This is a genomic window from Sedimentibacter saalensis, assembly GCF_007830175.1.
In the GTDB taxonomy this organism is placed as follows: domain Bacteria; phylum Bacillota; class Clostridia; order Tissierellales; family Sedimentibacteraceae; genus Sedimentibacter; species Sedimentibacter saalensis.
This window is the reverse complement of record NZ_VLKH01000002.1, coordinates 461,371-511,504: the sequence shown is the minus strand read 5'-3', so window position 1 is coordinate 511,504 and position 50,134 is coordinate 461,371. Positions and strand designations below refer to the sequence as shown.

The following is a 50,134-nucleotide window of genomic DNA, read 5'->3' as shown; positions in this document are numbered from 1 at the left end:
TCGGGGCGTAGCGCAGTTTGGTAGCGCATCTGGTTTGGGACCAGAGGGCCGCGGGTTCAAATCCTGCCGCCCCGACCATTTAAAAAGTGTACAAAATATGGGCTTATAGCTCAGGTGGTTAGAGCGCACGCCTGATAAGCGTGAGGTCGATGGTTCGAGTCCATCTAAGCCCACCATTATCCATAATATTTTATATATTATGGGCCTTTAGCTCAGTTGGTTAGAGCGCCCGGCTCATAACCGGTAGGTCCAAGGTTCGAGTCCTTGAAGGCCCACTAAGATGCCCTAACCCAATTTTTTCGACCGATAGGGAGAGAAAAATTGATGGTAGGTCATTTGCAACGAGTTCTCAATTTATGCGACGCAAGGAGCAAATAAATTGATGAACGAGACTGCATATGCCCAGATAGCTCAGTCGGTAGAGCAGGAGACTGAAAATCTCCGTGTCCGTGGTTCGATTCCGCGTTTGGGCACCAAAGAAAAGGCTGTTTCATGTAGTTACTACGTGAGGCAGTTTTTTATTGCAAAAAAATATGAACTTCAAAACAATACTACATATCAATTTAATATAATCAACAGTTAGATTTATTCATAAAAAATTGCTTGAATATTGTGGCTTGATATAAAAGATACTAAGGTACTACCATGTGAATCAGTTTTCATCCATAAAAGTAAAAGCTTCTACACATATTACCTGGTACACTAATTATTAGAAGAAAAACAATAAATGGATTCATAGTTATTACTAAAGGAAAATGGATTATGCAATACGCATCAATATAAAAGCTTATTCATGGTTCTGTGTGATGTAGTTTTCAGTATAGAAATATAATAGACATGTAATATGAATTTCAGTATAAACTGAATTAGTTTAAGTTGTAAGAGACTGTATTTAGCGTTTAAAACAGTTTGCTTTTATGTTTGAGCTATTAGATGGTTTGATAGAGAATGAGAGGTAAGAACTGTTTTGGGGGATTTACAGAGGATTATTTTTAAAAAGAATATTGTTCATGAAAATTAGACTACATAAATCATATTAAATAAAAAAATACATCGTAAAGTGGCTAAACGATGTATTTTTTATTATTATAGTATTTTAACCGAACAGGGAGAGAAGAATTCCTGCTGCCACAGCTGAGCCTATTACTCCTGCTACGTTTGGTCCCATAGCATGCATGAGAAGGAAGTTTGTAGGATTTGCTTTTTGACCTTCAACCTGTGATACTCTGGCTGCCATAGGTACTGCTGAAACTCCTGCAGATCCTATTAAAGGATTAACCTTGCCGCCTGAAAGGACACACATTAATTTTCCTATTAAAAGTCCACCAACTGTACTGAATGCAAATGCTGTAAGACCAAGAGCGATTATTTTTAATGTTTCAGGTTTTAAAAATTGTTCTCCTGCTGCAGTTGCTCCAACTGTCAGTCCAAGGAAAATTGTAACTATGTTTACCATTGCATTTTGTGCAGTGTCTGAAAGTCTATCAACAACTCCTGATTCTTTAAATAAATTTCCTAGCATGAGCATTCCAAGTAGAGGAGCTACTGAAGGAAGCAAAAGAACGCAGAATATTGTAACACATATTGGGAAACAAACTTTTTCAAGCTTGGACACTTCACGAAGCTGTTCCATTTTTATTTCTCTTTCCTTCTTAGTAGTAAGTGCTCTCATGATTGGAGGCTGAATAAGAGGAATAAGAGCCATGTAGGAATAAGCAGCTATGGCAATAGGAGCCAATAAGTGGGGAGCAAGTCTTGAAGTAAGGTAAATTGCTGTAGGACCGTCCGCTCCTCCTATAATACCAATTGATGATGCTTCAGCTGGTGTGAATCCAAGTACACCTGCTATGATGAAAGCAATGCTTATGCCCAGCTGTGCACCTGCACCCATGAACAAACTGCTAGGTCTTGCTATTAATGGACCAAAGTCAGTCATGGCACCTATGCCAAGAAATATAAGTGAAGGATAAATTCCTTTTTTAACACCAAAGTACAAATAATACAACAATCCGCCAGCTTCAGATGCACTTGGAGGTGCAGCCATTAAATCTGCTAATGGCATGTTTGCAAGCAGTACGCCGAATGCTATCGGCAAAAGCAGCAGAGGTTCGAACTTTTTTACTATGGCAAGGTATATAAGGACGCAAGATACTGCTATCATAACAACGGACTGCCATGTAAGTGCTGCGAAGCCTGAGTCTGCAAGTAGTTTTATAATTGATTCAATAAACATTTTTTCCCCCTTACTGAATTACCATCAGGATGTCATTTGTTGATACGCTTGAACCTTTTGAAACCATAATCTGTGAAACAACGCCATCAATTGTAGAGAAAATTTCATTCTCCATTTTCATCGCTTCAAGTATGAAAAGGAGCTGTCCTTTTTTTACAGTGGCTCCAACACTTGCCTTAACATCAAGTATTGCACCAGGCATTGGGGATTTTATTGGCTCTCCTGACACGTTTCCGGCAGGAGCTGCAGTCTGGGGAGCAGCAACTGCGGCTGGAGCAGCCTGAACTATAGGAGCAGGAGCAGCAACTGTTGTAGTTTTAACTATGTTTGCTTTTCCCTTTTCTACTTCTACTTCATAAGATTTATCATTTATATTAACAACATATATCATTTCTATTCCTCCTTAAATAATAATTGCTAAGCAGCAATTTGTTTTATTGACTTAAATATTAGCTCTGAAAGTGGTATTCCTGATTCGTCGCTTACAATCGCCATTATCATGGCAGCAGTTTGCTCATCCACATCTTTTAACTTTAATGTTCCTGAAGAATATTCTTCTTCTTCAACTGCAGCAACTTCAGCTGCTGGTACTTCTACAGCTTTTTTTGGAAGTAATTTTAGAGCAAATGAGAATGTTCTAATTATTGTAAACAGAATTATTAATACACTAAATACTACTGCCCAACAGAACAGTGCAACCAATAAACTTTCTGAAAATGCCATTCTGTTCACCTACTTTCTTGTAATTGTGTAATTAACAGTCTTTGATTCGCTTTCTTCTCTTTTCTTGAAGAATGTTTCAGCTATTTGCGGGAATGCAATGTATGAAAGAACATCTTCATCATTTCTTGCAATTCCTTGGAGTTCCTTTTTAGTTTTTTCAAATGCTGGTTCCATATCATCTGCAAATCTGTGTGTCATTGGTTTTTCGTCTCCCAAAACTTTTTTCATAAGTTCAGAATCAATTTCTCCAGGAGCCTGACCGTATTCACCTTTTACATATGATTTTATTTCTTTTGATATTGTTTTATATCTTTCGCCTGAAAGAACATTTGTAGCAGCCTGAACGCCTACCATCTGGCTCATAGGAGTTACAAGAGGAGGATAGCCCATGTCTTTTCTTACTCTTGGTGTTTCTTCAAGCACTTCTTCCAGTTTGTCAATTGCATTTTGAGCCTTCAGCTGTGAAATAAGGTTTGAAAGCATTCCGCCTGGAACCTGGTAAACAAGAGCGTCAGTTTCTGTTCCCATAACAAATGGATCCATAAGGCCTGATGAAATATATCCTGTTCTCAAAGTTTTGAAGTAATCATTTATTTTCTTTAATGTCTTTTCGTTAAGACTAGTTTCATATCCCATTTGTTTTATTGCATAGTTCATTGTTTCTGTAGGTGGTTGAGATGTTCCACCGCTAAATGAGGAAATTGCTGTGTCGATTCCATCGCATCCTGCTTCAATGGCTTTTGCGTAAGTTATTGGTCCAAGACCTGTTGTTGAATGAGTATGAAGATATACAGGAAGTTTTACACTTTCCTTAAGAGCCTTTACAAGGTCATAAGCTTCCTGAGGTCCCATAATTCCAGCCATGTCTTTTATGCAGATTGAATGAACACCCATTTTTTCAAGCTGTTTTCCCATTGCAGCATATTTTTCAAGGTTATGTATAGGGCTTGTTGTATAGCATATGCAGCCTTGAGCATGTTTACCTTGCTTTTTAACTTCATCAACTGCTGTCTCAATATTTCTGAAATCATTGAGGGCATCGAATATACGGAATATGTCTATGCCGTTTTTTGCTGCATGTGCAACAAACTTTCTTACAACATCATCAGGATAGTGTTTGTATCCCAAAATGTTCTGACCTCTGAAGAGCATTTGAAGTTTTGTATTTTTAACTTTAGATTTGATTTTTCTTAATCTTTCCCATGGATCTTCGTCAAGATATCTCAAGCATGAGTCAAATGTTGCGCCTCCCCAGCATTCCAGAGAATAGTATCCTGCCTGATCTAATGTTTCTAAAATTTCCTCAAAATCTGAAAAAGGCATACGTGTTGCAATTAAAGATTGATTGGCATCTCTCAGAATCGTTTCGGTTATGTTTACTTTCATATATCTTCTCCTAGCATTATAGTCATAGCCTTGCTATGCAATTTTATTTATATAAAAAGCTTTAATTCCAGCTCGGAATTACTTCATTAATATGATAAGACTGCCATATTGATAGTATTGCAGTATTAAAAATATATAATGCAATTTACTGAAAGTCAAAAGTGGAAATTAGCATTTTTGATTTTATCCTTGTTTTATAAATTGCATTGTTGAAAGTTCTGATTAATAATTTGATGTTTTATAAATGAACATTATAATATTAAGAGCCTCAACTTAAAATGATTATATAACAATAGTTTTAGGGTGTCAATAGTAAAAAGCGTATTTTGCCTAATTATTTTAGGAATAAACACATAAAACCTATTTATAAGTTTGTATATTTTAAATACAAGTTAAAATAATAAACTTACGCTAAACTTAAGTTAAATAAAAAAATCAATAAGGTAAAAAAGTTTCAAAAATAAGGATAAAATGCGGTTGAATAATAATAAAAACACTTAGAGATGCTTAAATTTGAAGAAATTTTGACGGTCAATAAGCAAAATGAGGGAACAAAATCAGAAAACTTACAAAATAAACCAAAGAACATGGTTATGCTTATTAAATGAAGTAATGTAAATTATAGACTAAAAAATTAAAGACTGTAAAATTACAGTCTTTAATGGAAGGTTTATTTTATTAAGTTATTATTGGAATATGGAATACAAAATGCTTTTGGTCAAGCCCAGGATGTTGTCGTAATACATTTTGCCGTTTAATTTTATGGGCATGAGGTTTCTTTTTATTCCTTCGATGGCAGTGTAGGACTTAAGATTGTACTCATTGTTATCAACAAAATAAAATTCGCTTATGGATACGTCTTTGAAAAAACCAACAGGAATATCTAAATCCATTGTCTGAGAACTTATATTCACGTTTAAATTAAAATTTATCGATGGATGGATATAATCTGCCTTAAGGTCCGATATAATGTTGAATTTGCTTATCAAAGAATTCTTTTTGATACAGAAGTTACTGTTGTTAACCCTTACTATGAGGTTATTGAAGTAAAAAACATCATCGTAAAGGTTTAAAATATTGTTCATCAAAATGGGAAGATTTAAAACATCCTCATAGTTGTGCTGCATTATGAGAAATGAAAATTCATTTCTTGGTTCTAATCTGTATGCCTCATAAAGAACTGTCACATCTTCTCCAGATAGTGTGTCTGTTCTGTTAATTTTAAAGTATTCCTCTGCTGTTTTAAGTTTTAGGTCCGGAATATCAACTTTATTTTTAACTTGGCAAATGTAGTTGTACAAATCAATTTTAAGCATGTCTTCTAGTTTTAAATCTACGCCATGCTTTTGTGCTTTAAAGGATAGAAAAGGGATATCGAAGCTGTTGCCGTTGTATGTTATGATGAAATTCTTGTTTTTAATTAGATCCTTTAAAAGTTTCAGCGCCTGGGGCTCGTCCACACTGTACTGACAGAAAATCTGGTATATTTTGTACACATTATCTTCATTAAGAAGTATGGTAATTGATATAATGTCAGAAAACTGCCTGGAAAGGCCGGTAGTTTCTATGTCAAGAAAAACAGACTGTTTTAACAGATTATGTAATTCTTTGCTTGCTGTTATGTTTGTTTCGTTTGAATTTACTATCATGATGCTCCCTTTATAAAGAAAAATTATTTTGATTAATATAAAGATATCTGATAAAATATTAAGTGGTATGCATGTATATATTAATTTCCATTTTTATGTTTTATGCTGCAGGAATAATTGCATATGAACTGGGATTTTTCAGTTTCTTTTTTACAATTGTTTTTGCTTTGCTCATATATAACTCGTTTGTTTTGAAAAAGTATATGTACAATTCTGTAATCATAGCATTTCTTTTATTGTCCGCAGTCAACTGTAATTATAATTCAAATTCTGTTCTTGCACAACACATTAATGAAAATATGAGTGTAAGAGTTGAAATAATAAACAAAAATTTATCCCATTCTGATTACTTAAGCTACAATGGAGCTGTCCTGACAATTGACGGAAAGAAACTTGACAGCCGTGAAAACACAATTGTGTATGTTGATAAAAATACTGAAATTTCAGAAAACTCCATTGTTGAAATAAAAGGGAATATCCAGGGAACTGACTTTTCTAAAAACAAGCTTTTATTTAATTACAAGAATTATCTAAGAGGTAAAAAAATTCATGCTGTTATTTTTGCAGAATGTAAAGCTGCTGTTATAAAAAAAGACTTCTCTTTATTAAACGAAATATCATTAAATTTCAAAGAGTATACTAAAAATACATTTTACAGCAATTTGAGCCGTAAAAATGCAGACATAATATTGTCAATCATATTAAGCGAGTCAGATTACCTGGAAGAAGACTTATACAATGGAATAAAGAAGATGGGTCTTGCTCACATTTTTGCTGTTTCAGGCACACATATAGTTATTATGTATGGGTTCATGTTATTTGTATTTATGGCTTTAGGTATAAGCAGAAGGATGAGCTGGATACTGTCGTGGTCTATAATATGGTTTTACGGTTTTCTCATTGGATTTCCTGTTTCAGTAATGAGATCTCTTGTAATGTTCACCTTGTTGTTTGGTTCTGAAGTTTTGTACAGAAAGTACAGCTCTCTTAATGCCATAGGGCTGGCTGCTCTTATTCTTACAGTGTACAACCCTTACTGGCTTTTTGATGCTGGATTTCTTCTTTCATTTTCTGCTGCTTTAAGCTTCATATTGTTTAGCAGATTTATTTCAATACATATTCCTGAAGAAAAAAAATTCTTAAGAAATATATGTATGTATATTTTCCTGCAGGTACTTACATTGCCGGTAATTTCATATTTTTTCAACTACGTTCCACTCATGGGCATAGTTTATAACATTATTTTGATACCTGTTTTCACTGTTGTTTTGGCATGGGGATTTTTGCTCCTGATTTTAAACGGGATGTTTTCGGTTATTCTCACAGTTCCTTTTCATATTTTTGATCTAATCTTAACATCTCTCAGATACCTGGTTTATTTTTCTGACAATTTTGCATTTAATGGAATAGTTGTAAGATCTATGTCTTTTTCTGAAATCATGTTTTTTTACACAGCATTGTTTTTATGTTTGTATTTAGCGGACCATAAGAAATGTTTCATTAAAAAACTTGTTTTTACAGTATTCATAAGTTTCTATGCTGTAATCTATGCAATTTATCCAATACTTGATAATAATTTGTATTTCAGTGTTGCAGATGCAGGGCAGGGATTGTTCACTTCAGTCAGGTACAAAGATTTTAGCTTTATAATTGACTGCGGAAGTTCAAAGAGAGGTTTCGGAGAATATACAGCTGTGCCTTACCTTGTAAAGCATGGGGTAGAAAATGTTGATTGTATTTTCATAAGCCATTGGGATCAGGATCACTGCTCAGGATTAGCTGACATACAAAACAACATAAATGTTAAGAATTTATTTTCTTCTTCTAAAAATGAAGAATATATAAATGCTGTGATTGCAGAAAAAGGAGGAGTTATAAATATTGATGAAAATTTAAAAATTCATGTACTGTGGCCTGAAAAAAATTATTATTCAAGGAATAAAAATAATTCATCGCTGGTTTTAGTGCTTGATTATATGAATATGAACATTCTTCTTCCCGGAGACATTGAAGGTGATGTTGAAAGACTTATTCTTGAAGATATTGAAAAATCAACTATATTAGTTGTGCCTCACCATGGGAGCAGCACATCTTCAACTGAAGAATTTGTTAAGAAGTCCGGAGCTGAAATTTCTGTATTAAGCTACGGAAAAAATAATTATGGCATTCCGGATACTGATGTTGTAAAAAGGTATGAGTTTTCAGGCAGCAAGGTTCTTTCAACCTTTGAGCATGGAGAAATAAATTTTGTTTTAAAAGATGGAAATTTATATTATAATACATATACAGGTGAAAGTTCAGAAAACTACTACAGACTATATTTTGAACTGATAATTCCAAAGTTGTTCATATTTATTGCACTATTGGCATGGATGTGGATTAAAAAAGAGGAGTGCTATGAGCTACAAAATAATAACAAATTTAATTGATAAGAATAAGGTTCCAAACTTTGTGCTTCTTTACGGCACAGAGGAATATTATATAGACATGGCAGTTAAGAAAGCAAAAGACAATTATGTTGATGAAGACTATGAAAGCATGAACTACATGGAAACAGAAAAAATCGAAAACAGCTTCGATGATTTTTATGGATTTACATCTACATTTCCTTTCATGGCGGATAAGAAAGTTTGCATTGTAAAGGAAGCAGCTTTTTTGACTTCAACGGGAAGCCTTGGAAAAAAGGAAGAAGAAAAGCTTCTGGACATGATTGACCACAATGATTCATGCATAGTGTTTTTTCTCATAAAGGGAGGCAAGCCTGACATGAGGAAAAAGGCTGTAAAAAGAATGAAGGAAACTGGCGGCTTGTTTGAAATAAACAAATTGACTGAAGGAGAACTTTCAAAATACATAGTAAACGGATTTAAAAAGCACAACATTGACGTAAATCTCAAGGATGCCGACTATCTTGCCAACAACTGCGGATATTTAGAATATGAAAGTGTTGTGAGCCTTTACCACGTGAATAATGAAATTGAAAAAATATCTTCTTATAATGAAGGAAAAAGATCATTAACTCAGGAAGACCTTGAGCTTTTGATGATTAAGTCAGTTGAAAGCAACATTTTTAAACTTGTTGATTACATATGCGAAGGAAACAAGAAAAAGGCATATGAAATTCTAGAGGAAATGCTTTTGAACAACACGCCTGAACAATTTATAATTCACATGATTGCAAGGCAGTACAGATTGCTGTACCAGTATGTGGTATTAAGCAAGAAGGGTTATTCTTTAAATGACATAATGACAAAAATGAAAATAAAGAATTTCATTGCTACTAAACTCTCAAAACAGTCAAGAGCATTAAGCAAGGAAAAAATCGAAGTATACATGAGAGAAATTCTAGATATTGACAAGAAGATTAAAACCGGAGAAATTGACAACCGTATAGGTTTGGAATTGATTACTAATGGGATTATCAAGTGATTTATCAGAGAACCTTTACTTGCATAGAATCTAAATAAATTAAAAAGTTCCGGCAATTTGCCGGAACTTACGAAAAATAAAAAAAACCGGGAACGGTTTTTTTATTTTCCAGAGATTCATCAACTAACACCACATTCTAGACTATGAGGTTAGTTGATGAATCTTATGGCGGCTAAAGTTTCAGAGGTGGAGGACCCACCAATTAAAACTTAAGCAACTTTATTTAATCTAAGTGTCATTCTGCTTACTTTTCTAGCTGCAGCTTTTTTATGAATTGTGTTCTTAGCTGCTGCCTGATATAATTTCTTCTCACATACTGTTAAGTATTCTTTAGCTTGTTCTAAGTTTCCTTCAGCCAATGCTACTTCAAACTTCTTAATATATGTTTTGATTTCAGACTTTCTGCTCTTGTTAGCTTCAGTTTTCTTGTTTATAACCAAAATTCTTTTCTTTGCAGATTTAATATTTGCCAAAATCTTCACCTCCTTCAAAAGTCTTTTTAGATGCGCTTAATATTGTAACACATTATTTGCATAAGTGATAATATTTTTGACAGCAAACCAATTATACAGGGAATTCTGACAAAAATCAAGTATAAAGAATAAAAAATTGAAAAATTTCAATAATAAATCTTATATACATATTATTATATATGGAAATGATAAAAATACAATAAAATTTTTGCATCAAATGGGAGGAAAGATGTATTACAGGACGGATTTAGCATATGAAGCAAATGAATCTCTTAAAGAAAGAGTTGAAGGAATAAAGCTTAACACAAGAAACTTCAGCCACGGAGAAGTAATTGAGCTTGAAATTCTTGATGATGATGCCGAGAAGCAGGTGGGAAAGAAAAAAGGGAAGTATGTTACTTATGAAACCAACAGCCTCAAAGACCTGAGCAAACAGTCCAGGCAGGAAGTGATTGAAATACTGGCTGGTGCAATAAAGGATGTTTCCGGACTTGAGAGGGGAAGAGTGCTGGTTGTTGGTCTTGGAAACAGAAACATAACTGCTGATGCCTTAGGACCAAAGACATTGGATAAAATAAAGGTTACTAGGCAGTTTTTCAAGGCATACAACAAAGAATTCGATCAGGACTACAACGAGGTTGCAATTCTTGAGCCCGGTGTGCTGGGAACAACAGGAATTGAAACAATCAATACTATAATAGGTGTTGTGGAAAAAATAAAACCAACCCTTCTTATTATAATAGATGCTCTTGCATCCCGAAAAATGAGAAGATTATGTTCTGTGGTGCAGATAACGGATGCAGGAATTGAGCCGGGTTCCGGTATAGGAAACATGCAGGGGTCTCTCAACGAGGACACCATCGGAATAAAGGTTGTTGCTATTGGAATACCTACAGTTGTTGATACTGCCACAATTGTTAACGACACAATTGAAGCCATGGAGGAAGCTCTCCGTGATAAGACTGACGATGTAGGACAGATTATGGGGATACTAAGCGACCTTGAATACAACGAAAAGCATGCTTTCATCAAGGAAATATTAAACCCCATGTACGGTGAATCAATTGTAACTCCAAGCTCAGTTGACTCACTCATTGAAAATTTGTCGGAAATTTTGGCAGAATCCATAAATAAGGCTGTTCATCCGGGATACGAGTAAAACGTAATGCAATTGTAAAAAATAACAGTGTTATTCAGGAAACAATACACATATACATTAATATATTACTAAAAGTGAAAATATGTGGAGTTGAATCATGAAAAGACGAAGAAGAAATAAGGGTGGAACAAAATTTTATATGATGATGTCTGTCTTGTGCCTGGCTATACTTTTCGTAGGTTACAGCTATGTTTACAACATGTCGGAAAAGCGCAAGGAAGGGCAGGAAGTCACAACTATTTCCATCAATTACAATGGTGAAGACGAAAATGGTGAACAGCTTAGCGCTCTTGATAAAATGATGTCTTACTTCAATATATTCCTTGAGAAAACATTCAATGAAAATACTGAAGGAAGCGATGACAGCGAGGAAAAGCAAGAAACTGATGAAACCAGCAGTCAGGACGGTAAGATAGTTGAAACAAATGATGATAAAGAAAAAGAAGTTTTCAAGACAATTGACAGCAAGACAAAAAATGAAAAACCTCTTGAAATTTACGACGAAAGTAAAGAAAATATCGAGGATGTCGAAAAGACAGTGTATCTTGCAAACAACAGAAAAGAAGATTTTTTTAAGATTGTGGAATCAAAAACATCAAGGAGCAGCGGTCCGAGAGATTTGTTTTTAGACGCTGCTTCTATTAATGAAAATTTAAATCTTATAATTTACCACACCCACGGCACGGAATCCTATTATCCGGATGAAGGGAGCAACTACAGATCTCTGGATGAAGGTAAAAATGTTACAGGCATAGGAAACATAGTTGCTTCAAACCTAGAGGGAAACGGCATTAATTTAACACATCTGCAGGAATACAACGACTATCCTGACTACAATTCATCCTATGCCAATTCAAACTATGCTGTAAGCCAAATTTTATCAAACAGCAAAAAAAATTTACTCATAGATATTCACAGGGACGGCGCTGAAGAAAATTCGGAGTATGAAGCAGTGCTTTCCCAGGTAAAAACAACTTACATAAATGACAGGGCAGCAGCAACATGTACCCTGGTAGTGGGGGACAAAAACGGCAACTATGAACAGGTGAAACAAACAGCAGACAAATTGTACGCTATTGCTGAAGAAATGTACCCGGGACTTTTCAGAAAAATAATAGTAAGACCAGGAGCATATTTCAACCAGTACTTAAGCAATCAGTCAATGCTTATTGAGATAGGAAGCAGTCTTAACACACTCGATGAAGCTCAGTATTCGGCGGATTTAGTATCACAGGTTTTGCTTGAGTATATTGACGAAATAAGCAAATAAATTCTTTTACATTTACATAATTTTTGATATAATACCCTTACCAGTTAATTAGGGAGGAATAATACTTGGACAGAAAAAAGTACATAAGAAACTTTTCGATAATCGCTCATATAGATCATGGTAAATCAACGTTGGCGGACAGACTTATAGAAAATACAGGACTGCTTTCCCACAGAGAAATGCAGGAGCAGGTATTGGACAACATGGATCTTGAAAGAGAAAGAGGAATTACAATAAAGCTTCAGAACATAAGCCTTTTATACAAGGCTTTGGATGGGAATAATTACACTTTAAATCTCATTGACACTCCGGGACATGTGGATTTCAACTATGAGGTTTCTAGAAGCCTTGCTGCCTGCGAAGGAGCAGTGCTTGTTGTTGATGCAGCACAGGGAATAGAAGCTCAGACTTTGGCCAATGTGTATCTGGCTCTGGATCAGAATCTTGAAATTGTTCCTGTAATAAACAAAATAGATTTACCAAGTGCAAGACCTGATGAAATTAAACAGGAAATTGAAGATGTAATTGGTCTTGACTGTGAAAATGCTCCTTTGATTTCAGCAAAGGACAACATAAACATTGACCAGGTTCTTGAAGCAATAGTAAAACAAATTCCCCCTCCATCAGGGGATGAAAATGCTCCTTTGAAGGCTTTGGTGTTTGACTCATATTATGACAGCTACAGAGGAGTTGTTGCATACATCAGAGTCAAAGAAGGCCAGGTTAAAAAAGGCGATAAAATAAAAATGATGGCAACGGGAAAAACTTTTGATGTAACAGAAGTGGGAATAGTTTCTCCAACACAAAAACCAACAGCCGCATTGTTGTCAGGGGATGTTGGTTATTTATGTGCAAGCATGAAGGAAGTAAGAAGCTGCCAGGTGGGCGACACAATTACAAATGCTGAGAACCCAGCTACTGCTCCGCTTCCCGGATATAAAAAAGTAACATCAATGGTATTTTGCGGAGTTTATCCTGCAGAAGGGGAAGAGTTCGGAGCCGTTAGGGATGCCTTGGAAAAACTTCAGGTTAATGACGCTTCACTTACATTTGAGCCTGAAACATCCATAGCATTAGGATTTGGTTTCAGATGCGGATTTTTAGGACTTCTTCACATGGAAATAATTCAGGAAAGACTTGAAAGAGAATTTAATTTAAACATTATTGCAACTACCCCAAGCGTTATTTATAAAATTTACAAAACAAACGGCGAAATGATGACATTGCAAAACCCTACAAACATGCCTCCTGTTCAGGAAATTGATTATATGGAGGAACCAATTGTTTCTGCTTCCATAATGACGCCTACAGATTATGTGGGACCTATAATGGAACTTTGCCAGAATCGAAGAGGAATTTTCGAGAACATGGAATACATGGAAAAAACAAGGGTAATACTACATTACAAGCTGCCTTTAAATGAAGTTATCTATGACTTTTTTGATGCGCTGAAATCTAAGACAAGAGGATATGCATCACTTGATTATGAATTAAGCGGATATGTTAGATCAGAACTTGTAAAAATGGATATACTAATTAATGCGGAGCTGGTAGATGCCTTTTCCATAATAGTCCACGCTGACAAGGCATATGAAAGAGGAAGAGGGATTGTGGAAAAACTTAAAGACGTTATTCCTAGACATCTATTTGCAGTGCCACTTCAGGCTGCAATCGGTACTAAGGTAATAGCAAGAGAAACCGTAAAGGCCATGAGGAAGGACGTTCTTGCAAAATGCTACGGCGGCGACATAACAAGAAAGAAAAAGCTTCTGGAAAAACAAAAGGAAGGCAAGAAGCGCATGAGACAAATTGGTAATGTGGAGGTTCCTCAGGAAGCGTTCCTGGCCGTACTGAAGTTTGACGAAGACTAGAAAGGCGGTTAAATGAGTAAAGGGTTAATAGCATTAATTGCTGTATTGGTAATTATCGGGGGATTGGCAGCATTTGTTTTTGGAGGTTACAACTCACTGGTTTCTTTGGATGAAAAAGTAAACACACAGTGGGCTAACGTACAGAGCAAGCTGCAAAGAAGATTTGACCTCATACCGAATCTTGTGGAATCGGTAAAGGGGGCAATGGCTCAGGAAAAGGAAATTTTCACTGCAATAGCCGATGCCAGGGCGAGAATGGCAGGAGCAAAGACAACATCAGAACAAGTGGAAGCATCAAGCGCTCTTGAAGGAGCCCTTGGCAGGTTGCTTGTAGTGGTTGAGAATTATCCTGAACTGAGATCAAATGAAAATGTAAGAGGCCTGATGGATGAATTGGCCGGAACTGAAAACAGAATATCTACTGAAAGAGACAGATACAATGAAGCAGTGAAGAATTACAACTCTGCAATCAGGAAATTCCCACACAACATACTGGCTGGAATGTTTGGATTTGAACAAAGGCCATATTTTGAAGCTAATGAAGGCGCTGAAACAGCACCGGAAGTTAACTTTGACTAGCAGGGAGTGATAGGGTGAAGAAATTATTTTTGCCGCATCTTCTTTGTTTTATACTTGTAACAGCGATTACAGGCTCTCATGCCTTTGCTGTAACATATCCGAATCCTACAACTGAATTTTATGTAAATGACTATGCAAATTTAATAAATGTTGATGTAGAAAACAATATTCTGAATGTTAACAAAAGATATGAAAATACTTCAGAAAAACCGCAGATTGTAGTTGTAACTGTTCCTGATATGCAGGGCATTGACGAATATGATTATTCTGTGGGACTTTTTGAAAATTGGAAAATAGGAAATGATGAATACGACAATGGTGTGCTGATTCTTCTTGCCCTAGAGGAAAGAAGAATTAAAATTGAAGTTGGGTACGGACTTGAAGGAGTTATAACAGATGCAGAAGCCGGAAGAATATTGGATGCTGCAACTGATTATCTCTCAAATGGAGATTATTCATCAGGGATAAATAACATCTTCATCAATGTAGCCAGCCGGGTAAATGAAGAATACAACTATAACAATGATGAAATATTCAGCAGTATCAATACGGATGTTAAACAAAATGCTCCTGCTAATATAGCCTCATATGGAAGATTAATAATGCTTATACTCCTTCTCATAATCATAGGAGGAGGAAGAGGCGGCAGAAGAAGGCGAGGATTTTTCATATGGCCTTTTCTCGGAGGCGGAGGTTTCGGAGGAGGTTCCGGTTACGGCGGAGGCGGCTTTGGAGGCGGAGGTTTCGGAGGGGGCGGAAGTTCTGGCGGAGGCGGAGCAGGAAGAGGTTTTTAAACAAAAAAATTACCACCGGTAATGAAATGACATATGTGGGAGGTTCATTTCATCCGGTGGTTTTTAATTGAAGACTAAAGTCTTAATTAATTAAGTTATTTGTGGTTGTGAAGCTTGTGACGGTTGTTTTTTAAAATATTTTCATATACATTGTTTACTGCATAATTGTCATCAGAACTTTTTATTTGAATAGATTTGTCTATTTTATAAAGTCCGCCGGCTCTTAACATTCTTGTTTCCTTAGTTATAACCTTTGGAACAGGCTGACCTCCACCTGCAATACATCCGCCTGTGCATGCCATGACTTCAATTAGGTCATATTGCTTTTCACCGCGCTGTAGTTGTTTAATGAGATTGTCAGCATATTTGAGACCGTGAACAACTGCTAATCTTATTTCCCTTCCATCTACATTCACAGAAGTTTCCTTAACAGATTCAAGACCTCTTACGCTTTCAAAAATGATTTTGCAGTCATCTTTGCCGTATTTGTTTTTCAAAACTCTTCTTAACACTGCTTCAGTTACTCCGCCTGTTGTTCCGAAAATTATTCCTGCTCCGGACCCTATACCAAAAGGCATATCCATTGCTTCTTCTTCAATTTCATCAAATTTAATGCCTAATTCCTTAATCATTATAGCAAGTTCCTGAGTAGTTAATACAACATCGACTTCTCTTATTCCATCATGGATATATTCTTTTCTTGCTGCCTCTGCTTTTTTAGCAGTACACGGCATAATGGAAAGAATGAATGTATCTTTGCCGTCTTCAAAATCTTTTTGGTTGTATGCTTCCCTCAGAACTGTACCAAACATTTGCTGAGGTGACTTGCATGAGGAAATATTTTTATTAAGATTAGGATATTTATCTTCTGCATATTTTACCCATGCAGGACAGCATGAAGTAAAGAGAGGAAGATTTTCATTTCTTTGAAGCCTTCCTATAAATTCCTCACTTTCTTCCATAACCGTAAGGTCAGCGGACAATGATGTGTCAAACACATGATCCACTCCAAGTTTCTTTAAAATTGCAACAATTTTTCCTGTGGTAATTTCACCTGGATTTTTACCGAATTCTTCACCGAGGGCAACTCTTACAGCAGGAGCAATTTGTGCAACAACTCTTATATTTTTATCATAAAGAGCATCCCATACTTTTTGAGTTTCATTTTTTATGGAAATTGCCCCTGTAGGACATACTATACGGCATTGGCCGCAATTTACGCAATTTGACTGTGCCAGCGATTTATTGAAAGCTGGATTTATCATGACATCAGAACCTCTGTGTACGAATCCTAATGCTCCAACGCCTTGTATTTCTTCACAAACCATGACGCAGTCACCGCATTTTATGCATTTGTTGGGATTCCTGATTATGCTGGGACTTGAATTGTCCACTTCATAATCCTTGTTAATCTGAGGAAATCTGTTTTTACCCAGACCATATCTTTTGGCAAGTTTCTGCAGCTGACATCTTCCTGTACGGTCACAGGACGTGCAGTCTTTGTCATGATTAGCCAGCAGAAGTTCCAAAATCATTTTTCTGTATTTTCTGATCCTTGGTGAATTTGTGAAAATTTCCATTCCATCTCTGGGCTTTTCAGAACATGAGGCAATTATTTCGCCTTTTGACGTTTCAACAGAACACATTCTGCATGCTCCATAAATACTCAGCTCAGAATGATAACAAAACGTAGGCAAATCTATACCTGAATCTCTTATAACGCTTAATATGTTTTTTTGATTTGTGTAGTCAACTTTTCTGCCATCTATGATCATAGTTCCGCTCATGACTAAACCTCCTTAATTGCTTTAAATGAGCATGCTTCAATACAAGCACCGCATTTTATGCAGACTTTTTTGTCTATTACATAAGTTTCCTTGATTTTGCCGCTTATGGCATTAACCGGGCAATTTCTTGCGCATTTAGAACATCCTTTGCAAAGTGATGCATCTATTTCTATTGCAGATAAATCCTTGCATTGTTTTGCAGGACATATTTTGTTTACAACGTGAGCAAGATACTCGTCATGGAAATACTCAAGGGTGCTTAGAACCGGATTGGCGGATGTTTTGCCAAGACCGCAAAGAGCAGTGTTTTTAACTGTGTCTGCAATGTCTTTTAAAAGATCCAAGTCTTCTACAGTGCCGTTTCCTGCAACTATCTTTTCCAGTATTTCAAGCATTCTCTTTGTACCTTCTCTGCATGGAATGCATTTTCCGCAGGATTCTCTTTGGGTGAAACTCATGAAGAAACGAGCAACTTCAACCATGCATGTATCTTCGTTCATTACAACCATACCGCCGGAGCCTATCATGGCTCCAACTTTTTTAAGAGAGTCAAAGCTTAGGGGCAAATCCAGATGCCTTTCATCAAAAGTAAGACATCCGCCGGATGGTCCTCCAATTTGAACTGCCTTGAATTTTTTGCCGTCAGGTATACCGCCTCCTATGTCAAATATTACTTCTCTTAGAGTAGTTCCCATAGGTACTTCAATTAGGCCTGTGTTTACAACGTTGCCTGTAAGGGCAAAAGCTTTTGTTCCCGGACTGTCTTTTGTTCCGTATTTTTTATATTCATCGGCTCCATTTGTTATTATAAATGGAACGTTAGCAAATGTTTCAACATTATTTAAAACTGTAGGGCATCCGAACAAACCCTGCTCAACAGTACGAGGTGGTTTTACACGAGGCATCCCACGATCACCTTCGATAGATGCAGTAAGGGCGCTGCCTTCACCGCATACAAAAGCTCCTGCTCCTTTGTTTATATGGAGGTCAAAGTCAAAGCCTGAGCCTAAAATGTTCTCTCCCAGTAAGCCGGACTCTTCTGCCTGAGATATAGCCAGTTTAAGTCGTTCAACAGCCATTGGGTATTCTGCTCTTACATAAATGTATCCTGTATGGGCACCTACTGCATAGCCAGCAATCAACATTCCTTCAATTACCTTGTGAGGGTCACCTTCCATCATGCTTCTGTCCATAAAAGCACCCGGGTCACCTTCATCGCCGTTACAAACAATGTATTTTACGGGGTTTGGTTGTGACAAAACCTGTCCCCATTTTTTTCCCGTGACATATCCGCCGCCGCCGCGTCCTCTAAGTCCTGAGTCCTGTATGAGTTTGCATACATCTTTGGGTTCCATGGTTCTCAGAACTTTTGAAAAAGCTTCATAACCACCTCTGGCAATACATTCCTGAATATTTTCAGCATCCATATGGCCGCAGTTTTCTAGAACCAATCTTGTTTGTTTATGGTAGAAAGGAATTTCTTCCTGTGTTTTGTAAACCTTTTTTTCATCCTGATACATTAATCGTTCAACAGGCTCACCATTGAGTATGGTTTGTTTAAAAATATCTTCACAGTCCTCAAGCTTAACTTTAAGGTATAGATAGTTGTATGGCTCTATTCTTACAAGAGGACCAGCTTCACAAAAGCCGTGACATCCGCTTTTTTTAACGCTTGTACCTTCTTCTTCCTTTAAAAGGTCAACATCAGCCAATGAACCGTTTTCTCGTATGAGTCTTGAAAGTTCATCATATATTTTTAATGATCCGCTGGCAATGCAGCCTGTACCGCAGCATACAAGGACTTTGATTTTTTGTTTGTTTAATGAATTTTCAAATTTTTTGGCATAGGATGACAAATCATGATGTGTTTTAATTAACATTGCATTTCCTCCTTCTTTATGGCTCTAATCAAATCTACGGCTGAATCCGGCGTCATTTTAGGATGTACGTGGTCATTTATTGTGATGACCGGTGCCAGTCCGCATGCACCTAAGCAGGAAACAGTTTCAATGGTAAAAAGAAGGTCATCCGTAGTCTTTTTCTTGTCAGATAAGCCCAGTTCTTTGTTCATGGCATTTAAAATAGGCAAGGATTTTCTCACGTGGCAGGCAGTTCCGTCGCATACCTTGATTATATTTTTCCCTTTTGCTTCAAGTGAAAAATTCTCGTAAAAAGTAGCTACACCATAAATTTTAGATTGGCTGATGTCCATTTTTTCAGCTACATAAATTAAGATTTCCTCAGGTAAGTAGCGGTATTCCTTTTGAATTTCCTGAATAATTGTTATAAGCTCTTTTTTTTCACAGCTGTGACGTCTTAATATTTCATCAACTTTTTCTTTAAATTCTGCAATCATTAAACAGTCCCCTCCGGTAATTATTTTTAATCTTTGATAATAATATAACAAATTTTACACATGGAAAACAAGTGCCGCAAAAAATACATAAAAATGAAATTGAAATACATGAAGTTCCGGCATAAAGAAAAGTAAAAAACATAATTTCAGTAAGAAAGTTAATGAAATGATTTGACATACCTAGGCAATCTATGTAATAATAGAACATAGATAATCTAGGTATAGGGAGGAATTATGAAAGTAGATAAAAGTTTAATAAAGGGAAACACAAAATTGTTGGTTTTATCGATAATTGAATCAGGAAATAAATACGGCTATGAAATCATCAAGGAATTAGAAGCTAAGTCGTACGGTACATTTGTTTTGAAGGAAGGCACATTGTACCCCATACTGCATGGACTTGAAAAGGATGAACTCATAAAGTCAGCCGTGTACATGATGGAATCCAACAAGTCCAGAAAATATTACAAAATAACAAAAAAAGGTAGAGTTTCCTTATACAATATGAAAAAAGAATGGTTTGAATTTTCAGCAAAAGTAAATCTCATAGTTGGGAAGGAATCAACCATATCGCTATAAATACAAAATAACAGCCTTATTTGGCTGTTTCATGATGGTTTATTCGATTGTTATCATGGGCGGGTAAGCCCGCCCCGGGTTTAAGAAATTTTTCCAAGGAAGATTATTTCTTCTGTTTCAGCATTTGTTATTAGTAAACCAAGGTCTTCCCAGTTTGAAGAGCCAAGGTAGCCAAGCCTGTCATCCCAGGCATCATCATATTCTTCCTTTGAAACGCGCTCAGCGTCCACATAATATTCAACTTCAGAGTAAATGAGTTTGAATCCATCCTGAGAAACATGATCTTCTTCAAATTCATAGTCATAATCGTCTTCTTCCTCATAATCATCATATTCATCATATTCATCATCAAAAGAATAATGACTGTAACTGTTGTATTCTTCCTCAACACCATCAGTATACAGGTATCCGTAATTAATTAAATTATAAAGACATTCATACATTTTATCCATATGGTCTTCATTGGCGTAAGCTTCAGCAAGCTGTGAGAAAAAATCCAGTATTTCCTGATCCTTGACTTCATATGTTACTTTGTCCTTGGTGTACAGATTTTCCTTGCAGTCTCCGCTTTCATTTGTTATGGTAATTTTCATGGTAAGTCCCCCTCGACATATCTATTTGTAAAATATATTAAGGATTTTAAAATTTAGCATAATTTTTTTTGATTTTGCATTTAAAAGTTTTCACTTATTATCATAAAGATGCATTAAATAAAAAAAATGTCGCTTTACAGCGGCATTTTTGCACAATTAAAGTTCAAGCAATTGATTGGGGTGCCTGATTTCTACAATTTTTGTTGACGGAAACTTCTCCTGATGCGTAATTTTAAATTTATGAGATATATCGAACTCATCCCAAAAATGCATTGGAATGAATGTCCTTGGTTTTATTTTGCGTATAAAGTATTCTCCTCCACAATCATAATTTTCTTCAAGTCTGTAGTCAACCGGGAAAAATGCAACGCTTATGACATTTCTTTTTCCTTTTATATCATCTACAATATTTTTGAATGCTTCTTCCATTGCTTTTTCCTCTGATAATGTGTCCTCAGACCACTTCCACCAGTTTAAATCGCCTGAGTGGAATATCCTTCTGTGGTCAACTTCCACCGTAAAACTTATTCCTTCATCTGTTGAACCATATGATAAAATTTTTAAGTTGTTTATATGGAGTTCTGCGTTTGTCTTCATAAAATAATAATTCATTTCAGGATTTTTTATTTTAATGTCATAGCTTAATATGTAATGGATATTTTTTTTCATTTCATGCCATTTTAATATTTCCTTGTTGAAATGGTCGTGATGGCTGTGGGATGAAAAAACATAAAGTGGCTTTTCACTTTCAAATATATTGTTCATAAGAACAACGAAATCAAAATCCGAATTTTTGTCCTTCTTATTTTTATAATAATCAAACATTAAAAATGAACTTTTTGTTTCAACAACAAAACAGCTGTGGTAAATAAAGTATATTTTCATAAAATCACCTCTAAGAAATATTATAATATAAACGTCAAACACTGGCAATAATAACGTAAAAGCATGATTTAAATTATTATTTTCACAATTATAATAAAAATTAGAAAAATTACAAAAAAATATTTGTATTAGCAAAACTTTCGTAGTATAATGAGAAGTTAATAATAATAAAATGAGGATGATACGATTAATGAAAATTGAAAATGTAAATTTGAATGACAACATTCAAAAAGCTTTACAAGAAATGGGATTCGAAGAAAGTACCCAAATACAGCAAGAAGCTATACCAGTAGTACTGGAAGGCCACGATATAATAGGACAATCAAATACAGGAACAGGAAAGACAGCTGCTTTTGGGATACCAATACTTGAAAAAATAGACACGAGAGTGAAACTACCACAAGCTTTAGTATTGTTGCCAACAAGAGAATTAGCCGTACAGGTGGCTAACGAGTTCAGAAAAATCGGGAAATACATGGATGGCATCAAGACTGTAACAGTTTACGGCGGAGCAGATATAAGAACACAAATCAACAAGGTAAAAGAAGGAGCACAGATAATAGTCGGTACTCCGGGAAGAATCATAGATCTTATAGACAGACATGTAATAAAATTGAATGAACTTAAGATTACTGTATTGGATGAAGCAGACGAAATGTTAAAAATGGGTTTCAGGGAAGACATTGAGCTTATACTCAGCAATGTGGACCATGTAACTCAGACACTTTTGTTTTCTGCCACAATACCGGATGATATGAAAAAAATCATCAAAAAATTCCTTAAAAATCCTGTGTCCATAAAGACATTGAGAGAAGGAATCACTGCAAAGGAAGTTAAGCAAAGTTACTTCCTTGTAAAACATTCAGACAAGGTTGATGCCTTGGCAAGACTCATTGACACTTATACACCTAAATTGACACTGGTGTTCTGCAACACAAAAAAGTCTGTTGATGATTTGTATGAAGTGTTGATTGAAAAAGGCTACAACTGTGATAAAATCCATGGTGACATAAAACAGTCCCAAAGAATTGACACTCTGACAAAGTTCAACAACGGACTAATTGACATATTAATTGCTACAGACGTTGCAGCAAGAGGTTTGGACATAAAAGAAGTTGAATGTGTAATTAACTTTGAAGTTCCTTCAAAGGAAGATTACTATGTGCACCGTATCGGAAGAACCGGAAGAGCCGGCAAGGAAGGTTCATCCTTCACACTGGCTTCAGCAAAAGAAATCAAAAAAATTGAGAATATTGAAAAATATACCAAGAAACCTATACGCAAAAGAACAATTCCTACTGTTGACAAAGTTAATGAAGTTAAACAGGATAAATTCATAAGAGGAGTTGTGGAAATAATTGAAAAAGGCGATATAGGTGAAAACAGGACACTTGCAGGAAGACTTCTTGAACAAGGATATGATGCCGAAACTCTTATTGCTGCAATGATAAAGAAGCTTGTTAAATTTGACACTTCTGAAGAAAGAGATTTAAATGATATTATTCCTGAAAGAAAGAAAATATCAAGAGGAGCTAAAAATCTTGAAGATACTGTAAGATTCCACGTAAGCCTTGGAAAGAAACAAGGAATAAGACCTGGAGACATTCTTGGTGCTGTTGCAGGAGAATGCGGCATACCTGGCTCTGACATCGGTGAAATAGAAGTGCTTGAAAACTATTCGTTCTTTAATGCAGCTTCTGAACATCAGATGAGAATACTTGACAGAATGCAGGGAGCTCAGATAAAAGGCAAGGATGTAATGATTGAATTGTCAAAGGAAAAGAAATCCTCAAGGCCTGCAAGAGGTAAGTCTCATGATGATAAACAAATGTGGCAGAGAAACAAGCCAAGAAAAAAATATTAAAATTTAGTTGACACAATAAAATCATGGTAATATAATGATAAAAATGAAACTGTGATGGATCGAGTAATACAGATACAGCGCTTCAGAGAAGGAGGTCAAGGCTGAGAGCTTCCTGTGCATGACTGTGTGAAAACTAATCCGGAGTTAAACTTGAAAGCGCAAGCGTAAAAGTTTGGTATGGATGCCTTAAATCCCTTGAGAAGCAACTAAGGTGGAACCACGATATCTCGTCCTTAAACAATATGTTTAAGACGAGATTTTTTTTATGACCTAACCCCATTGTTGCGAGCGAAAGCGAAGCAAGAATGGTTGGTAGGTCAAACGCAATGAGTTCCCAATTTACGCGACCGGAGGGAGTAGGTAAATTGGTGAACGAAACTGCGATATGACCGCTGACGAATATAAATTAAGTTTAATTCAAATGGTAGTCATATTAAGTTGCACATTAAAAAATTATAAAATATAACATGGAGGGAAATTATGATTAAATTAACTTTGCCTGATAACAGCGTAAGAGAATATGAAGATGGAATATTAGCTTTAGATGTTGCAAAGAGCATTAGTGAAGGTTTGGCAAGAAGCGTTGTGGGAGCAGTATACAACGGAGAAACAATTGGGCTTAAAGACGAAGTCAAAGCTGACGGAACAATAAAGTTCCTTAAGTTTGAAGACAAAGAAGGAAAGCATGTGTTCTGGCACACTTCTTCACACATTATGGCTCATGCCATCAAAAGAATATGGCCTGATGCAAAACTTGCCATAGGACCTGCCATAGACAATGGTTTTTATTATGATATCGACATGGAGTACAGGCTGGTTCAGGAAGACTTTGAAAAAATTGAAGCAGAAATGAAGAAAATCGTCAAGGAAGGTCTGGAGCTTGAACGCTTTGAACTTCCAAGAGAAGAAGCAATAAAATTCATGGAAGAGCGTCAGGAGCCTTACAAGGTTGAGCTCATTCAGGACTTGCCGGAAGATGCTGTTATATCTTTCTACAAGCAGGGAGATTTTACTGATCTTTGCGCAGGCCCTCACCTTGAATCAACTAAAAAACCAAAGGCTGTGAAGCTTTTAAGCATTGCCGGAGCTTACTGGAGAGGCAGCGAAAACAACAAGATGCTTCAGCGTGTTTACGGAATAACTTTTGAAAAGGCTAAAGACCTGGAAGATTATCTGAAAATGATTGAAGAAGCTAAAAAGCGTGACCACAGAAAACTGGGCAAGGAATTAGACTTGTTCTTCATGTCAGAAGAAGGTCCGGGATTCCCATTCTTCCTTCCTAAAGGTGTGGAAGTTAAAAATGAACTGATGAAATTCTGGAGAGAAATGCATAAAAAAGCAGGCTATGTGGAAATTGAAACTCCATTGATGTTAAACAGACATTTGTGGGAAACATCAGGTCACTGGTTTACTTACAAGGAAAATATGTATACAACTGTAATTGACGAACAGGATTTTGCGATAAAACCTATGAACTGCCCTGGAGGTATCCTTGTATATAAAAATGCAATGCACTCTTACAAGGACTTCCCAATGAGAGTTGCTGAAGCAGGAAGAGTTCACAGACATGAATTGTCAGGAGCACTGCACGGACTCATGCGTGTAAGAGCATTCACTCAGGATGATGCCCACTTATTCATTTTGCCGGAACAAATAAAGGATGAAATTAAAGGTGTTATCAAATTAATTGATGAGATATACAAACAATTTGGATTTTCATATAAATTAGAGCTTTCAACAAGACCGGAAAAGTTCCTTGGAGAAATTAAGGACTGGGATATGGCAGAAGCATCACTTAAGGCTGCTCTTGAAGAATTAAATCTTAACTTTGTGATAAATGAAGGTGACGGAGCATTCTACGGGCCAAAAATAGACTTCCATTTGACTGACTGCATAGGAAGAACATGGCAGTGCGGAACAATTCAGTTAGATTACCAGCTGCCACAGCGCTTTGAAATGGAATATGTGGGAGCAGACGGACAAAAGCACAGACCTGTAATGATTCACAGAACTGCATTCGGAAGTATTGAAAGATTCTTTGGAATACTCATAGAACAATTTGCAGGTGCATTCCCAACATGGCTTGCTCCAGTCCAGGTAAAGGTACTTCCTATTTCAGACAAGTACAACGAATATGCAGAAAAAGTTAAAAAGCAGCTTGAAGAAAAGAACATCAGAGTTGAAGTCGATTTAAGAGCTGAAAAAATAGGATATAAAATCAGAGAAGCTCAAATGGGAAAAGTTCCTTTCATGTTTGTTGTGGGAGAAAAAGAAGTTGAAAACAACGGTGTTTCCGTAAGAGAAAGAAAACAAGGTGACATGGGTTCCATGAGCGTGGATGAAATAGTTAGTGTAATATTGAACAAAATAGCTTCAAGAGAAAATGACTCCCCACAATTAGCCTAAGTAAACATAAGGATACCGCTATGCGGTATTGGACTATTGACAAAACCTGACGCTGTCATCCTGAACGATAGTGAAGGATCTCATCTTTATTGAAAACATGAGATTCTTCGAGCTACGCTCTCAGAATGACAACTCCTATATACTTTGTCATCAAACTGATACCGCTATGCGGTATCTTTTTTATATACTAGGAAAGTTCTCTTTCCTAGTATATAAAAAACGGGGATTGCAAAGGGCGGGACGCCCTTGCCGTCAAGGGGGGTGCTCAGCAAAAAAATACGTTAGTATTTTTTGCGCCGAAGGGGGACATAGGTCCCCCTAGCGGAGTTGCGGAGCAACTTTTTTAGTTGTCATTATTTGCTTTTGTGGTTATAATTATTGTATCATTAAAAAAGGAGCAATAAATTGGATGACAGGATGATTTCTAAGAATAGAGTGGTTTACGCGGATGTTTTGAAGATTTTTGCATCTTTTTCAGTTGTTTTTCTCCATGTGGCCGCAGGAGGATGGGGAAGTGCTGACATTGTATCATATGAATGGAAAGTATTTAACATTTATGACAGCATGCTTAGATTTGGAGTTCCTGTGTTTGTTATGGCAAGCGGTATGTTTCTCTTAAGGCCGGTAAAAAATATAAGCATAGGAGATATTTACAAAAAATATATTCCTCGAATTGTAATTTGTTTTTTGTCATGGTCATTTCTTTATGCCATATATCCTGTTGTTTCAGGAAAAATGCAGTTTGAGCAGGAAAAATTTCTGAGAGAATTCATATTCGGACATTATCACATGTGGTACTTGTACATGATTGTTGGCCTTTACATAATCACCCCCATACTTCGAAAAATAGTTCAGGATAAAAAATCATCTGAGTATTTCATCATTCTTTCTGTGGTATTTGCATTTGTGCTTCCTTTTGCTGCAAAAGTGTTTCAGCTTAAAGATTTTGAAATGTTTGTCCGCAAGTTTGAAGTAAGCATGGTTTTAGGTTATTCAGGATATTTTGTGCTTGGATATTATATGGATACGTATGAATTAAAAAGTGCTGCAAGAAAAATCATTTATGCGGCAGGAATTATTGGAGTGGCAGCTACTGCAGTATTTACAAGCATGATTTCCTTAAAAAGCGGGAAAGCTGACGGTATGTTTTACAGCTATTTGTCTCCAAATGTATTGGTTTGCAGCATGGCCGTGTTTGTGTTTTTCAGGTATAGTGTTTCAAAAATAAACTTTGGTACTAAAAGTCTGAGAGCCGCAGGAGTTTTGTCGGCATGTTCATTCAGAATCTATCTTGTCCATGATTTTTTTAACATGTTTTTATACGAATGGGGAATTTCAGCCATGAATTACAATCCGGCTATATCAGTTCCTGTAATTGCAGCATTGGTTTTTGCATTGAGTTTCATAACTAGTTATATAATAGGAAAAATTCCTTTTTTAAATAAAATTCTATAATAGGAGGATATTATGAGCAAGGCATATTCAGGAGATGTTCAGTATCACATAAACATGAAGCAGGGGGATGTGGGGCGATATGTTATATTACCGGGAGACCCAAAAAGATGTGTCAAAATAGCAGAGCATTTTGACAATCCTGTGCTGGTTGCAGACCACAGGGAATTTGTTACGTATACAGGTTTTATTGATGGAGTTAAGGTTAGCGTTACATCAACAGGAATAGGAGGACCCTCAGCTTCCATAGCATTAGAAGAGCTTGCAAACATAGGTGCTGACACGTTCATCCGAGTTGGAACAAGCGGAGGAATGGATATAAATGTATTGGGAGGAGATTTGGTTATTGCTTCGGGAGCAATAAGAATGGAAGGAACAGGCAGAGAATATGCACCAATGGAGTTTCCGGCAGTTGCAAATTATGAAGTGTTAAATGCACTTGTAAAAGCCTCAAAGGACTTAGGAAAGAAATATCACGTTGGAATTGTTCAGTGCAAGGATGCATATTACGGACAGCATGAACCTGAAACAAAGCCTGTAGGATATGAACTAATAAACAAATGGAATGCTTGGCTTAAACTTGGAGCTCTTGCTTCTGAAATGGAATCAGCTGCCTTGTTTATTGTGGGAGCGTACAGAAGAGTTAGAGTTGGTGCAATATTAAATGTTGTTGCCAACCAGGAAAGAAGAAAATTAGGACTGGATGATCCTATGGAACATGATACGGAAGCCGCCATAGTGACAGCCATTGAAGCCATAAGAAATCTTATTAAGGAAGACAAGACAGTTAAGAATTAAGAGTTAAGAATGAAGAATTAAAACAAAAAATAAAATTGAACCTTTGGTTCAATCAGGTTGTTGAAAAAATAACTTTCGACGTTGTCATTCTGAGAGCTTGCTCGAAGAATCTCATGTTTTCAACAAAGATGAGATCCTTCACTATCGTTCAGGATGACAGCGTCAGAGTGGCAATCTGATTAAATCTTTGGTTCAATTTTTATTATTTTGCATTTATGTTTATGAATTCGGCCTTGAGTTTTGAATAAACTATTTTCTGGCTGCTGTAAAGACCGTAATATCCCGACAACATGTAGCTGACGCTGCAGGCTATGGCAAATATCAGAAGTCCTTCTACGCCGAACAGTTCAATGGACAGCACTATTGATGCAATTGGAGCATTGACAACTCCGCAGAACAGCGCTACAAGTCCAATTGCCGCGGAGAAGCCAGGATTAAGCCCTAAAAGACTTCCTGCAAGGCAACCGAATGTTGCACCAATGAAAAATGTAGGGACTATTTCTCCGCCTTTAAAACCTGCTGCTATAGTTACAGCAGTGAATATTATTTTAAGAATGAATGCTTCAGGTCTCGCATTTCCTCCAATGGCTTTTTCAATTATGTTCATTCCTGCGCCGTTGTAATCTCCTGTTTTAAGAAGGACGGTCATGATAACTATTATGAGTCCACCCACAAAACCACGGACATATATGTTTTTTAGCTTTGATTCCATCAGGTGTTCTGTTTTTTTCATGGATACTATGAAAACAATGCTTAATAATGCACAAAGAGCTGCAAGTACTACAGTCATAATAATTGTTTTTAAAGTGAGATCCGGTATGTAGCTTAAATAAAACCTCACAGGCACTACACCGAAGTACAATGAAACGCCATATGCCATTAATGAAGAAACCAGACATGGAACAAGGCTTGAATAATAAATTACTCCAATGCTTATTACTTCCATTGCAAACAATGTGGCAGTAAGAGGAGTTCCAAACAACGCTGCGAAAACACTGCTCATACCGCATAGAGTTATTAGGTGCATGTCCTTTTCATCAAGGTGAAAAAAAGACCCTACAAACGAACCTATGCTTCCGCCAAGCTGAAGTGCTGCACCTTCTCTTCCGGCTGAACCTCCGAAAAGGTGTGTTATGAATGTGCTGATAAATATCAGGGGAGCCAGAACAAATGGAACCTTCTGATCAGAACGTATGGAACTTATTATTTGATTTGTGCCTGTGGAGTCGCTCATTTTAAACAGTTTGTACAATACGGCAATAACAACTCCGCCTATGGGCAAAAATAAAATTATCCAATTGTTTTCTGCACGAAATTCTGTAGCGTGCTCAACGCTTACGTGAAACAATGTCCCTATAACTCCACCTATAAAACCTGTTATACTTGCTAAAAATACCCATCTTATAAATGTCTTAATATAATTTTCTGCTGATTTGATTTTATGTACGTATAATTCCAATTTTTTACTCCTTTAAATTTTTCAACAAAAATAATTGTATCACAATTTTTCTGAATGTCAAAAAAATTACTTCTGTCATATAAACCTTGCCAAAAGATAGGCATCATTAAATTAAAAATACATATTAAATTCTAATCTTATTTTAATAAATCCCTAAAACAAGCTTAATTCTATGGATGTATATTAATAACATAGAAAATATAAATTTTGGAGGGCGAAATGAAAGTAACATTGGAACAGATAGACGAACTTAGAAACAGAGTTAATGTAAGCTATGAGGAAGCAAAAAGCACCCTGGAGAAAAATGACGGTGATCTCATAAAATCAATTATTGAACTTGAAAAGAAAAAAGGAAGAAAGAATGAATCAAAAGGAAACTTCACTTCATTCACAGACAGACTTTTGTCACTTAAACTGTCAATAAGGAACAAAGATGGGGAAACAGTGCTGAATATTCCGTTAATAATAGTTCTTGCTGTGTTCATAATGGCATTTTGGGTTGTGATATTCGGACTTGCGCTTGCAATATTGACTTCATGCAAGATTAAAGTATACAGAGACAAGAACTCAATGAATGTAAGTAGCTTGAAAAAGAACATGAAGGAAGCAGTTAATAAAATCAAGGTAAAATCCGAAGAAATCATTGTTGACGAAGAACAGCCATTAACTAAAAATGATGATAATGACGACAATGAAATAATTATTGAATAACAAAAATAAATATCAGGCACATGGCCTGATATTTATTTTAATAGCTTAAATTCTAATTATGGTTTTCACGATGAGCATAGTATACTTCAGAAAATGCATTCCAGGTTTCTTCGTCGAGAATTCCGGTAACATTAAGTGCCATGGCTGATTGAAAAGCTTGAACTGCTTCTTTGGTTTTTTCATCATATACACCGGTAATTTCAATGAATGGCACAGCATTAATTTTAGTAGATATATACTGAATTGCCTGCTGCAGAACAAAAGGAACAAGACCTTCATCCCCTAGTGAAAAATTTCTTCCGGGATATGCCAGACGGGGCAGGAGGGTTGATTCAGGAGGAATGCTTTTTATTATACCAAGGGCTTCATTGTATAAAAGATCCCATGTTACACGGTCTACGGCCCCTGTGGGCTCCAGGTTCTTGTTTTTTTGGTACTCAATGACAGCCAATCTTGTCGCTTCATCAAAAACTCTTGTTATTGGAACAGGAGGAATAGATTTGTTATATGATGATATAAGAGTAAGAAAATACTGCAGTATAGAAACACGGCGGCGAATATCTCCCAATAAAAGCGTCTCAGAAAGTTCTTCTTCTATTTCTTTAATAAGAATTCCTTCTGATGTTAATTCGGCAAGTTTTGTCACGGCCACGTATATATTAAATATTTTATACCATGTACCTTTATCGATTATTCCTGTCACAGGAAGATTGAACACACTTTGAAATAATTTGACTGCTTCTTCTGTTTCTTCACCAAAATATCCGTCAAGAGGAATTTTTGGAATAGCAGGAAAGTTATTTGAAATTCTGTTAAGCTGCATCTGTTTTCTAAAAACATCGAGACTGGAATCACCAGGCCTAAGATTTGTACCGGTATATCTGTATGTTATGTCTCCTACAGGAGCAATATTAAGAGATAAGTTTTCTCCGTAATAATATTTTAAAATTTCAAGCGGAGTATAACCTGAAGTGGCCAGATCCACAGTTCCCCATTGGTAAAGACCGTCGCATTGGGACACCCTGCCATCACAAAACAAGGCATATAACGGCTCAAAACGACCTTCTCTTGAAATATATTCATTGAATACTTCATCTACAATTCTGTCTATAGGCTCATATATACCTCTTTCAGGCACGAAAGCCTGATCAAATCTTGTATTGGATGTTATGTCGAACTGGTAGCCCCGGCTTCTGTACCATTCGGTGAATATTCTGTTCAGTGCAACTGATACAATGGCATGAACATTTGCTCTTATGGCATTTTCAGGCCATGTGGGGTACAACTCGCTTGAAGCTACATTTTTTATGTAATCAATGAAGGGTATGGTTACATTTTCAGCTTCCTCATCAGGTGCACCAAGATGGACGGTAATTACATCAGGTACAGTAACAACATTCTGATAAACTGTACCGGGTATTGGAAATTGCAATCCCTTTACTAATTTTTTATTGAATTTGTTTTTATATTTTAACCTTATGGCAATCTCCCCCATAATTATTAGATAATTCAATATATGCAAAAGGATAAAAGTTTCCATTAATCAATATTAAACTGAGATATTTATTTACAATAAGTTGTTAAAGAGAGTATAATAATAAAAAAACAGAGGTTTCCCATGGATAAGAAAAAAATTCTCATAGTTGAAGATGAACATAAAATTGCAAGATTTTTAGAGCTTGAGCTCAAATATGAAGGTTATGAAGTGGATATAGCAAACAACGGCAGAGAGGGACTTGAAAAAGGGAAAGAATCTGACGTTGATTTGATAATTCTTGACCTTATGCTGCCTGGCTTAAGCGGAATAGAAGTATGCAGGAGATTAAGGCAGACTTCTGAGGTTCCTGTAATTATGCTTACTGCAAAAGATGATATTTCTGACAAGGTAACAGGACTGGACATAGGTGCTGATGACTATATGACAAAACCTTTTGCTGTTGAGGAACTTTTGGCACGAATAAGGGTTCTGTTAAAAAGAAAAAACATAAACAAGGAAAAAGAAGAAGCGCAGATTCTTGAAATAGGCAAGCTTAAGCTTTGCAAAAACAACTACAAGGTTGAATATGACAATGAAAACATCGAACTTACAAAAAAGGAATTTGAGCTTCTGGAATTCATGATGATTAATAAAAATATTGTGCTTACCAGGGAAAAGATACTGGATAAGGTGTGGGGATATGATTATTTCGGAGACACAAATATTATAGATGTGTACATAAGATACCTAAGAAGCAAAATAGACCAGAAGTACAACGTAAACCTTATAGAAACAGTAAGAGGCGTCGGTTATATAATTCGCGATTGAAGGATTTCATATGATTAGGACCATTAAGAAAATACTTAAAACATTGCTGGGCATTGTTCTGTTTCCTTTTAAATTGATGTGGAAGCTCATTGTTAATCTTCTGAAAAGGTTTAAGTTTTCCATTGCGTTTAAAATATCTGCATCATACTTTTTTCTTTACATTGTAATAATCCTTATTGTTGCAATGATTACATCTGCAGGTTACATGCTAAACGAAATAAATAAATTTGAAAAGAACATTGCTGAAAAGGATGTTGAAAACATCATAGACAATTATCCGGAAATAAAAAATCTCAACATGGATGTAAGTGTGAAGACTGTTGAAATTTTTGACAGCAGCCTGAATCCCGTCTATCCTTCCGGCTCAAGAAGCAGGTATTCAGACAACATTATAGTAGTTATTGAAAAACTGTTTTATAACAGGGAATACATATATTCCTCAAGCTTCTACTATGGTGCAGAAACATATTACATCAACATAAGCTATGAAATAACAAGTCTGCTGTCGGATGCAGCACGGATTTGCATGCTTGTGTTAGTTTCAGGAACCATTGGACTTTTTTTCTTTGTACCCATAGTTTCAAGAACAAGCTACAAGGTCATTGGGCCTATTAAAAACATGACGGAAATAACAAAGACCATAACAGTTAACAACATAAACACACGTCTTGACATAAAGGGCACACAGGATGAGCTGAAGGAACTTTCTCAGACATTCAATGAAATGATGGACAGAATAGAAGAAGGCTACACCACTCAGCAGCAGTTTGTTTCAGATGCCTCTCATGAACTCAGAACTCCAATTGCAGTTATAAAGGGATATGTAAACATGCTTGACAGGTGGGGGAAAAACGACAAGGCAGTGCTGGAGGAATCCATAAGTGCCATAAAGAATGAAACAGAAAGTATGCAGGATTTAATTGAAAAACTTTTGTTCATTGCAAGAAGTGACAAGAGCACTCTTACATATACAAAAGAAGATTTTAAAATTTCCATAATACTCAATGAAATAGAAAAAGAAACAAAAATGATTGATCAAAGACACAGACTGTATTTCAAATTTTATGAAGATGCCACAATATATGGTGATCAGAAAAGAATAAAGCAGGCAATTAGGATACTGCTTGAAAATGCAATGAAATTTACACCACAGGACGGATATATAATGGTATCAAGCTTTATTCAGGATGACTACTACGTCATAAAGGTGGAAGATACAGGAATAGGAATTGAGAAAAAAGATCTTGAAAAAATATTTGAAAGGCTTTACAGAGCTGAGCAATCAAGGAGCAAGGAAATAGGCGGTCATGGCCTTGGACTTTCCATTGCAAAAATAATTGTGCTGGGCCACAAGGGGAAAATAAAGGTGAAGAGCACTCTTGGTAAAGGTTCCGAGTTTTCAATAATGCTTCCATACATATAGTAGGGACCTAACGAATTTTTGCAAAATACTTTATAACTGATTAATCGACAAAATGCAACAAAACAAGTCAAGGATAAATCCTTTTGCAAATAGTATAATAGCTTGTACACTATAGAGAAAGGATTTGAAAAAGTGAATTTAGAATTTGTTGAATCAGGTCAAATCATGACAATCAAACTTAAAGGGGACTTAGATCACCACAGCGCTGACGAATCAAGAGTGTTGATTGACGAAAAAATCAAAGACGAGAAATACAATAAAATAGTAATAGATTTAAAAAATCTTGATTTCATTGACAGCTCAGGTATAGGGTTCGTAATCGGGCGATACAAGGTTATCCGCAAACGCAATGGAGTCATTGAAATAGTCAATGCAAGCAAAAAAGTGAGAAAAATTCTCGATATGAGCGGCATTGGCAAAATCATCAATATTAAATAGGGGGATAAGATGCAAAACAATTATGTATTTATAAAAATACCGAGCTTTTCTACAAATGAATCCTTTGCAAGAGCGGCAGTTGCGGCGTTCTGTTCCAGCTTGAATCCAACTATTGAGGAAATCTCGGATATTAAGACGGCTGTATCAGAAGCAGTTACAAATGCAATAATTCATGGTTATGAAGATGAAGTTGGAGATATAGAAATACAGTGCAGAATCAAGGGACAAATGGTTGAAATAATCATTGAGGATTTCGGCTGTGGAATTGTAAATGTGGAAAAAGCAAAGGAACCTTTGTATACAACTAAACCGGAGCTGGAGCGTTCCGGAATGGGCTTTGCTGTTATGGAGACATTTATGGACGAGCTCATAGTATTATCTGAAAAAGATGTGGGCACAAAAGTAATAATGAGAAAAACAATCAATTCAAGAAAATAGGAATAATAGATTTAGAAGTTTCGGTTATGTAACTGAAACTTCTTGTTTTTATAATGCTATGAGGCAAGACCTATGGAGAAAATCATGAACGTCAAAAATAATAATTTGCACAGCCATTGTTTTTGTACAGTTTTTAAATTCAATTTGTATTGAAATTTCAAAACTAAGTAATATAATTCTTCTAATGTTCTGCAATAATTTAACAGCTCATATTAAAAAAGGCACAGTTAGTGCTTTTTTTTAGTATTCAAAAAATATTTTTGTAAATAATACTTATGAGGTGATTTATATGAAAAAAAAGATATTTTTATTATTAATACTTTTGGTCATCAGCTTTACTGCCATATATTTTGGCAACAGCATTGACAGATCTATAAAAAAAATTCCTGAAAGCGCCGTTTTGTTATAGGAGGAAAGATGAAATACAACAAAGACAGTTACAAGCAGGTTGTTGATGAATTTACGCCAAAAAATAAAATGCTTAAAAATTGCTTTTATGCTTTTATATTCGGTGGGGCAATATGCTTACTTGGTGAAGTGTTTAAAAACATATTCATTTCGGGCCTCGGCGCAGCTGAGGAAGATGCAGGTCCAATGGCATCTGTTGCTCTTGTTGGACTGAGTGCCCTTTTGACAGGTTTGGGATGGTATGACAAGTTGGGCAAGTATGGAGGAGCAGGAACAGTTGTTCCAATAACAGGTTTTGCCAACTCTGTTGTATCTCCTGCTCTTGAATTCAAGAGGGAAGGATATATTTTGGGAACTGCAGCAAATATATTCAAACTTGCTGGCCCCGTATTGGTATTTGGATACCTGGCATCATTCATAGCAGGTTTATTGAAATTAATTACAGGATAAGGAAGGAAATATAAGTTGAAAAAAATCGGCAAGCAAACATTCAGCATAAAAGACAATGTGTTCATAAGAGACACATATACAATTGTGGGCAAAAAAGAAGGCCAGGGACCTTTGGGCAATAAGTTTCACATGGTTGTTGAAGACGACCTGTGGGGAGAAGATTCCTGGGAAAAAAGCGAATTGAAGTTTCAGAAAACCGCAGTTGAAAAGCTCATGGAAGCAAATCAGTTGAAAAAAAACCAGATAGATCTCATGATTTCAGGAGACCTTTTAAACCAGATAACATCTTCTTCGTTTGCTGCAAGAGCCATACAGCTTCCTTATATAGGAGTGTACGGAGCATGCTCAACTATGGCTCTTACCATGGGATTGGGATCACTTTTAATTGACGGTGGATTTGCTGAAAACATAATTTGCGTAACATCCAGCCATTTTTGCAGCGCAGAAAGGCAGTACAGACTTCCCCTTGAAATGGGTGGACAAAGGCACATGTCAGCTCAATGGACAGTTACAGGTTCTGCAGCTGTGTGGCTTTCTAAAAATGGAAGTGGCGGTCCCAGAATCAAAAATGTTACATTTGGAAAAATAACCGACCTTGGAGTTAAGGATGCAAACAATATGGGAGCTGCTATGGCGCCTGCAGCATATGACACGCTGAACCAACATATAAAAGACACGGGAATTGATTATGATCTTATTGTTACAGGAGACCTGGGAACAGTTGGTAAGGGAATAGTAAACAAAATGTTCAATGAAGATAACAACAGCATAGAAAAAAAATACGATGACTGCGGAACAATAATTTTTGATATTGAAAAACAGGATGTTCATTCCGGAGGAAGCGGATGCGGATGTTCAGCAACAGTCTTTGGTGCTTTTTTGTACAGAAAGCTTTTGGATGGAGATATTAAAAAGCTGCTGTTCACATCAACAGGAGCATTGCATTCTCCTACAGCCACACTTCAGGGTGAAAGTATTCCTGGAATAGCCCACAGCGTCGGAATTGAAATTTAAAGGAGCAATTATGAATTATATAATGAGTTTTGTGGTGGGGGGCATAATATGTGTCATTGGGCAGATAATCATCGATACATTCAAAAAGAACAATGCATATCTGCTTGTATTAATGGTTGTAACCGGAGCTGTCCTTGGATACTTCGGAATATACGACAAGCTGGTTGAAATAGGGTATTCAGGAGCAACAGTGCCTCTATTAGGATTTGGTAATACTCTTGCAAAGGGAGCCATGGAAGAAGCGGCTTCTAAAGGCTTCATGGGTGCATTAAGCGGAGGAGTGATTAAGACTGCACCTGGTGTTGCAGCTGCCCTTATGTTTGGCTACATAGTTGCTGTCGTGTTCAACCCGAAGAGCAATAAATAAGGCTATTGGCAAACTAGTTTGCCAATAGCCTTTTTCTATATATACTTCTAATGTTTTAATTTGAAATTGATTCAATTATGGTGTCCAGCGGAACTTGAGAATCACTAGAATCCTCTATAATGTCGTTAATGATATCTTCCAGTGCTCCGCCGCCGTTGTTGTTTCCGTTACCATTGTTGTTGCCGTTTCCGTTATTACCATCGTTGCCGTTGTTGTTGTTGTTGTTGTTTTCGCCTGAGTTTTGCTCATTTTGCCACTGGTCATAATGCCATTTTGTGTGGGATGTGCAAATCTTTGTAGGAACCTGATACTGATAATCTGCAGTGATTATGCCTGAGAATGCCAAATCAGCTACCGGAACTCCCAGTACATGTGTTATCTGCTTGTTAGCATCAAATGTTACCTGACCAGCGTAAATTTGTTCTAATTCTTCAATAGAGAAAGTGACTCTGTCTTCCAGTACCTGTTGATATAGTTTTTTTGCTTCAAGGTTGCTTGATTTTGCTTCAGGATCATAAAGAGGATTTCTGTTTACAAATACTCTTTCTTCCAGCAGGTTTCCAGGACAAAACGGTGATGCCAGCAGATTTGTGGTTGTGCAAACCTGGACTTTAACATGTACGTCACATGTTTCTGTTGGTTGAGTTCCCGGAACAAAGTATTCTGTAATTACCTGGCTTCCTCTCTGGTCATGCTGGCATAGGTCAGAAGGAAGTTTTCCTGATTGGGCACATACCTGTACAGGTATCAAGTTTGGATTCAGTGCAAATTTTGCAGGAGCCAAGCCTTGGTGAATAGGTGTCATTATACCGCTCCACAGTCGTGCTGTGTTTCCGCTGTCTCCTGATAGTTTCATCTGAACATTGTCATTTCCAACCCAAATTCCTCCTACAAAGTAAGGCGAAAATCCTACAAACCAGAAATCTCCGTTTGCCTGAGTTGTACCTGTCTTTCCTGCAACTTCTATTCCCATTTCTGCAGGAAGCTTAGCTTTGTATGAAAGTCCCGGATTAACCGTGGATCTTAAAATATCCTTCATGAGTGAAGCAACTTCAGGGCTTACAACAGTGTGAGTTTCAGGAATTTTTTCAAGAATTGTCTCACCCTTGCTGTTTGTAACTGTTGTATATACTGTAGGTTCTATATAAACACCATCATTTGCAATTGCTCCATAAGCTGCAGTCATTCCAAGAGGAGTGAATCCCTTTGTAAGCCCTCCCAGTCCAAGAGATGCAAGATTCACATCATTGTAGGCAGTATTTTCAGCAGGAGAAACAAATGAATCTTTTTCCGGATTATTTGCATTGATAAGCCCAAGTTTTGCCAGAGAATCTATTGATGCATCCGTTCCGATTGTTTCTAGCATTGAAACTGCATTGGTATTAATTGACTGTTCAATTGATTTTCTTAATGTAATTTTTCCCCAGTACTTTATATCCTTGTATTCGTACCAGTTTTTAGGCCATCTGTCTCCTTTTTCATTGTATCTTGGAAGGTCATCAAGAACGTATGCTGCTGAATAACCAAGGTCAAGAGCAGGAAGATATACAGACAATGGTTTTATTGTTGAACCAGGCTGCCTTGTAGCATCTGTGGCACGGTTGAATGTCTTGCTTCCTTCGATGTCTCTTCCGCCAATAAGTGCCTTAATTTTTCCTGTCTTGTAATCAAGTATGACAGTTGCTGACTGAGGCTGCACTGTTCCGTTTTCCTGGAAGAAGAAGTATCCTTCCGGAATTCTAAGAACATTGTCGCTTCCAACAACAAACATTTCAGCATTTTTTTGAACATAATCTTTTGGTATTCTGAAGCTTCCTTTTGTACCTTTTTGTTCAAGAATCTCATAATTGTTTCCAATGTTGAGAGCACCTATTTTGTGTGAAACAAAGTTTAATTTTTCATCGACTGTGTATCCGTCAACTATGTCTACAGTTGAAGTATAAATGTCGAATTTCTTAGAACTTATAACAAGGTTTCCGTTTTCATCGAATTTATATTCATCAGGATTAAGATAAATGCTGTTACTTGCGTCCATTATATTGCCAAGGGCATAATATATGAGCTGGCCGTTTTCATTTAATATATTAAGATTTGAATCAAGGCTTCCTGTTCCTTGACCATCAGACCACTTAAAGTATCTCCAGTCCTGGGCTATTGGCTTATCTCCTGAGGGAGCTGCACCAAGAAACAATGTTGCAAAATTGCTATATGAATCTTCCAGTGACTGCTGCATGGAAACATCGATAGTTGTTGTTATTGTAAGTCCGCCTTTGTAAATGTAGCCTTCGGCATCTTCATAAGACATGCCTTGTGAAGCCATTAAGTCTTCAATTACTTTTTCCTTTACATAATCCATAGGTGTTGAAGATATTCCTTCAACTTTTGTCTGTCCGGGATTTAAAGCTTCACGCATGTCTTCAGCCATGGCGGCATCGTGCTCTTCCTGTGTTATCAGACCTAAATCAAGCATTCTGTTAAGTATTACTATCTGTCGGTCAATAGCATTTTGATTGTACACACATGCATATTGAACAGATCCAATGTACACATAACCTACAATGTCTTCTTCTGGTATTTCTGCAGTGTCCTCAAGGTTGTATCTGTTGAACGGTGCATAATAAACTGTGCTCTTGGCAGCTCCTGCTAAAAGTGCACTTTCAGCCAGCGTTAGTTCGCTTACATCCTTTGAAAAATATGTATGAGCAGCTGTTTGAACTCCATATGAACTTTGACCAAGTGGAATGGTGTTCAGATAATTTTCAAGAATTTGGTCTTTTGAAAGTTTTCTTTCCACCTGAAGTGCAAGGTATATTTCTTTAATCTTTCTTTCCCAGGATTTTTCATTTGTCAGATATAAATTTTTAACAAGCTGCTGAGTCAGCGTGCTGGCTCCCTGAGCAGTAGGGTCTCCGACTTTCACGTTGTGCAGAAGAGAACCTGCTATACGCTGAATATCAATGCCGGGGTGATCCTTGAAACGATGATCTTCTATTGCTATGAAAGCATTCTGTAAATGAAGTGGTATATCGCTTAAACTTACTATTTCCCTGTTTTCATTAGGGTCATGAATTTGCTCGATTATATTTCCGCCTTCATCAACTATAACTGAACTTTCAGTTAAGTTTTTAAGCGCATTTGCAGGGTCGATTTCAGGAGCGCTTTTCATAATTCCTATAACCATTCCTGCAACTGCTCCGCCTACAATAATTATGGCTGCAAGAATAACAAGAAGAGCAATTCTGAAAATTACTTTTCTTTTCTTTTTTGCTCTTCTCTTTCTAATTGTCTCTTTTCTTGTATCTTCACTTTTGCTTTCTATTATCTCTAAGTCTTTTTTATTTTCTTTTGACATAATTACCTCCGTTAGAACTACATTACTAGTATACCTCAAAACAATCTAATATTGTCAAAGATTTAAAGTTCTTACATATTATATAATAGAAAGGGTGTGAAATCAATAGTTGAAAAATCGGAATGGAACATTCATCAAATTCATATTGCTGTTTTTAATGTTTTTTGCGCTGCTGACTTATTATTATGTGGAAGTGAGCATCAAACCTACTCTTGCTTCAATTTGCGAGGTTAAAGCCAAAGTAATTGCAACGCAAATAATAAATGATACAGTGAGAGAAGAACTTAACAAGGATGCCTTAAAAGAACAAATTTTAATACCAACATATGACAGAGAAGGAAAAGTTAACATGATACGAACCGATGCAATGGTAATGAATACCATATCTTCCAATATTGCCAGAAACGTGCAACAAAAAATTGTAGATCTTAAAAATCAGACATTTTCAATACCGCTGTTTACGGCACTGGACAGCCAGCTTCTTGCAGGAAAGGGACCGAGGCTGAAGTTCACAATACTTCATCAGGGAAGCGTCCTTGTGGATTTTGTAACTGAATTTGCAGAATCCGGAATTAATCAGACAAGGTACAAAATATACATAACCGTGGATGTTGAAATAAGCGTTTTAAGCCCAGTAACAACAAGCAGCACCACCGTTGGAAGCAATGTACTCATTGCAGAAGTAGTAATTGTAGGAGATGTCCCTGATTCGTACATGAACCTTCCGTCCCTGAAAAATGAATAGATATTGCAAAATTTATTCTTAAGTAGTATATTTACTTGTGTACAGAAATATAATACATATGTTAAAATAATGTACAAATGATAATTATCGGAGGATACATGGATAAGGAAAAATGTTTAATAGTTGCAGTGCAATTATCTACAGATAAAGCAGAAGAAAACGATATGGAAGAGCTTGAGCTGCTGGTGGAAGCAGCAGAAGGCGAAGTTGTGTCAAGTATCATCCAGAACAGGCAAAGCATAGACAACAGATATTATGTGGGACAGGGAAAAATAGAAGAAATTGCTGCTTATGTTAAGGAACTTGAAATAGACACAGTAGTGTTCAATGATGAGCTAAGCGGCTCGCAAATAAGAAATATAGAAGAGCTAATAGATGCAAAAGTAGTTGACAGAACAAATCTCATACTTGACATATTTGCAAAAAGAGCCCTCACAAAGGAAGGACAGCTTCAAGTGGAGCTGGCCCAGTTAAAATACAGCCTTCCCAGGCTCATAGGCCTTAACAACAACCTGTCAAGAACCGGCGGAGGTATAGGCACAAGAGGTCCGGGAGAACAAAAGCTTGAACTTGACAGAAGACGAATAAAGGAAAAAATAAACGACATTCAAAATCAGCTTGAAGACCTTGGAAAAGTAAGAGAAACAAAACGAAAGAAAAGAATGAAGGATCAAGTTCCCATAATTTCAATTGTAGGCTATACAAATGCAGGAAAATCAACGCTGTTAAATGCACTCATGGACAGTGAGTACAGTGAAAAAGATGATGCTGAACACAAAAAAGTATTTGCACAGGATATGCTTTTTGCAACTCTTGATACGGAACTGAGAAGAGTGACTCTTCCTGGAGGCAAGAAAGCAGTGTTTTCAGATACGGTTGGATTTATCAAGAAGCTGCCAACACAAATCGTTGAAGCGTTCAAGGGAACTCTTGAAGAAATCAAGTATGCAGACCTTATAATTCACCTAATAGACATAAACGATGAAAACTTGCAGCTGCACAAGGAAACAACAACAAAACTTGTTGAAAAAATCACTGACAAGGAAATTCCGGTTTTAACAGTTTACAACAAGGTAGATAAAATATTGAGCGACAAAATAACAACTGTTTCAACAAATGACATATTGTACATTTCGGCAAAGACTGGGTTTAATATTGATATGCTTCTTTCGACTGTTGATTATAAAATAAACGGAAAAAGCACTACATACCTATTGATGATACCAAACAGCGATTTGAAAAATTATTACTGGCTTTATGAAAACAGAAAGACAGACAATGTTGAATTCGGCGGAGAAGGAGTAACCCTTGAAGCAGTGTTGTATGACAATGAAAAAGAACAGTTCAATAAATATATAACGGGTATTAAGAATGAGTGATTACAAATCAATTCATAAAGCCGGAAGAGATGAAATAATTATAAACAAATCTAAGTTCATAGGTTCAGCATCACCTATTGAAAATGAACAAGAAGCCATTGAATTCATAGAAAAAATAAGAAAAGAATTCAAGGACGCAACACACAATGTGTATGCCTATGTAATAGGTGAAAATTCAAACATACAAAGGTATTCAGACGACAAGGAGCCGTCAGGAACTGCCGGTATGCCTGTACTTAACGTTATAATGCAGGAAAATTTGAGAAATGTAGTGGTTGTGGTAACAAGATATTTCGGAGGTGTGCTGCTTGGTGCTGGAGGGCTGGTGAGAGCATACACCAAGGGAGCAAAAATCGGACTTGAAAAAGGCATTATAGTTGAAAAAAACTTGTACTACCAGGTGTCTTTTTCAATTGAATACCCGCTTTTAGGAAAAATGGACAATGAGCTTATGAAAAACGAGTTCATAGTCAAAGATAAAATTTATTTAGATCAGGTTGAGTTTCACCTTGTTGTGAAAGAAGGAGAAACAGAAAAAATCAAGGCCGTCGTAAAGGAGATTACAAGCGGGCAGGCTGAAATCACTGTGGGACAGGCAGACTATTATTCCGTCAGGGACGGAAAAATAGTGGAATAAAAATAATGCAAAAAAACAAACAAATTTATCTAAAATATTTGAAATATTAAAAATAATATGGTAAAATACGATGTTATATTAAACGTAGGATAGTAAGGAGGAAATATGTCAGGTCATTCAAAATGGAAAACTATAAAAAATAAAAAAGGTAAGGCAGATGCACAAAGAGGTAAAATATTCACTAAACTGGCAAGATACATTACAGTAGCTGTCAGAGAGGGGGGGCCTGATCCGAACTATAATTCATCACTGGCAACAGCAATAGAAAAAGCAAAATCACAAAATATGCCTAATGACAATATAGACAGAGCAATAAAAACAGGTATGGCTGCAGCATCAGGCGAAAACTTTGAAACAATAACATACGAAGGCTACGGACCAAGCGGTACAGCATTCATGGTTCAATGCCTCACAGACAATAAAAACAGAACAGCTGCCGATGTAAGGCATTATTTTTCAAAAAATAACGGAAACCTTGGAACAACAGGCTGCGTAGGATACCTGTTCAGCAGAAAAGGTATCATTGAAATTGAATTAAGCGACAGCATAGATGAAGAAACTTTAATGATGCAGGCTTTGGAAGCTGGAGCTGAAGACTTTGAAACACAGGACGACAGCTACGAAATTACAACAGCACCTGAAGACTTCATAAAAGTACTGCACGCATTGAAAGAAGCAGGATACACTAACATAAAGGGTGACATCATGTACATCCCTGCAACAACAGTAAAAGTTGAAGATGAAGAAAATGTTAAATATCTTGAAAGATTAATTGAAGCTCTTGATGACTGCGACGATGTCCAGGAAGTGTACCACAACTGGGATGAACCGGAAGAAGAGGAAGAAGAATAATATCATAATAACTCACTCTTCATAAAATTTTTTAAATTATATGAAGAGTGAGTTATTTTAGTTTGCCACAAGTTTATTTAATTTGGTTTATTATGTTATTTATCTTTTTACATATAGATTTATTGCTGCAACTACCTGGATCGCATTCAAATGCATTTTTGTTTTTACGTCCACTATTTAAATTTAATAAAAGACAGACTAAATTACAGGTTATACAAATGTTGAATCTAACCAATTCATTGAAGTTACAACATTCCTGATCAATAAATTTATTTAGTTCTTTAGAATTGTTTTTAATTAATTTTGATAGTTCAAATTCACCTACATATGCAACTGATTGAAGGTCTTTAAGATGATTCATTATGGAGTCAATTTCACATGAGCTAAAACCAACTGTATTTAATAAGGTTAAGATTTCACTAAGTTTATTTTCAAGAATTCGTTTTTTGTCGCATATTACATCAATAAAACTATTTATTAAACTATCCAGTTCTGAAAGCTCTTCTTCATTTATACACATCTTTAATGCACAGCTCATTTTTACACTTTCACCGAAAATTAATTCGGCAAGTCCTTTTTCTTCTTTAAAAATAGAATTTATGAGTTTTTTTATTGTGCAAAACATTTCTTTTTTAATTTTTATAAAGATATCGAATTCTGAATCTTTTATAAATTTAATGAGACTAATAACTGTTCGTAATTTTCTTAATAGTATCATGTTTTTTTCAACTATTAATTTCATCAATGTTATAACGAGATTATTGATTTGTTTAATATCATCAAAAGTACAATAAGATGCAATATTTGTTACACCTTTTCCTAATTTATCTATTAAGTAACCTAACGAAGATTCTTCTGTGCCTATACTTTCTAAAACAGAATTCAAATTGTTTAGAAGTTCAAATTGTTCATTGTAATCTAAACAACCAATCCCTTCCTTTTGTATAAAGTTAAGGGTTTCTCTTAATTTATTTTCTAAAATATTGTTTTTTTGTATTATAGTCTTCAAAGTTCGTATTATGCTTTGAATAATATCAATGAAATCACAGACAGTTATGCAATGATTTATTGCATTACATAACAAGTTTGATTGAGCTTCAAGCAATGATGCAATAGAATACTCTTCGTCGGCTACTGATCCAACAATAGAAACAGCATTACTTGGTATTCCTTCAATATTAAAATTCATATTATTATAATTTTTATTTGACATAGTCATACTCACATTCCTTAAGATTTTGTGCATTTCATAAAAATTAACAGCCTGTATTATATTTTATACAGGCTGTCTTGATATGTTACATTATATGTTACATTATATTTACCAGTAAGTATAAAAGGCTCAAGAAGTCTGAGCCTTTTATTACATTATAGTGATAGTATGAAATTAATAACTTCTAAATTCTTTTGTTGTAATATCATGTTCTTTAATGTGATTGATTCCAGTAAAGTTGTTGCACTATCGTTTACAGCAACTAAGTTTCCAATGTTGCCAGGTGTAATTCCGGCGATAGCGTTGATTTTTAATGCTTCAGTGCCAATAAGAGCTGCAAGTGAAAATTCCTCATTAGCAATTGATTGTTGAAGATTAGATAATGTTGCAGCAAATACTGCCAATTGTGCAGGTGTAAAACCTAATGCAAGCAACGCAAGTATATCTTCAAGTTTAGCTTCTAAGATCATATTTTTCTGAACTACTATATCTATAACAGATGTGATGGTATTATTGAATGCTAATAAACCAGGTATACCTGCTGCGCTAGTAGTTAAGGCTACTGCTCTGTTTAATTTAGCTGCTTCACCTTCAATTAATACAGCAAGTCCATTTTCTTCAACAGTTATTGAAGTTATCAGACTATTTATTGCAGCTATTGTTGCTGCAACCTGTGCTGCTGTTGGAGTTGGGAAAGAATCTGAATTATTAACTATAAATCTAACAAGTCTTCTCAATTTACTTAAAAGCACAAGATTTTTTTCTGTTATAACTCTCAACAGTGATATTACTATTTGGTCAACAGCCTGTAATTGTGCTAAGGAAAGGGCTGGAGCTAACAACCTGACTGCATTACCCAATGCTCTAATCAAATTGCCCAATGCATTTTCTTCGTTTGCAATTCTAGCAAGAATTGCTATTAAATTATCTACAAAAACTGGAGAAATTATAAACGATGGTTCATTTTCAATATAGTTTAAAGTTTCTGTTAACTTTGCTTCTAACACTGTATTTTTCAGCAAAACGGTTTTCATTGTACGTGTAATACTTTCAGCTAAATCAGTAAAATTAGCAAAAGTTAAAGCAGCGCCGGTTAATAATGATAGTTTATCTGCTTCTTCTTGTATTATAGCTGCAAGAGCATTTTCTTCTGAAGCAACTGAACCTACTATATTAAATGCAGCAGCTGCATTTAAGCCCGGGATTTGTTGAATGTCAACGTCATTTTGTACATTATTATCTTTTATGCTGTCACTATTTATATTAAATATATTTGCCATGATTTCTCACGTTCCTTTATAATATTATACAGGTATAGCCTGTACAACGTCATAATATTCTCGTGTCCATTATGTGTTCCACATTATTTGTGTAAAACTCCCTGTCTTTAATACAAATTTTCTTAATTACAGATTTATATAAAAATACTAATACCTCCATAGATTTTATGATCAATATGGAGGTAATAAATAATATAGACAGATATTAGTGATATCATTTATCTTGTAAAATGATTACGTAGTTGGTAATATAGTTACGAGGTGAAACTGCAATGAATTTAATGAAAGAATGCATCATATGTCCAAGAAACTGTAAAGTTGACAGAACAAAGGGGAATAGGGGATACTGCAGAGAAACTGACAAGTTAGTTGTTGCCAGAGCTTCTCTTCACATGTGGGAAGAGCCGTGCATTTCAGGAACAAACGGTTCAGGAACTGTATTCTTTTCCGGATGTTCTCTGGGATGTGTATACTGCCAAAATTTCAATATATCAAAGGGGATGTCAGGAAAGGAAATTACTACAGAAAGGCTTGCAGAGATTTTTCTCGAGCTTCAGTCAAAGGGAGCCCACAACATTAATCTTGTAACCCCAACCCATTTTGTAGTGCAGATAATTGATGCTATTATAATAAGCAGAAAAAAAGGACTTAACATTCCTATAGTCTACAATACCAGCGGTTATGAAAAAGTTGAAACCATAAAAATGCTTGAAGGACATGTTTCCGTATATCTTCCTGATTTAAAATATATGGATGAAAATATTGCAAAAAAATATTCAAACTGCCAGGATTACTTTTCACTTGCTTCTAAGGCTATAGAGGAAATGGTGAGACAGACAGGAGAAATTGAATTTGATGAAAATGGTATGGTTGTTAAGGGTGTAATTGTCAGACACATGACATTGCCTGGATATCTTGATGATTCCAAGAACATAATAAAATATGTCCATGAAACATTTAAACATAAGATATACTTAAGCATTATGAACCAGTACACGCCCCTTACTGAAGTATCAAAGCATCCTGAAATAAACAGAAAGATAACTGAGGATGAATATGATGAGCTTGTGGATTATGCTGTTGATATAGGCGTTGAAAATGGTTTTATACAGGAAGGGGAAACTGCCCTTGAAAGCTTTATACCGGATTTTGACAATGAAGGAGTATAGCAGATTTTGGGGTTTATAAATAGAACATAATATAAAATTACCAATTTAAATTGATAAATAAAATTATTTAAAATCTCCTATAAATTATTCTAAAAAACTGCCGATATGTTTCTTAAGATTTAATAGTGACAATGAAAATCAATCTAAATAAATTAACTGAAAAGTATCAATTTATTCATAAATTGTCAATTTATTAAGCATACGAGTTTAAGGAGATAAAATTATGGTACGTAATAGAAATTTGTTAGCTAAAATTCTTTTGTTCATTGGTGTTCCGGTTATAATAGCGTTTTGTGCAACGGCAGTATTCATATTGCAAAAAGTGGGTGATTCAGTAAGCGATTTAACCCAAAGGGAACTTGCATCTAAATCTGAAACTGCATCATATCAGGTAAGTGAATTTTTCACTAAGCATTTATCAATTGCCGAGCAGATGTCTACAAACAGCCAGATAGAAAAAGTATTTGAGGAGACTGTTCCCGGAAAGATTATTACCGAAGTAAAAAGCTTTGCTGATGCAAAGAAAACCATGGTCAATGTGCAGGAAACAGATCCTAAAAATATAGTGGTTTCATGGATAGCTGATGCAGACTCCAGCCAGCTGACACAATCTGATGGCTATTTGATTTCTGAAGGATGGGATATGAAATCAAGGCCATGGTATGCTCCTGTAACAGAAAAGCAGAGTGTGGTGCTTACTGATCCATATCAGGATACAGTAACAGGCAATATAATTGTAAGTGCAATATGCCCGGTATATGAAGAAGATACCAAAGAGTTTCTGGGTGTTGTGGGAATAGATTTCTCAATTGAAAATATTGGGTTGTTAATGAAAGAATATAAGCTTGGAGAGACGGGATTCTATATTCTGGCCACAAGCAATGGACAGGTTATTTATCACCCGGTTGAAGAGTATATAAACAAGAGCATTTCTGAGACAGACATGTCTGAAAACATTAAAAATGCCATTGAAAACAATGAATCCGGCCAAATTGAATATGAGTCCCAGTCAGAAAAAACACACGGATACGTATCAAATGTAGGAGATACTGGATGGGTAGTCGCTACAGGGCTTCCTGACAAAGAATTCAACAAAACATTTAATTCTGTTCGAAATGCCATTCTTATTTCATTTGGCCTGGCAATTATAATAATTTTTGCATTGATTGTACTTATTGCCATGGGAATTGTAAAACCTTTGAAAAAACTTAGAGGTGTTGCAAATGAAATAGCCGATGGTAATTTAAATGTTCAGATGGACATACAATCACGTGATGAAATAGGACAAGTGGCAGATGCCATTGAGAAAACTGTCATAAGGTTAAGCAAATATATTGACTATATAACTGAAATATCTGAGGCATTAAACACATTCGCCAAAGGAGACATGTGTATTACTCTTACACAGGACTATGCCGGTGAATTTGCTCCCATTAAAAGGGCTTTAAATGATATTTCCTTGTCCCTCAGCAATTCACTTTCAGCCATCAACATATCAGCTGAACAGGTAAACGAAGGAGCTTCACAGGTTGCAGACGGTGCTCAGGCTTTATCATCAGGAGCCACAGAACAGGCAAGTTCCATAGAACAATTGTCAGCTTCCATAAATGAAATATATGAATCCGCAAATAAAAATGCAGAAAATGTATATGCAGCATCAAAGTATGCAGATGAAACGGTGCACGAAGTTGAAGACAGCAACAATTATATGGAAAAAATGCTGCTGGCAATGAATGAAATTGAAACAACATCAAATGAAATAAGTAAAATTACAAAAGCAATTGAAGATATAGCTTTCCAAACTAATATCCTAGCTCTTAATGCTGCAATTGAGGCATCCCGTGCGGGAAATGCAGGAAGGGGATTTGCAGTTGTAGCTGATGAAGTGCGTAACCTTGCTGCAAAATCAGCAGAAGCAGCAAAAAATACTGTTAGTTTAATTGAAAAGTCTATTTCATCAGTTAAGGAAGGTTCAGGAATCGCTCAAAACACAGCAAAATCACTTGAAATTGTATCAACGAAAACAAAGTATGTTAAAGATATTATTTCAGAAATCGATAATGCATCTCAGGCTCAGGCATCTTCCATCTCTGAAATAAATAAGGGTATAGAACAAATTTCCGCCATAATTCAAAACAATGCCGCAACAGCAGAAGAAAGTTCAGCATCAAGTGAGGAACTGTCAGCTCAAGCTGCAGCATTAAAAGA

The 50,134-nt window shown here is 36.0% G+C and carries 42 protein-coding genes and 4 tRNA genes (1 of these 46 cut by a window edge); 30 read left to right on the top strand and 16 right to left on the bottom strand.

Going from position 1 to position 50,134, the window contains the following annotated elements; all coding sequences use genetic code 11:
- The first annotated feature begins 1 nt into the window (after position 1).
- The 4 genes from LY60_RS05270 to LY60_RS05255 all read left to right on the top strand — a co-directional run bounded on the left by LY60_RS05270 (position 2) and on the right by LY60_RS05255 (position 476).
- Positions 2 to 78, top strand: a tRNA-Pro gene (locus tag LY60_RS05270).
- A 21-nt stretch (positions 79 to 99) separates the two neighbouring features.
- Positions 100 to 176, top strand: a tRNA-Ile gene (locus LY60_RS05265).
- A gap of 25 nt (positions 177 to 201) precedes the next feature.
- A tRNA-Ile gene (locus LY60_RS05260) sits at positions 202 to 275 on the top strand.
- Between the two features lie 125 nt (positions 276 to 400).
- Positions 401 to 476: transfer RNA gene (locus LY60_RS05255), tRNA-Phe, on the top strand.
- Between the two features lie 620 nt (positions 477 to 1,096).
- Here the strand turns inward: LY60_RS05255 and LY60_RS05250 are convergent.
- The 5 genes from LY60_RS05250 to LY60_RS05230 all read right to left on the bottom strand — a co-directional run bounded on the left by LY60_RS05250 (position 1,097) and on the right by LY60_RS05230 (position 5,991).
- Positions 1,097 to 2,233, bottom strand: coding sequence for a sodium ion-translocating decarboxylase subunit beta (locus LY60_RS05250; RefSeq protein ID WP_145080961.1), 1,137 nt, complete (start codon positions 2,231 to 2,233; stop codon positions 1,097 to 1,099).
- 10 nt (positions 2,234 to 2,243) lie between these two features.
- Positions 2,244 to 2,624: a biotin/lipoyl-containing protein gene (locus LY60_RS05245; RefSeq protein WP_145080958.1), complete on the bottom strand. Its 381-nt coding sequence runs from the start codon at positions 2,622 to 2,624 to the stop codon at positions 2,244 to 2,246.
- A 26-nt stretch (positions 2,625 to 2,650) separates the two neighbouring features.
- Positions 2,651 to 2,956, bottom strand: a complete 306-nt coding sequence (locus LY60_RS05240; RefSeq protein WP_246145375.1) for an OadG family transporter subunit — start codon at positions 2,954 to 2,956, stop codon at positions 2,651 to 2,653.
- Positions 2,957 to 2,965: 9 nt separating this feature from the next.
- Complete coding sequence (locus LY60_RS05235; RefSeq protein WP_145080952.1) at positions 2,966 to 4,342, bottom strand: pyruvate carboxylase subunit B; 1,377 nt, start codon at positions 4,340 to 4,342, stop codon at positions 2,966 to 2,968.
- Positions 4,343 to 5,028: 686 nt separating this feature from the next.
- On the bottom strand, positions 5,029 to 5,991 hold the full coding sequence (locus LY60_RS05230; protein ID WP_145080949.1) for a ribonuclease H-like domain-containing protein: 963 nt from the start codon (positions 5,989 to 5,991) through the stop codon (positions 5,029 to 5,031).
- A 71-nt stretch (positions 5,992 to 6,062) separates the two neighbouring features.
- Between LY60_RS05230 and LY60_RS05225 the strand changes: the two genes are divergently transcribed.
- The gene (locus tag LY60_RS05225; RefSeq protein WP_145080946.1) at positions 6,063 to 8,420 is read left to right on the top strand and encodes a DNA internalization-related competence protein ComEC/Rec2; all 2,358 of its coding nucleotides are present in this window, start codon (positions 6,063 to 6,065) and stop codon (positions 8,418 to 8,420) included.
- Positions 8,389 to 9,420 (top strand): DNA polymerase III subunit delta, encoded by a 1,032-nt coding sequence (gene holA / locus LY60_RS05220; RefSeq protein ID WP_145080943.1) that lies wholly within the window; start codon positions 8,389 to 8,391, stop codon positions 9,418 to 9,420. The genes LY60_RS05225 and holA overlap by 32 nt, the downstream gene beginning before the upstream one ends.
- Before the next feature lie 209 nt (positions 9,421 to 9,629).
- Here the strand turns inward: holA and rpsT are convergent, their stop codons facing one another.
- Positions 9,630 to 9,893: a 30S ribosomal protein S20 gene (rpsT, locus tag LY60_RS05215; protein WP_019227713.1), complete on the bottom strand. Its 264-nt coding sequence runs from the start codon at positions 9,891 to 9,893 to the stop codon at positions 9,630 to 9,632.
- Between the two features lie 217 nt (positions 9,894 to 10,110).
- Between rpsT and gpr the strand changes: the two genes are divergently transcribed.
- The 5 genes from gpr to LY60_RS18295 all read left to right on the top strand — a co-directional run bounded on the left by gpr (position 10,111) and on the right by LY60_RS18295 (position 15,566).
- The gene (gene gpr / locus LY60_RS05210; protein WP_212633449.1) at positions 10,111 to 11,052 is read left to right on the top strand and encodes a GPR endopeptidase; all 942 of its coding nucleotides are present in this window, start codon (positions 10,111 to 10,113) and stop codon (positions 11,050 to 11,052) included.
- Positions 11,053 to 11,149: 97 nt separating this feature from the next.
- Positions 11,150 to 12,322, top strand: coding sequence for a stage II sporulation protein P (gene spoIIP / locus LY60_RS05205; protein WP_145080936.1), 1,173 nt, complete (start codon positions 11,150 to 11,152; stop codon positions 12,320 to 12,322).
- Positions 12,323 to 12,387: 65 nt separating this feature from the next.
- Positions 12,388 to 14,193: a translation elongation factor 4 gene (lepA, locus tag LY60_RS05200; RefSeq protein WP_145080934.1), complete on the top strand. Its 1,806-nt coding sequence runs from the start codon at positions 12,388 to 12,390 to the stop codon at positions 14,191 to 14,193.
- Positions 14,194 to 14,205: 12 nt separating this feature from the next.
- On the top strand, positions 14,206 to 14,772 hold the full coding sequence (locus tag LY60_RS05195) for a LemA family protein (RefSeq protein WP_145080932.1): 567 nt from the start codon (positions 14,206 to 14,208) through the stop codon (positions 14,770 to 14,772).
- A gap of 14 nt (positions 14,773 to 14,786) precedes the next feature.
- Positions 14,787 to 15,566, top strand: coding sequence for a TPM domain-containing protein (locus tag LY60_RS18295; protein ID WP_145080929.1), 780 nt, complete (start codon positions 14,787 to 14,789; stop codon positions 15,564 to 15,566).
- A gap of 95 nt (positions 15,567 to 15,661) precedes the next feature.
- Here LY60_RS18295 and LY60_RS05185 read toward each other — a convergent pair whose 3' ends face one another.
- From LY60_RS05185 to LY60_RS05175, 3 genes are read right to left on the bottom strand one after another with little or no spacing between them, the layout of a single operon-like run.
- Complete coding sequence (locus tag LY60_RS05185) at positions 15,662 to 17,353, bottom strand: [FeFe] hydrogenase, group A (RefSeq protein WP_145080926.1); 1,692 nt, start codon at positions 17,351 to 17,353, stop codon at positions 15,662 to 15,664.
- Positions 17,354 to 17,355: 2 nt separating this feature from the next.
- Positions 17,356 to 19,233 carry an NADH-quinone oxidoreductase subunit NuoF gene (locus tag LY60_RS05180; RefSeq protein ID WP_145080923.1) on the bottom strand — a complete coding sequence of 626 codons (1,878 nt, stop codon included), beginning with the start codon at positions 19,231 to 19,233 and terminating at the stop codon, positions 17,356 to 17,358.
- Positions 19,227 to 19,709 carry an NADH-quinone oxidoreductase subunit NuoE family protein gene (locus LY60_RS05175; protein ID WP_145080920.1) on the bottom strand — a complete coding sequence of 161 codons (483 nt, stop codon included), beginning with the start codon at positions 19,707 to 19,709 and terminating at the stop codon, positions 19,227 to 19,229. The genes LY60_RS05180 and LY60_RS05175 overlap by 7 nt, the downstream gene beginning before the upstream one ends.
- 234 nt (positions 19,710 to 19,943) lie before the next feature.
- Between LY60_RS05175 and LY60_RS05170 the strand changes: the two genes are divergently transcribed.
- Positions 19,944 to 20,288, top strand: a complete 345-nt coding sequence (locus tag LY60_RS05170) for a PadR family transcriptional regulator (protein ID WP_145080917.1) — start codon at positions 19,944 to 19,946, stop codon at positions 20,286 to 20,288.
- Between the two features lie 80 nt (positions 20,289 to 20,368).
- Here the strand turns inward: LY60_RS05170 and LY60_RS05165 are convergent, their stop codons facing one another.
- Positions 20,369 to 20,881, bottom strand: coding sequence for a hypothetical protein (locus LY60_RS05165; protein WP_145080914.1), 513 nt, complete (start codon positions 20,879 to 20,881; stop codon positions 20,369 to 20,371).
- Positions 20,882 to 21,037: 156 nt separating this feature from the next.
- On the bottom strand, positions 21,038 to 21,766 hold the full coding sequence (locus tag LY60_RS05160) for an MBL fold metallo-hydrolase (protein WP_170226107.1): 729 nt from the start codon (positions 21,764 to 21,766) through the stop codon (positions 21,038 to 21,040).
- 190 nt (positions 21,767 to 21,956) lie between these two features.
- Between LY60_RS05160 and LY60_RS05155 the strand changes: the two genes are divergently transcribed.
- The 4 genes from LY60_RS05155 (at position 21,957) to udp (ending at position 28,286) form a co-directional block, all read left to right on the top strand.
- Positions 21,957 to 23,630: a DEAD/DEAH box helicase gene (locus LY60_RS05155; RefSeq protein ID WP_212633448.1), complete on the top strand. Its 1,674-nt coding sequence runs from the start codon at positions 21,957 to 21,959 to the stop codon at positions 23,628 to 23,630.
- A 480-nt stretch (positions 23,631 to 24,110) separates the two neighbouring features.
- Complete coding sequence (gene thrS, locus LY60_RS05150) at positions 24,111 to 26,036, top strand: threonine--tRNA ligase (protein ID WP_145080904.1); 1,926 nt, start codon at positions 24,111 to 24,113, stop codon at positions 26,034 to 26,036.
- A gap of 405 nt (positions 26,037 to 26,441) precedes the next feature.
- Positions 26,442 to 27,491 carry an acyltransferase gene (locus LY60_RS05145; protein WP_145080901.1) on the top strand — a complete coding sequence of 350 codons (1,050 nt, stop codon included), beginning with the start codon at positions 26,442 to 26,444 and terminating at the stop codon, positions 27,489 to 27,491.
- Positions 27,492 to 27,503: 12 nt separating this feature from the next.
- On the top strand, positions 27,504 to 28,286 hold the full coding sequence (gene udp / locus LY60_RS05140; RefSeq protein ID WP_145080898.1) for a uridine phosphorylase: 783 nt from the start codon (positions 27,504 to 27,506) through the stop codon (positions 28,284 to 28,286).
- Between the two features lie 202 nt (positions 28,287 to 28,488).
- On the opposite strand, the gene LY60_RS05135 is transcribed toward udp, so the two are convergent.
- Positions 28,489 to 29,745, bottom strand: coding sequence for a chloride channel protein (locus LY60_RS05135; RefSeq protein ID WP_145080895.1), 1,257 nt, complete (start codon positions 29,743 to 29,745; stop codon positions 28,489 to 28,491).
- A 219-nt stretch (positions 29,746 to 29,964) separates the two neighbouring features.
- Here LY60_RS05135 and LY60_RS05130 point away from each other — a divergent pair, with 219 nt between their 5' ends.
- On the top strand, positions 29,965 to 30,456 hold the full coding sequence (locus LY60_RS05130; RefSeq protein ID WP_145080892.1) for a DUF4342 domain-containing protein: 492 nt from the start codon (positions 29,965 to 29,967) through the stop codon (positions 30,454 to 30,456).
- 52 nt (positions 30,457 to 30,508) lie between these two features.
- Here LY60_RS05130 and LY60_RS05125 read toward each other — a convergent pair whose 3' ends face one another.
- Positions 30,509 to 31,969 carry a peptidoglycan-binding domain-containing protein gene (locus LY60_RS05125; protein ID WP_212633447.1) on the bottom strand — a complete coding sequence of 487 codons (1,461 nt, stop codon included), beginning with the start codon at positions 31,967 to 31,969 and terminating at the stop codon, positions 30,509 to 30,511.
- A 105-nt stretch (positions 31,970 to 32,074) separates the two neighbouring features.
- Between LY60_RS05125 and LY60_RS05120 the strand changes: the two genes are divergently transcribed.
- The 7 genes from LY60_RS05120 to spoVAE all read left to right on the top strand — a co-directional run bounded on the left by LY60_RS05120 (position 32,075) and on the right by spoVAE (position 37,299).
- On the top strand, positions 32,075 to 32,761 hold the full coding sequence (locus LY60_RS05120) for a response regulator transcription factor (protein WP_145080887.1): 687 nt from the start codon (positions 32,075 to 32,077) through the stop codon (positions 32,759 to 32,761).
- 10 nt (positions 32,762 to 32,771) lie between these two features.
- The gene (locus LY60_RS05115) at positions 32,772 to 34,184 is read left to right on the top strand and encodes a sensor histidine kinase (RefSeq protein WP_145080884.1); all 1,413 of its coding nucleotides are present in this window, start codon (positions 32,772 to 32,774) and stop codon (positions 34,182 to 34,184) included.
- A gap of 102 nt (positions 34,185 to 34,286) precedes the next feature.
- A complete protein-coding gene (locus LY60_RS05110; protein WP_246145370.1) occupies positions 34,287 to 34,622 on the top strand; it encodes an STAS domain-containing protein in 336 nt (111 codons plus the stop codon).
- A gap of 9 nt (positions 34,623 to 34,631) precedes the next feature.
- Positions 34,632 to 35,060 (top strand): anti-sigma F factor, encoded by a 429-nt coding sequence (gene spoIIAB, locus LY60_RS05105; RefSeq protein ID WP_145080881.1) that lies wholly within the window; start codon positions 34,632 to 34,634, stop codon positions 35,058 to 35,060.
- Positions 35,061 to 35,477: 417 nt separating this feature from the next.
- On the top strand, positions 35,478 to 35,918 hold the full coding sequence (spoVAC, locus tag LY60_RS05100) for a stage V sporulation protein AC (protein ID WP_145080878.1): 441 nt from the start codon (positions 35,478 to 35,480) through the stop codon (positions 35,916 to 35,918).
- A gap of 15 nt (positions 35,919 to 35,933) precedes the next feature.
- Positions 35,934 to 36,932 (top strand): stage V sporulation protein AD, encoded by a 999-nt coding sequence (gene spoVAD, locus LY60_RS05095; RefSeq protein WP_145080875.1) that lies wholly within the window; start codon positions 35,934 to 35,936, stop codon positions 36,930 to 36,932.
- A 10-nt stretch (positions 36,933 to 36,942) separates the two neighbouring features.
- Positions 36,943 to 37,299, top strand: coding sequence for a stage V sporulation protein AE (spoVAE, locus tag LY60_RS05090; RefSeq protein WP_145080872.1), 357 nt, complete (start codon positions 36,943 to 36,945; stop codon positions 37,297 to 37,299).
- A 55-nt stretch (positions 37,300 to 37,354) separates the two neighbouring features.
- On the opposite strand, the gene LY60_RS05085 is transcribed toward spoVAE, so the two are convergent.
- On the bottom strand, positions 37,355 to 40,651 hold the full coding sequence (locus tag LY60_RS05085; RefSeq protein ID WP_145080869.1) for a transglycosylase domain-containing protein: 3,297 nt from the start codon (positions 40,649 to 40,651) through the stop codon (positions 37,355 to 37,357).
- Positions 40,652 to 40,760: 109 nt separating this feature from the next.
- On the opposite strand from LY60_RS05085, the gene yunB reads away from it, so the two are divergent.
- The 4 genes from yunB to LY60_RS05065 all read left to right on the top strand — a co-directional run bounded on the left by yunB (position 40,761) and on the right by LY60_RS05065 (position 44,264).
- Positions 40,761 to 41,396 (top strand): sporulation protein YunB, encoded by a 636-nt coding sequence (gene yunB, locus LY60_RS05080; protein ID WP_145080866.1) that lies wholly within the window; start codon positions 40,761 to 40,763, stop codon positions 41,394 to 41,396.
- Between the two features lie 98 nt (positions 41,397 to 41,494).
- Positions 41,495 to 42,775, top strand: a complete 1,281-nt coding sequence (gene hflX / locus LY60_RS05075; RefSeq protein ID WP_145080863.1) for a GTPase HflX — start codon at positions 41,495 to 41,497, stop codon at positions 42,773 to 42,775.
- The gene (locus LY60_RS05070; protein ID WP_145080860.1) at positions 42,768 to 43,412 is read left to right on the top strand and encodes a YigZ family protein; all 645 of its coding nucleotides are present in this window, start codon (positions 42,768 to 42,770) and stop codon (positions 43,410 to 43,412) included. The genes hflX and LY60_RS05070 overlap by 8 nt, the downstream gene beginning before the upstream one ends.
- A gap of 105 nt (positions 43,413 to 43,517) precedes the next feature.
- A complete protein-coding gene (locus tag LY60_RS05065; RefSeq protein WP_145080857.1) occupies positions 43,518 to 44,264 on the top strand; it encodes a YebC/PmpR family DNA-binding transcriptional regulator in 747 nt (248 codons plus the stop codon).
- A 73-nt stretch (positions 44,265 to 44,337) separates the two neighbouring features.
- On the opposite strand, the gene LY60_RS05060 is transcribed toward LY60_RS05065, so the two are convergent.
- Both LY60_RS05060 and LY60_RS05055 read right to left on the bottom strand, forming a co-directional pair.
- The gene (locus LY60_RS05060) at positions 44,338 to 45,477 is read right to left on the bottom strand and encodes an alpha-helical endospore appendage domain-containing protein (protein ID WP_145080856.1); all 1,140 of its coding nucleotides are present in this window, start codon (positions 45,475 to 45,477) and stop codon (positions 44,338 to 44,340) included.
- A gap of 155 nt (positions 45,478 to 45,632) precedes the next feature.
- Positions 45,633 to 46,757, bottom strand: a complete 1,125-nt coding sequence (locus tag LY60_RS05055) for an alpha-helical endospore appendage domain-containing protein (protein WP_145080853.1) — start codon at positions 46,755 to 46,757, stop codon at positions 45,633 to 45,635.
- 272 nt (positions 46,758 to 47,029) lie between these two features.
- Between LY60_RS05055 and LY60_RS05050 the strand changes: the two genes are divergently transcribed.
- Together LY60_RS05050 and LY60_RS05045 are read left to right on the top strand one after the other, a co-directional pair.
- Positions 47,030 to 47,926 (top strand): radical SAM protein, encoded by an 897-nt coding sequence (locus LY60_RS05050; protein WP_145080850.1) that lies wholly within the window; start codon positions 47,030 to 47,032, stop codon positions 47,924 to 47,926.
- Between the two features lie 223 nt (positions 47,927 to 48,149).
- A protein-coding gene (locus LY60_RS05045) for a methyl-accepting chemotaxis protein (RefSeq protein WP_145080847.1) crosses the window boundary here: on the top strand, positions 48,150 to 50,134 show its 5' portion. 34 nt of this gene lie beyond the right edge of the window; only the first 1,985 of its 2,019 coding nucleotides appear in the window; it begins with the start codon at positions 48,150 to 48,152; its stop codon lies off the right edge, out of view.

Bases quoted from the DNA above. Each gene is read 5' to 3' on its own strand.
- LY60_RS05250 (WP_145080961.1), bottom strand. From the start codon at position 2,233: ATGTTTATTGAATCAATTATAAAACTACTTGCAGACTCAGGCTTCGCA.
- LY60_RS05245 (WP_145080958.1), bottom strand. From the start codon at position 2,624: ATGATATATGTTGTTAATATAAATGATAAATCTTATGAAGTAGAAGTA.
- LY60_RS05240 (WP_246145375.1), bottom strand. From the start codon at position 2,956: ATGGCATTTTCAGAAAGTTTATTGGTTGCACTGTTCTGTTGGGCAGTA.
- LY60_RS05235 (WP_145080952.1), bottom strand. From the start codon at position 4,342: ATGAAAGTAAACATAACCGAAACGATTCTGAGAGATGCCAATCAATCT.
- LY60_RS05230 (WP_145080949.1), bottom strand. From the start codon at position 5,991: ATGATAGTAAATTCAAACGAAACAAACATAACAGCAAGCAAAGAATTA.
- LY60_RS05225 (WP_145080946.1), top strand. From the start codon at position 6,063: ATGTATATATTAATTTCCATTTTTATGTTTTATGCTGCAGGAATAATT.
- holA (WP_145080943.1), top strand. From the start codon at position 8,389: ATGAGCTACAAAATAATAACAAATTTAATTGATAAGAATAAGGTTCCA.
- gpr (WP_212633449.1), top strand. From the start codon at position 10,111: ATGGGAGGAAAGATGTATTACAGGACGGATTTAGCATATGAAGCAAAT.
- spoIIP (WP_145080936.1), top strand. From the start codon at position 11,150: ATGAAAAGACGAAGAAGAAATAAGGGTGGAACAAAATTTTATATGATG.
- LY60_RS05195 (WP_145080932.1), top strand. From the start codon at position 14,206: ATGAGTAAAGGGTTAATAGCATTAATTGCTGTATTGGTAATTATCGGG.
- LY60_RS05185 (WP_145080926.1), bottom strand. From the start codon at position 17,353: ATGAGCGGAACTATGATCATAGATGGCAGAAAAGTTGACTACACAAAT.
- LY60_RS05180 (WP_145080923.1), bottom strand. From the start codon at position 19,233: ATGTTAATTAAAACACATCATGATTTGTCATCCTATGCCAAAAAATTT.
- LY60_RS05175 (WP_145080920.1), bottom strand. From the start codon at position 19,709: ATGATTGCAGAATTTAAAGAAAAAGTTGATGAAATATTAAGACGTCAC.
- LY60_RS05170 (WP_145080917.1), top strand. From the start codon at position 19,944: ATGAAAGTAGATAAAAGTTTAATAAAGGGAAACACAAAATTGTTGGTT.
- LY60_RS05165 (WP_145080914.1), bottom strand. From the start codon at position 20,881: ATGAAAATTACCATAACAAATGAAAGCGGAGACTGCAAGGAAAATCTG.
- LY60_RS05160 (WP_170226107.1), bottom strand. From the start codon at position 21,766: ATGAAAATATACTTTATTTACCACAGCTGTTTTGTTGTTGAAACAAAA.
- LY60_RS05155 (WP_212633448.1), top strand. From the start codon at position 21,957: ATGAAAATTGAAAATGTAAATTTGAATGACAACATTCAAAAAGCTTTA.
- thrS (WP_145080904.1), top strand. From the start codon at position 24,111: ATGATTAAATTAACTTTGCCTGATAACAGCGTAAGAGAATATGAAGAT.
- udp (WP_145080898.1), top strand. From the start codon at position 27,504: ATGAGCAAGGCATATTCAGGAGATGTTCAGTATCACATAAACATGAAG.
- LY60_RS05130 (WP_145080892.1), top strand. From the start codon at position 29,965: ATGAAAGTAACATTGGAACAGATAGACGAACTTAGAAACAGAGTTAAT.
- LY60_RS05120 (WP_145080887.1), top strand. From the start codon at position 32,075: ATGGATAAGAAAAAAATTCTCATAGTTGAAGATGAACATAAAATTGCA.
- LY60_RS05115 (WP_145080884.1), top strand. From the start codon at position 32,772: ATGATTAGGACCATTAAGAAAATACTTAAAACATTGCTGGGCATTGTT.
- spoIIAB (WP_145080881.1), top strand. From the start codon at position 34,632: ATGCAAAACAATTATGTATTTATAAAAATACCGAGCTTTTCTACAAAT.
- spoVAC (WP_145080878.1), top strand. From the start codon at position 35,478: ATGAAATACAACAAAGACAGTTACAAGCAGGTTGTTGATGAATTTACG.
- spoVAE (WP_145080872.1), top strand. From the start codon at position 36,943: ATGAATTATATAATGAGTTTTGTGGTGGGGGGCATAATATGTGTCATT.
- LY60_RS05085 (WP_145080869.1), bottom strand. From the start codon at position 40,651: ATGTCAAAAGAAAATAAAAAAGACTTAGAGATAATAGAAAGCAAAAGT.
- hflX (WP_145080863.1), top strand. From the start codon at position 41,495: ATGGATAAGGAAAAATGTTTAATAGTTGCAGTGCAATTATCTACAGAT.
- LY60_RS05070 (WP_145080860.1), top strand. From the start codon at position 42,768: ATGAGTGATTACAAATCAATTCATAAAGCCGGAAGAGATGAAATAATT.
- LY60_RS05065 (WP_145080857.1), top strand. From the start codon at position 43,518: ATGTCAGGTCATTCAAAATGGAAAACTATAAAAAATAAAAAAGGTAAG.
- LY60_RS05060 (WP_145080856.1), bottom strand. From the start codon at position 45,477: ATGTCAAATAAAAATTATAATAATATGAATTTTAATATTGAAGGAATA.
- LY60_RS05055 (WP_145080853.1), bottom strand. From the start codon at position 46,757: ATGGCAAATATATTTAATATAAATAGTGACAGCATAAAAGATAATAAT.
- LY60_RS05050 (WP_145080850.1), top strand. From the start codon at position 47,030: ATGAATTTAATGAAAGAATGCATCATATGTCCAAGAAACTGTAAAGTT.